This window comes from Micromonospora cynarisoli (genome assembly GCF_030518815.1).
Lineage (GTDB): Bacteria > Actinomycetota > Actinomycetes > Mycobacteriales > Micromonosporaceae > Micromonospora > Micromonospora wenchangensis.
This window is the reverse complement of sequence record NZ_CP130426.1, coordinates 3,315,295-3,370,167: the sequence shown is the minus strand read 5'-3', so window position 1 is coordinate 3,370,167 and position 54,873 is coordinate 3,315,295. Positions and strand designations below refer to the sequence as shown.

Genomic DNA, 54,873 nt, shown 5'->3' with positions numbered 1-54,873 from the left:
GGACTCATGGACACCCGCGACTGGCCGATCCGCGCCAAGCTGACCGCCCTGGTCGTCACCCCGGTGGCCGCCCTGCTGGCGCTCTGGATCTTCGCCACGACGTTGACCTTCGGACCGGCGCTCGACCTGCTCGCCGCCCGGACCCTGCTCGCGGACTTCGGCCGCCCCGGCGAACAGGTGGTGGCCGAGCTGCAACGGGAGCGGCGGGCCTCGGTGATCCAACTGGCCGGCACCGGCACCCTGCCCGCCCTCGCCGACCAGCGGCGACGCACCGACGAGGCGATCGTCGAGCTGCGGCGGAGGATGGCCGGCGACGCGCTGCGGGAGGCCGCCGGTGACCTGCTCAACGCCCGGCTCGACGCGCTCGGGGCCGCGCTGGAGGCGTTGCCGGCCGGCCGGGGGTTCATCGACCGCCGGCAGGTCGACCGGGCCGGCGCCATCGGCCTGTACAGCGGCATGATCTCCTCGGCCTTCCAGGCGTTCGCCGCGACGGCGGCGCTGCCCGACGTCGAGTTGAACAGGCAGGCGCTCGCCCTGACCGCGGTCGGCCGCTCCCGCGAACTGCTCGGCCAGACCGACGCGATGCTCGCCGGGGCGTTCGTCGCCGGCCGGTTCACCGAGGGCGAGCACCTGCGGCTGGTGCAGACCATCGCCAACGAACGGTTCCTCGCCGAGTCGGCGGTCGCCGACCTGCCGGCCGCCGACCGGGCCGCCTACCAGCGGCTGGTGGAGGGGGAGGCGTTCGTCCGGCTGCGCACCATGCAGGAGGAACTGCTCGGCGCCGGGCCGTCCGGCCTCCCGTCGATCGACGCGCGTGCCTGGCAGGCCAGCCAGGAGGCCGTCCAGCAGGAGTTGCGCGACTTCGAACTCAGCCAGGCCGACGGGCTGGCCGAACGGTCCGTGCCGGTCGCCGTCACGATCCTGCTGCGCCTCGGCGTCGCCGGGGTGCTGGGCCTCGTCGCGATCGGGGTGTCGCTGCTGGTCGCCGTCCGGGTCGGGCGGACGCTGGCCCGCCGGTTGTCCGCCGTCCGCAGCGCCGCGCTGGAGCTGGCCGGGCACCGGCTGCCCGACGTGGTGGCCCGGCTGCGCCGGGGCGAACAGGTCGACGTGGCCCGGGAGGCCCCGCCGCTGTCCTACGGTGCGGACGAGATCGGTGACGTGGGCCGGGCGTTCACCGAGGTCAGCCGGGTGGCGGTGCGGTCGGCGATCGACGAGGTGACGCTGCGTCGGGGGTTGAACGAGGTCTTCCTCAACCTGGCCCGGCGCAGCCAGGGGCTGGTGCACCGGCAGCTCGCCGTGCTCGACCGGATGGAGCGCCGTGCCGAGGACCCGGACGAGCTGGCCGAGCTGTTCCGCGTCGACCACCTGGCGACCCGGCTGCGCCGGCACGCGGAGGATCTGGTCATCCTCGCCGGGGCGGCACCGGGCCGGGGCTGGCGGCAGCCGGTCGCCCTGCTGGACGTGCTGCGCGGCGCGATCTCCGAGGTCGAGGCGTACGACCGGGTGGACATCGGCCGGGTCGAGCCGGCCGGGCTGCTCGGCCGGGCCGTAGCCGACGTCATCCACCTGCTCGCCGAGCTGATCGAGAACGCGACCGCCTTCTCCCCGCCCGAGCGTCGGGTCGAGGTGACCGGGGCGCCGGTCGTGGACGGCTACCTCGTCGAGATCACCGACCACGGGCTCGGGATGACGCCGCAGGCGGTCGAGGACGCCAACCGGCGGCTGGCCACCCCGCCCGAGTTCGACCCGGCCGACAGCGCCCGGCTCGGCCTGTTCGTGGTCTCACGGCTGGCCGCCCGGCACGGCGTCCGGGTCACCCTGCGGGCCGGCACGCCGGTCGGGCTCACCGCGCTGGTACGCCTCCCCGCCGACCTGATCACCGAGGAGCCACCGATCGCCCCGCCGACCCGGGACCGCCCGGCGGCGTCGGTGACCCGGCTGACCACCCTGCCCCGACCGCGTACCGCCCGGACCACCCGGGAGCGGCCGGACCAGACGGTGCTGCCGTTCGCTCCGGCCCGTACCTCGTCGGTGGAGGCCGCTGCCGACGGCGACGGCCTGCCCCGCCGGGTCCGCCGCCGGGGCCCGGTGGCCCGCCCCCCGCGCCCGCCGGCCGGCACCGACACGCCCACCACCCGCTCCCCCGAGGAGGTACGGCGGCAGATGTCGGCGCTGCAGGCCGGCACCGCCCGGGGACGGCTGGACAGCAGCGGCGTCCACCCCGTCCGACCCGCCCCGACCGCGGGCGGCGACCCGGGGCGGTCCGACGCCGGGGCATCCCCGCCGCCGGCCGGCCCGGGGGCGACGCCCGATTCGACCGCGACTGAGAGGGACGCCTAGTGGTGCACACGACACGGCAGAACGCCGATCTCGGCTGGTTGCTCGACGAACTGGTGGAGCGGGTGCCGGCGGCCCAACAGGCGGTGGTCCTCTCCGCCGACGGCCTGCTGCTCGGTGCCTCCGCCGGGCTGGACCGGGCCGACGCCGAACACCTCTGCGCACTGGCCTCGGGTTTCTCCAGCCTGGCCAAGGGGGCCAGCCGGCAGTTGGCCGCCGGTGGCGTCCGGCAGACGGTGGTGGAGATGGAGGAGGCGTACCTCTTCGTGACCGCCGCCGGGCAGGGCGCCTGCCTGGCGGTGGCCTGCGCGGCGGACGCCGACATCGGCCTGGTGGCCTACGAGATGGCGATGCTGGTCGTCCGGGTCGGCGAGAACCTGACCGCGCCGGCGCGGGCGGCGGGGCTCGCCGATGCGGGCTGAGCAGCCGGGTCACCAGCACGAGTGGCTGGACGGTGCGGCCGGTCCGGTGGTGCGTCCGTACACCCTCACCGGTGGTCGGGTGCGGCCCGCCGTCGGCGGCTTCGACCTGGTCGCCTTCGTGCTGGCCACGGCGGGTGTCGACCCGCACGGCCAGCCGGGACTGCAACCCGAGCACCGTCGGCTGGTGGAGTGCGCCCGGCAGCCGGTGGCGGTGGTGGATCTCGCTGCCGACCTGGATCTCGCCCTCGGGGTGGTCCAGGTACTCCTCGGTGACCTGCTCGCCCGTGGGCTGGTCACCGTGCACGAACCGCCGGCCGCCGCCGGCCTGCCCGACGACGACATTCTCAAGGCGGTGGTCAGTGGACTACGTGCGCTCTGATCGCGACTCCTCAGCGGACCGGCTGCCGCTGGCTCTCAAGATCCTCATTGCCGGTGGCTTCGGCGCCGGCAAGACGACGCTGGTGAGCGCGCTCAGCGAGGTCCGGCCGTTGCAGACCGAGGAGGTGTTGACCGACGCCGGCATCGGCACCGACGACCTGTCCGGGGTGGAGGGAAAGTCGACCACCACCGTGGCGATGGACTTCGGCCGGATCACCATCACCGACGATCTCCAGGTGTACCTGTTCGGCACCCCCGGGCAGGACCGGTTCTGGTTCCTCTGGGACGAGTTGGCCTTCGGTGCGCTCGGCGCGGTGGTGCTGGCCGACACCCGCCGGCTGGCCGACTGCTTCCCGTCGATCGACTACTTCGAGCAGCGCGGCATCCCGTTCGTGGTCGGGGTCAACTGTTTCGAGGACACCCGCCGGTTCGGCGTCGACGCGGTGCGGCAGGCGTTGGACATCGAACCGGAGGTGCCGGTGATGCTCTGCGACGCCCGGGACCGGCAGTCCGGCAAACTGGTGCTGATCTCGCTGGTCGAGCACGTGGCGCGGCAGCGCGGCGAACCCGTCCCGGTAGGCTGACCGGCCGCGCACCCCTGCCGGGTGAGGAAAAGCCGGGAAACCGGGGATGCCGGTGGGTGATTGCGGGAAGCCTGGAGAGCGACGGCGATATTCGGCAGAGGGGGTCCGGTGACGGGGACGATCGTCCACATCGGCGGTTACACGGCGGACACGGGTGGGCGTGGGGAGGGCATCGTCGCCGCCCGGCGGGACCCGGAGTCGGGGGAGCTGACCCTGCTCGGCACGGTCGCGGTGACCCCGGCGCCGTCCTTCCTCGTCCGGCACCCGTCCCGGCCGGTGCTCTACGCGGTCAACGAGCTGCCCGAGGGGCAGGTGAGCGCCTTCGCGGTCGACCCCGACGGCGGGCTGACCCCGCTGGGGGTGCGGTCGACAGGCGGTGCCGAGCCGGCCCACCTGGCGGTCGCCCCGGACGGCGGGCACCTCTTCGTCGCCAACTACGGCGGGGGCAGCGTCGCCGTCCTGCCGTTGGACGGGCAGGGGGTGCCCGGGGAACGTACCGACCTGGTGGTCCACCAGGGGCACGGTCCGGACCCGCAGCGGCAGGAGCAGGCACACTGCCACATGGTGTCGCCCGATCCCGGCGCCGGCCCGCTGCTCGCCGTCGACCTAGGCACCGACTCGGTCTACCGGTACGACCTGGACGCCGCCACCGGCCGGCTGACCCCGCGCGCACCCCGGGTGCACACGGTCGCGGGCACCGGCCCCCGGCACCTGGCCCGGCATCCCGACGGGCGGCGCTGCTGGCTCGCCGGTGAGCTGGACGCGACGGTGACCGCCTACGAGCTGACCGCCGACGGGGCGCTGCACCAGCGGGGCCGGATGGACGCCAGCGGGCGGGCCGGTCACGTCCAGCCGTCGGAGATCACGGTCGGCCCGGACGGCCGGTTCCTCTACCTGGGCAACCGGGGGGTCGGCACGGTGGCGGTCTTCGCCCTCGACGGGGAGCTGCCCCGGCTGGTCGACGAGGTCGACACCGGTGGGGAGTGGCCCCGGCACTTCGCGTTCTCCGGCCGGCACCTGTACGTCGCCGACGAGCGGGCCGACATGATCCGGGTGTTTTGGGTCGACCCCGAGTCGGGCGTGCCGTCGCCGCTGGGCGAGCCGGTGGCCACCGGCAGTCCGACCTGCGTACTGCCCTGACATACGTCCGTCCGGGGTGGATCGGTGCCACGTCACGAGACGATTTGATTACTCAGAGTGGCGAAATAGTGATCAACTGTTTCTCCTGCGTAACTTTCGTCCGAACGGTTGTGGCAGAAAGCGAACGAGATACGCAAGATGGTCAGCGTGTCTGGCCGCCATCGCATGCGTTCAAGTATCCGAGGAGCGGGCGTCGCCGCGGCGGCGACCGCGCTCGTCGTCGTGGTCGGCGGCTCCTGGGTCGGTTACCAGCAGTTGGCCGGACCGTCCTGCTCGGGGGAGATCCAGCTCGCCGTGGCCACCGCGCCCGAGGTCGCGCCGGCAGTCGAGGCGGCGGCGGCTCAGTGGACGACGGACGGGGCGGCGGTCGGTGGCACCTGCATCAAGGTGAACGTCACCGCCTCCGAACCGGTGGAGGTGGCCGCTGCGGTGGCCAGCAAGCACGGGGCCAGCCTCGCCGGGGTGGGGCAGGCCAGCGGCACCGCGGTCACCCCCGACGTGTGGATTCCGGACTCGTCGACCTGGCTGCTGCGCCTCAAGAGCGGCGGCGCCACCGCGTTCGCCCCCGGCAACGGCGCGTCGATCGCCCGTAGCCCGATCGTGGTGGCCATGCCGCAGCCGATCGCCAGCACCAAGTTCGGCTGGCCGGAGAAGAAGCTCACCTGGAACGACATGCTGCGCGCCGTACGCAGCGACAAGCCGCTGCGGGCCGGCATCGTCGAGCCGACCCAGGACGCCGCCGGGCTCTCCGGCCTGCTCTCCCTGACCGCCGCGGCCAGCGGCGGGGGCGGCGACGCCCAGCAGGCGACCACGGCCGCCCTGCGGGCGCTGGCCACCGGACGCTCGGCGCTGCGGCAGGACCTGCTGGCCCGGTTCCCGCGCTCCAACGACCCGACCTCCATCGCCAGCGCGCTCGGCGCCGCCGCGCTGTCGGAGGAGGACGTCATCGCCTACAACAACACCAAGCCGCCGATCCCGCTGGCCGCGCTCTACCTGGAGCCGTCGCCGATGCCACTTGACTACCCGTACGCGGTGCTCCCCGGGATCGACCAGGCCAAGGCGTCGGCCGCGAAGGTGCTCTTCGAACTGCTCACCACGCAGAGCTTCAAGAACCGGCTCGCCGTGCAGTCGCTGCGGGCCCCCGACGGCAACTGGGGCGAGGGCTTCAAGGCGCCGCAGGGTGCGCCGAGCCCGGCCGGCGGCGGTACGGCAGTGCCCCCGTCCGGCGGGACCGCCGCCGGTGGACTGGACCCGGTGGCCATAGACCGGGCGGTCTCCGGCTGGTCGATCGCCACCCAGTCGGGGCGGATGCTCTGCGTCATCGACGTCTCCGGCTCGATGAAGGCCCCCGTCCCGTCGGCCAACAACGCCAGCCGGGAGCAGGTGACCGTGGCGGCGGCCAGCCGGGGCCTGAACCTCTTCGACGACTCCTGGTCGATCGGGCTGTGGACCTTCTCCACCGAGCTGGTCGGCTCGCGGGACTGGCGGGAGATCGAGCCGATCAACCCGTTGTCCGGCAACCGGGGCAAGCTGGAGCAGGGGCTCGCCGGCATCCGCCCGTCCAGCGGCGACACCGGCCTGTACGACACCATGCTGGCGGCGTACAAGACCGTCCAGGACGGTTGGGAACCCGGCCGGGTCAACTCGGTGGTGCTGTTCACCGACGGCAAGAACGAGGACAAGAACGGCATCTCGCAGAGCGCGCTGATCAGCCGGCTCAAGCAGCTCAACGACCCGGAGCGCCCGGTGCAGGTGGTCATCATCGGCATCGGCAGCGAGGTCTCCAAGGCCGAACTCCAGTCCATCACCAACGTCACCGGTGGCGGCGCCTTCGTCACCGAGGACCCGTCCAAGATCGGTGACATCTTCCTGAAGGCCATCGCGTTGCGCCCGAACGCACCGCGCTGAGCCCTCGCACAGCGCAGGCGACCTGCCGCGCCGGGCAAACCGGTGCGGTAGTGCGCTTTCCGGCTCCGGCCGGATGACGAAAACTGACGGTAATGCGTCCGAGGCAATTGGTGAGCATCATTGTTGGGGCAGGATGTCGGGAGTGTTCCGGCGGGCGGCCCGCGGGGATGACCACCGGTCCCGGAGTCGACCAGTGTGATGTGGGGGAGGTTGGGTGACCTCGGCGACACTGTCCACGCCCGTCCGTACCCCGCCGACGGCACCAGGTGCCCGGCCGGCGGGTACCCGGTCACAGTCCAGCCAGCGGGGCTATGTGCGGACGCTCGTGGTGCTGGACACCGCCGTGCTGTCGCTGGCGGTCCTCGCCGGCTACGCCACCCGCTTCGGCGACGCCGTGCCGCGCGGCTCGGAGATCCCGTACGTGGTGGTGGCGCCGGCCCTGGTGCTGGTCTGGCTGGTCTCGCTCAAGGCGCTGCGCTGCTACGACGACCGGGTGCTCGGCTACGGCGCGGACGAGTACCGGCGGGTCAGCGGGGCGAGCCTGCGGCTGGCCGGCGGGGTCGCGATCGCCGGCTACATCTTCGACGTCGGGGTCTCCCGGGGCTTCCTCGGCATCTCCTTCGCCGTCGGCACCGTCGCGCTGGTCGCCGCCCGCTTCGCCGCCCGCAAGGCGCTGCACCGGGCCCGCTGCCGGGGCGACGGCTGGTCCCGCCGGGTCCTCGTCGTCGGGGACACCGCGCACGTGCTGGAGCTGGTGCACACCCTGCGCCGGGAGCCGTACGCCGGCTACCACGTGGTCGGCGCGTGCATCCCCGACGCGCTGCTCGCCCCGGTGCCGCAGCGGCTCAGCGACGTGCCTGTGGTGGGGTCCCTGCGGGGCATCCCCGAGGCCGCCGCCGCGATCGGCGCGGACACCGTCGCGGTCACCGCGTCCGGTGAGCTGACCGCGACCCGGCTGCGCCGGCTGGGCTGGCAGTTGGAGGGCACCGGGATCGACCTGGTCGTCGCGCCCGCCCTCACCGACGTCGCCGGCCCGCGTATCCACACCCGGCCGGTGGCTGGGCTGCCGCTGATCCACGTCGAGGCGCCCGAGTTCCGGGGGGCCCGCAAGCTGGTCAAGGAGTTCGTCGACCGGTCCGCCGCCGCCGTGGCGCTGGCGCTGCTGCTGCCCCTGGTGGCGCTGATCGCGCTGGCCGTCCGGTTGGACAGCCGGGGGCCGGTGCTGTTCCGGCAGACCCGGGTCGGGCAGGGGGGTCGGGAGTTCGGGGTGCTGAAGTTCCGCACCATGGTGGTCAACGCCGACGCGCTGCTGGCCGAGCTGGTGGCCCGCAACGAGACCAACGGGCTGATGTTCAAGATGCGCGACGACCCGCGGGTCACCCGGATCGGGCGGCTGCTGCGCAAGTGGTCGCTTGACGAGCTACCCCAGCTGGTCAACGTGCTGCTCGGCCAGATGAGCCTGGTCGGCCCCCGTCCGCCGTTACCCTCCGAGGTGGCCCGCTACGACGGCGACGTGGCCCGCCGCCTGCTGGTCAAACCGGGCATGACCGGCCTCTGGCAGGTCAGCGGCCGGTCCGACCTGAGCTGGGAGGACGGCATCCGGCTGGACCTCTACTACGTGGAGAACTGGTCGCTCGCCGCCGACCTGACCATCCTGTGGAAGACCTTCGGCGCGGTGCTGCGCGGGCGCGGGGCCTACTGACCGTCGGCCCGCACCGCCCGCCACCGGGACGCGTCGGGCCCGCCACCGGCCTTACTCCTGCGGGCCGGTCCAGTCGAGGCAGACGACCACCGCGTCGTCGACCAGGTCACCGGCGACGAAGGCGCGCAGGTCACCGATGAGCGAACGGACCGCGTCCAGCGGCGTCATCGGTCCGGTACGCCGCAGGAAACGGTCCAGCGCCGTCTCGCCGTACCGGACGTGCTGCCCGGTCGCGTCGATCACGCCGTCGCTGAGCACGAACAGCCGGTCGCCACGGCGCAGCTCGAAGCTTTGGTGCTGGTAGTCGGTGCCCTCGAACATGCCCAGCGGAAACTGCTTGTCGAGCGCCTGCTCGCTGACCTCACCGTCGCGCAGCAGCACCAGCCGGGGCGACCCGGCGTCCACCGCCGTCAGCACCCCGGTGGCCAGATCCAGCTCCATCACCAGGGCGGACAGGTGCTGCTCGCCCCGGTGCAGGGCGTAGACCGCCTGGTCGGCGAGGGCGACCTGGTCGGCGAGGGCCAGCCCGCCCCGACGCGCGTTGCGCAACGCGTGGGTGGCCAGCGCGGTGAGCATCGAGGCGGCCACCCCCTCACCGGTGCCGTTGATGGCCGACAGCCACAGCCGGGTGCCGTCGTCGGACCAGTCGAAACTGTCCCCGCGCACCGCGTACGCCGGTTCGAGCTGGCCGGCGAGGCGGAACGAGGGCCGGTCCCGGCTGCGCCCCGGCAGCAGTTCCCACTGCATCTCGGCGGCGAGGGTGAGCCGGCGGGCCCGGCGGGAGGCCCGGTAGACGTCGGTGCCGGCGGTGACCGCGGCCAGCTCGTGCCCCAGGGCGGTGGCGATGCGGGTCAACTCCTCGGCCGCCGTCCGGTCCTCGGGCACCGGGGTCAACCGCAGCACCCCGCGCCGCTCGCCCCGCATGCCGACGGGGAACCAGCCGACCCCGTCGGCGAGCACCGGCTGCTGGTGGTCGTAGCAGCGCCAGGCCGGGTGACCGGGCCCGGTCAGCGGGTCGCCGCCACCCAGCGGCAGCAGCACCGACAGCCGGTAGTCGACCTGGAACAGCTCCACGTCGGTGATCGGGTAGGACCGCCCCAGCTCCTCGGCGAGCCGTTCCAGCAGCAGGTCCGCGGGCGACTCGGTCAGCACCCGTCGGGCCCGGCACTCGGGTCCGCTGGTCATTCACGCCTCCTGACAGCGCAGATCCCCTGGTACGGGGGGTAGTCTCGGGCCCACCATGGCCGAAGAAAGCGGTCCTAGCGGACCAGACGTGAGTATGGCCGCCGAGCTGGACGCCGCGACAGGGGCCCTGCTCTCCGTGTGGGAGGCGGCCCGGGAGAGCACCACCAGCCGACTGTCCAGCGCGCAGTTGCGTGCCGTCATGGTGGTCGAACGGCACGACGGGATCAACCTGCGCCGGCTCGCCACACTGCTCAACATGCTGCTCTCCTCGGCGAGCCGGCTCTGCGACCGGCTGGTCGCCGCCGGCATGCTGGAGCGGGAGCCGGGCCGGTCGGACCGGCGGGAGATCGCCCTGCACCTGACTTCGGAGGCGACCCGCCTCCTGGCCGAGCTGCGCCGGGACCGCCGGCAGCGGCTCGCCGCCGTGCTGGCCGGGATGAGCGGCGAGGGCCGGGGGGCGTTGCTGCGCGGTCTGGTGGAGTTCGACCGGGTGGCGCGGGCCCGGGAGGGGGAGGGCGGGCCGGTGGTCGAGTTGCCGTCCGCACCGCCCCCACCGGCCCAGGCCCGGCCCGGCAACGGCACCCCGGCGGCCCGGTCGGCCTGATCCGCCGACGGTCACGGGGTCGTGGTCAGCAGGCTTCGGGCCCGACGCAGGTAGTCCCCGGCGTGCGGGTGCTCGGTCAGCGCGGTGGCGCACACCCGGAGCGCGGTGTCCAGCAGTCCGGGACCGTCCCGGGTGTCGGGCATCTCCGTCTGCCAGCGGGCGAACTCGACGAGCAGACCCGGGTCGCCGATCCGGATCGCCGCGGCCAGCGCGTCGACCAGTTGGGCGACCGCACCGGCGACCTCCTCGACCCGGTCGGGCTCCGGGGCCACCTCGCGGAGCACGAGCTGTACGAGGTCGCGACGGTGGCGCAGCACCGCGACGTACTCGTCGGTGCCGGCCCCCGGGACGGGACCGGTGTGCGGTGCCGGGCACAGCGGGCCGGCCAGCAGCCGGGCCGCGTCCCGGGCGGTCGCACCCCAGGCGGCGGCGCCGACGGCGGCGGCCCAGCGGCCGTCCGGGCCGAAACCCGGGCCGCCTGCCACCACCGGCACCCCGGCCGCCCGGCACGCCTCGATCATCCGCCCGGCCCGGATCAACCGGCTCGGCTGCACACAGCTGAGCAGCACCGCGTCCGGGCCGGTCTGGTGCAGGTAGGAGACCAGCTGCCGAACCGGCACGCTCGCGCCGAGGAAGGTGACCCGCCAGCCGGCGGCGCGGACCGCCTCGACGACGATCCGGGCGGCCAGCGCGTGCCACTCGCCCTCGACGCAGGCCATCACCACGTGCCCCCGGTCGCCCGTCGGGCCGCCGCGGGCGGCGACCGCCTCGACGACCCGCTCGCTGACGTGGGTGGCGGCGTGTTCCTGGGCGACGCTCCACCGGCCGGTCAGCCAGCGCAGTCCCACCTCGCGCTGGGTCACGGCGACCAGGTCCACCAGGACGTCGGCCACCGACGAGCCGGCGTCCAGCAACCCGGTCGCGATCCGGGTGGCGGCCGGCAGGTCGGTCCGGTCCAGACAGTCGAGGTACGCCGCGACGACCTCCGGGCCCACCACCGGCGGTCCGGCTCCGGCCGGCGGGCCCGGGTCCGCGGCGGTCGGCCCGTCCGGCCGGCTCACGCCGGTTCCGCCGCGCGGACGGCCAGCATCGCGATGTCGTCGTGGCTCTCCCCGTCCAGCCACTCGTCGACGAGTTGGAGCAGCCAGTCGATCACGGCGGCGGGCGGCAGACCGGCCACGGTGGCGAGCGCCTGCCGCAGCCGCTGCTCGCCGAACATCTCGACGGCCGCCGCGCCGCCACGCGCCTCGGTCACCCCGTCGGTGTACGCCAGCAGCAGTTCACCCGGGGCGAGGCGTACCTCCACCTCGACGAAGGTCGCCGAGGCGAACGCGCCGATCGGCATCCCGCCCACCCGCGCCTCGACGATGCTGCCGTCGGCGCGTACCACCAGCGGGGACGGGTGCCCGCCGCCGGCGATACGGAGCCGCAGGCCGCCGTCGGCCTCCGGTTCGGTGGTGCCCAGCAGCAGGGTGGTGAACTGGCTGCGCCGGGCGGCGTCGGGGGAGTCGAACAGCGCCCGGTTGAGCAGCGCGACGAGTTCCCGGGGACGCTGTTCGACCAGCCGCAGGGTCTGCAACGACTGGCGTACCCGGCCGGTGAGCACGGCCGCGCCGACCCCCTTGCCGCAGACGTCGCCGAGGGCGAACAGGGCCCCGGTGGCGGTGCGGAAGACCTCGTAGAAGTCGCCGCCGATGCGCAGGCTGTCCCCGGCGGAGCGGTAACCGCCGGCCAGGGTGACGCCGGGCACCGGGGGCAGTTCCGGGGGGAGCAGGCTGTGCTGGAGCACCCGGGCCAGGTGGGCCTGCTCGCCGTAGAGTTCGGCGGCGGCGACCGCGGACCCGGCTCGGGCGGCGAACTCCCGGGCCAGCTCGATGTCGCGCTGGTCGAAGCCGGACCGACCGACCCGGCGGACCAGGACCAACGCGCCGGCCGGTCCGCCGGCGCTGGGCATCGGGCTGATCAGCACGGTGCCGGGACGGCCGAAGCCCGGCGGCAGCACGGCATCCAGGTCGGCCAGTTCGGCGTCGAGCCAGGGACTGGGGTCGGTGGTCGCGCCGCTGAGCGCCTCGACGAGCCCGGGGACCGCGCCGGTCAGCTCGGGGTCGGCGACCCCACCGACCGGGCCGGGGTCGCCGTCGGCGTACCGCAGCCAGTGCGGGACGTCCTCGCCGGGCTGCGGGGGCCGGTGCACGACCAGCGCCGCGTCGGCCAGGTAGGGCACGGGCAGGGTGACGGTGCTGCGGAGGGTCTGCTCGCGGTGCAGCGAGAGCCCGAGCCGACTGCCGGCCCGGGCCAGGAACGCGGTGCGGGAACGCTCGGCCAGCAGCGCGTCGGTGCGGGCCTGTTCGTCGGTGACGTCCCGCACGTACCAGGCGCAGCCCCCGCCGGCCAGGGGGCGGCAGACCCCGCGCAGCCGGCGTCCCCGGTGCTGGGCGTCGAACGTCGCGGCGTCGCCGGTGACCGCGCCGGCCAGCGCCGGCACGGTGCCCCGGGTCAGGTCGGTACCGGGGGTCAGCTCGGGCAGGAGCTGCCCGGCCATCGCGTTGACCAGGGTGACCCGCCCGGCGTGGTCGGTGGTGACCACCGCCTCGGCGAGGCCGTCGAGCAGTTCCCGGGCGAGCTGCGGGTCGGCCGGCAGCGGGCCGTCCGGCGACGGGTGGGCCGACGCGCGGGACACCTGTCCGCCGCCGCTCACCGGGCCGGCGTGCCCGTCCCGGTGGGTCGTCGTCACCGCCGGGTGCCGGGCGCGTCGGTCTGTCGACCTCTGCGCATGCTGGGAGTGCTCTCCTCGGTAGGAAAATTGGTTGCCGTAGGGAAAGCGTACCGAGGTGGGCCGGGGATCGGCCAGCGAGGAAGCGGGGTCACCCCGGGCGCGAGAGCCAGCCGGACGGGCGGGCGATGATCCGGCGGACCACCGCACCGGCCCCGCCGACGGCTGCGGACTCGGCCCCGAGCGCCGCCGGCCGGACCGTCACCGGGGACCACCCGCTGGTGAGCACCCGGGCGTCGAGTTCGGCCAGCACCGGCGGGCACAGCCACGGCGCGAGGGTCGCGTATCCGCCGCCGAGCACGACGGTGTCCAGGTCGAGCAGGTTCACCACCCCGGAGACGGCCACCCCGAGGGCGGTGCCGGCGGCGTGCAGCGCGTCGAGCGCGGCCGGGTCGCCGGAGCCGGCCAGGTCGGCCAGCCGGCGGGCGGCCGTGTCGGCCGGCAGGTCCACCCCGGCCAGCCCGGCCGCGACCAGCACGGCCTCCTGCCCGGCGTACGTCTCCAGGCAGCCCCGCGCCCCGCAGCGGCAGGTGGGACCGGCCGGATCGACGGGTACGTGACCCAGTTCGCCGCTCCAGCCCCGGGAACCCCGGAACAGCGCCCCGTCGAGCACGATCCCGGCACCGATGCCGATCTCGCCGGAGACGTGCAGGAAGCTCTGCGGGCCTCCGGGGCGGGCGTGCAGTTCGCCCAGCGCGGCGAGGTTCGCCTCGTTCTCCACCACCAGCGGCGGCACCCCGTCGACCGGGTCGGTGAGGGCGGGGTGGCCGGCGAGCAGGGCCGGCACGTCGACCTCCCGCCAGCCCAGGTTGGGGGCGAGCCGGACCAGGCCGCGCGCGTCGACCAGCCCCGGTACGGCCAGGGCCGCCCCGGCGAGGCCGAGCCCGGCGTCGTCGGCGGCGGCGCGGGCCCGCCGGGCCAGGCCGACCAGGTCGGTGAGCGCGTCGGCGGGGGAGAGCGGGCGCAGGTCGACCCGGCGCACCTCGTGGTGCCGGACGGCGCCGGTGAGGTCGACCACGCAGGCGGCGAGGTAGTCGACGTTGACCTCCAGGCCGAGCCCGGCCGGGCCGGTGTCGCCGAGCAGCAGCCCCCGGGCGGGCCGGCCGGCGCCGGTGCGGGGCGCGGGGTCGGCCTCGGTGACCAGCCGGCCGGCGATCAGGTCGTCGACGACGGCCGACACGGTGGCCCGGGTCAGGCCGGTGTCGGCGGCGATCTCGGCCCGGGAGGGCGGCCGGCCGGTCGTGGCGATCCGCCGCAGCACCACGGCGAGGTTGAGTTCGCGCAGGCTGCCCTGGCGGACCGCGCCGGCGGTCCGGGTGTCGGTCACCCCTTGACAGTGCCACAGCACGGCCATTTAATTCAACCACTGAACAAATTGCGGGTGACACACCCACCGCCACCATCATCCTCACCGGAGGTCTGCCATGGCACCCCGTCCCACCCCTGCCGACAAGTTCTCCTTCGGGCTCTGGACGGTGGGCTGGCAGGCCCGTGACCCGTTCGGCGACGCCACCCGCCCCGAGCTGGACGCCGTCGAGGCCGTGCACCGGCTCGCCGAGCTGGGCGCGTACGGCATCACCTTCCACGACGACGACCTGATCCCGTTCGGCGCCGACAACGCCGCCCGGGAGGCCCAGCTCGCCCGGTTCCGCAAGGCCCTCGACGAGACCGGCCTGGTCGTGCCGATGGTCACCACCAACCTCTTCACCCATCCGCTGTTCAAGGACGGCGGCTTCACCAGCAACGACCGCGACGTGCGCCGCTACGCGCTGCGCAAGGTGCTGCGCAACGTCGACCTCGCCGCCGACCTGGGCGCCAAGACCTTCGTCATGTGGGGCGGCCGGGAAGGCTCCGAGTACGACGTCGCCAAGGACATCCGGGCCGCGCTGGACCGCTACCGCGAGGCGGTCGACGTGCTCTGCCAGTACGTCGTCGACCAGGGCTACGACCTGCGGTTCGCCATCGAGCCCAAGCCGAACGAGCCGCGCGGCGACATCCTGCTCCCCACCGTCGGGCACGCGCTGGCGTTCATCTCCCAGCTGGCCCGCCCCGAGATGGTCGGCCTCAACCCCGAGGTCGGGCACGAGCAGATGGCCGGCCTCAACTACGCCCACGGCATCGCCCAGGCGCTCTGGCAGGGCAAGCTGTTCCACCTCGACCTCAACGGCCAGCGCGGCATCAAGTACGACCAGGATCTGGTCTTCGGCCACGGCGACCTGATGAACGCGTTCGCCCTGGTCGACCTGCTGGAGAACGGCGGCCCCAACGGCGGCCCGGCGTACGACGGCCCGCGCCACTTCGACTACAAGCCCTCCCGCACCGAGGACATCGCCGGGGTGTGGGCGTCGGCCGAGGCCAACATGCGCACCTACCTGCTGCTCAAGGAGCGGGCGGCGGCGTTCCGGGCCGACCCGGAGGTGGTCGAGGCGCTCGCCGCCAGCAAGGTCGGCGAGCTGGCCAGCCCGACGCTGGGTGACGGTGAGGGCTACGCCGGGCTGCTCGCCGACCGGTCCGCGTTCGAGGAGTTCGACGTGGACGCGACGGCCGCGAAGGGCTTCGCCTTCGTGCGGCTCAACCAGCTCGCCGTCGAGCACCTGCTCGGCGCGCGCTGAGGCGGCCCGGCATGCCGCTCGTCGCCGGGGTGGACTCGTCCACCCAGTCCTGCAAGGTGGTCGTCCGGGACGCGGAGACCGGCGCGCTGGTCCGCGAGGGCCGTGCGCCGCACCCGGACGGCACCGAGGTCGACCCACGGGCCTGGTGGGATGCCCTGCTGGCCGCCGTCGAGGCGGCCGGTGGGCTGGCCGACGTGGCGGCCGTGTCGGTCGCCGGTCAGCAGCACGGCATGGTCTGCCTCGACGAGACGGGCGAGGTCGTCCGGCCGGCGCTGCTGTGGAACGACACCCGGTCCGCCGACGCGGCCCGGGACCTGATCGCCGAGGCCGGTGGCGGGGAGACCGGCCGCCGGTTCTGGGCCGACGCGGTGGGGCTGGTCCCGGTGGCCAGCTTCACCGCCACCAAGCTGCGCTGGCTGGCCCGGCACGAGCCGGAGCGGGCCGCCCGGGTCGCCGCCGTCTGCCTGCCGCACGACTGGCTGACCTGGCGGTTGGCGGGTGCCCCCGGCCTGGCGGCGCTGCGCACCGACCGGGGTGACGCCAGCGGCACCGGCTACTGGTCGCCGGTGACCGGGCAGTACCGCCCCGACCTGCTGGAAAAGGCGTTCGGCCGGGTCGTCGAGGTGCCCACGGTGCTCGGTCCCGCCGCGCAGGCCGGCGTGCTCGACCCGGCCGTGCTCGGGGACGGCCGGGCGGTGCCGGGCGGGGACGTCCTGCTCGGTCCCGGCACCGGGGACAATGCCGCCGCCGCGCTGGGCGTGGGTGCCGGTCCGGGCGACGTGGTCGTCTCGATCGGCACCTCGGGCACGGTGTTCGCGGTGGCGGACACGCCGGCCGCCGACGCCGGTGGCGCGGTGGCCGGGTTCGCCGACGCGACCGGCCGGTTCCTGCCGCTGGTCTGCACGCTCAACGCGGCCCGGGTGCTCGACTCGGCGGCGACGCTGCTCGGCGTCGACCTCGACACGCTGTCCGAGCTGGCGTTGAGCGCCCCGCCCGGTGCCGACGGCCTGGTCATGGTGCCCTACCTGGAGGGGGAGCGGACCCCGGACCGCCCCACCGCCACCGGCTCGGTGCACGGCCTCACCCTGCGCACCGCCACCCCGGCGCACCTGGCCCGGGCGGCGGTGGAGGGGATGCTCTGCGCGCTGGCCGACGGCCTCGACGCGCTGGTCGCCCAGGGCGCGACGGTCGAGCGGGTGATCCTGGTCGGCGGCGGGGCGCGTTCGGCGGCCGTCCGCCGGATCGCGCCGCAGGTCTTCGGCCGTCCCGTGGTGGTGCCCCCGCCGGGGGAGTACGTCGCCGACGGTGCGGCCCGCCAGGCCGCCTGGGTCGCCCTGGGTGGCGCGACGCCGCCCACCTGGGAGCCGAAGGACACCGAGGAGTACGCGGCGGAGCCCGTCCCCGCCATCCGCCGGCGGTACGCCGAGGCCCGCGACCACACCCTCGACCGGGTGGCCGTGCCCGGGGAGTGACCCACCGGACCGGACGACGTCGACAGGTGACCGGCGCACGGGGGCCGGTCACCGGCCGACGACCGGTCCCGCCCTGCGTGGGCCGGTCCGGTGGGGGTGCCCGTCGGGCCGGGAGGCGTACCTGGTTGGCTGCCGGACATGACCGGCAGCAGGATCTCCCGGCGCGGGAACGCGGCGCACCGCCTCTACAGCGTCGTGGTGTTCGTGGTGCTCGCCTCCCTGGACAACGTGGCGATCGGCCTGGTGCCCCCGCTGTACGGGCCGATCTCCGGGGCGCTGGGCGTGCCGCAGCGGATGCTCGGCCTGGTCACGGCGGTGAGCTTCCTGGTCAGCGCGGTCGCGGCGGTGGTCTGGGCGTACGTCGGCGACCGGACCAACCGCAAGCCGCTGCTGATGGTCGGCACGCTGGTCTGGGCGGCCGGCACCGGTGGCAGCGCGTTCGCCACCGGCTTCCCGACGTTCCTCGCCGCACAGCTGGTCGCCGCGGTCGGGTTGGGTGCGGTCGGCTCGGTCGGGTTCTCCGTGGTCACCGACCTGATCTCCCCGCGCCGCCGGGGCCTGGTGATGAGCTTCTGGGGGTTGTCCCAGGGGGTCGGCACCCTGGCCGGCACGCTCACCGGCGGGCTGCTCGGCGCGACCGACTGGCGACGCCCGTTCCTGCTGCTCACCGTGGTCGGCCTGGCCGCCACGGTGGCCTACCTGCTGACCTACGACATCCGGCGCGGGCAGAGCGAACCGGAACTGGCCGCGGCGATCGACGCCGGCGTCGAGTACGACTACCGGATCACCCGTTCCGACCTGCCGCGCATTCTGGGCCGGCGGACCAACCGGTGGCTGATCCTGCAGGGCCTCACCGCGCAGGCGGCGTTCGGTTCGCTGGTGTGGCTGCCGGTGCTGTTCGCCGAGCGGGCGCAGGGGCAGGGCTACTCGACGGCGACGGCGGTCGTGGTGGGCAGTGTCTTCGCCACCCTGTTCCAGCTCGGCGGGGTGTTCTCCATCGTCGGCGGGCTGGCCGGGGACGCGCTGCAACGGCGTACCCCCCGGGGGCGGGCCCTGGTCGCGGCGGTCGGCGTGCTCGCGGCGCTGCCGTTCTACCTGGTGTTGTTCTTCGTGCCGATCCGGATCGACGTGCCCGACGGCGGCGGCACCGGCGCGGTGGTGGGTGCCGTGCTGGCCAGCGTGGTGACCGAGCCGACGGTCGGGCTGAGCCTGCTCACCGCCGTCGTCGCGTTGGCGTTGACCTCGGCGAACTCGCCGAACTGGTTCGCCCTGATCGCCGACGTCAACCCGCCGGAGCACCGGGGCACCGTCTACAGCCTGGGCAACCTGGTCAACGGGGTGGGCCGGGCCGCCGGCAACGGGCTGGTCGGCGCGGCCTTCCACGCGCTGCGGGCGGCCTTCCCGCCGCCGCTGAACTACGCCGTCGGGCTGGCCGCGTTCCAGCTCTTCTTCATCCCCACCGGGCTGATGTACTGGCTGGCCTCCCGTACGTCGCCGGGTGACATCGCCGCCGTGGGCGACCTGCTGCACGATCGCGCCGACCGCCGCTGACCTGCTGGTCCCGGCCGCGCCCCGGGCTGGCCGCGAAGTCCGGCCCCGGACCGGCTGAGCGCCGGGGCCGGGGCCGGAGGGAGGTCAGTGACGGACCCAGACCGTCACGTCGGTGGGGACCCGGCCGTCGGCGTCCAACGGCGCGCTGCTGTGCAGCAGTTCCCCGGCCGGCGGCGGCACGGCGGTCGCACCGAAGTTGGTCAGCACGGTCAGCCCGCCGTTGCGGAAGCTCAGCACCTCGTCGCCGGAGGAGAGCCACGCCAGCGTCCCCCGGCCGAGGGCGTGCTCGCGGCGCAGCCGCAACGCGGTCCGGTACGTCTCGTACGTCGAGCCGGGCACCCCCTGCTGCCGGTCCAGGGCGTACTCGGCCCACAGCGGCGGCTGCGGCAGCCAACTGGCGTCGGTCGGGCCGAAGCCGTACGACGGGGCGTCGGCCTCCCACGGGATCGGCACCCGGCAGCCGTCCCGACCGCGTTGGGTGTGGCCGCTGCGCTCCCAGGTCGGGTCCTGCCGGGACTCGTCGGGCAGCGTGGTGTGCTCCGGCAGCCCCAACTCCTCGCCCTGGTACAGGTAGGCCGAGCCGGGCAGGGCCAGCATCAGCAGGGTGGCCGCCCGACCCCGGCGCAGGCCCAGCGCGGCGTCCGGCTGGGGGTCGCCGATACCGATGCCGTTGGGTCGCCCGCCCGTGGCGGACAACCCCATCCGGGAGGCGTGCCGGATGACGTCGTGGTTGGACAGCACCCAGGTGGTGGGCGCCCCGACCGCGTCGGTGGCCTCCAGCGAACGGGTGATCACCGCGTACTGGGCGGGGGCCGTCCAGGCGGCGAGCAGGTACTCGAAGTTGAACGCCTGGTGCATCTCGTCGGGGCGGACGTAGCGGGCGATCCGTTCGGCCGGCTCCACCCACGCCTCGGCGACGAGGATCCGGTCGCCGTCGTAGGAGTCCAGCACCCGCCGCCACTCGCGGTAGATCTCGTGGACGCCGTCCTGGTCCCACATCGGCGGGCGCGGCTTGTCCGCCTCGTTGCCGGAGAGGATCTCCTGCGGTTCCTCCCAGTTGGCCAGGTCGGCCTGCTTGATCAGGCCGTGCGCCACGTCCACCCGGAAACCGTCGACGCCCCGGTCCAGCCAGAACCGGAGTACGTCGAGGAACTCGGCGCGGATCTCCGGGTTGTCCCAGTTGAGGTCCGGCTGGGCGGTGTCGAACAGGTGCAGGTACCACTGGCCGGGCCGGCCGTCGGGCTCGACGAGCCGGGTCCAGGCGGGGCCGCCGAAGACGCTCTGCCAGTCGTTGGGCGGCTCGGCACCGTCCGGGCCGAGGCCGTCGCGGAAGATGTACCGGGCCCGCTCGGGGCTGCCGGGGGCGGCGGCGACGGCGGCCCGGAACCACAGGTGCGCCGACGAGGTGTGGTTGGGCACCAGGTCGACGATGACCTTGAGGCCCTTCGCGCGGGCCTCGGCGATCAACCTGTCGGCGTCGGCCAGGCTGCCGAACAGGGGGTCGACGTCGCGGTAGTCGGCGACGTCGTAGCCCGCGTCGGCCTGCGGCGACGGGTAGAACGGGGACAGCCAGACGGCGTCGACACCCAACTCGGCCAGGTGCCCGAGTCGGGCGGTGATGCCGGGCAGGTCACCGATGCCGTCCCCGTCGGAGTCGGCGAAGGAACGCGGATAGATCTGGTAGATGACGGCCTCGGTCCACCATCCGGGTGCCACGCCCACGGACTGTTCCTGCTGCCTCGCGTCGGTGTTCAGAGCCTTCTCCCTGTGTCGAGCCGGTCGGGCCGTGCGGTCGAGTCCGTTCAGTTTGCCCGGGGCGGGGCTGTCGATTCCCGTACCACCAGGCGAGTGGGCAGGATCACCGGCGGGCGCGGCGCGGGGGCGTGCGCGCCGGGCCCGCGCGGGGCCGGCACCCGGTCGGCGTCCGCCTCGACGGCAGCGGCACCCAGCGGGTCGAGCAGCATCCGGGCGGCGAGCCGGCCCTGCTCGGCGGCGGGTTGGGCGATGGTGGTCAACCCGAGCACGGCGGACAGGTCGTGGTCGTCCACGCCGATCACGCTGACGTCCTGCGGGACCCGCAGCCCGGCGTCGCGCAGCGCGGTCATCGCGCCCATCGCGATCTCGTCGCAGGCGGCGAAGATCGCCGTCGGTGGTTCGCCCCGGGCCAGCAGTTCGACGGTGGCCCGGTTGCCGCCGTCGATGGTGAACTGCGACTCCATGTCGAGCCGGGGGTCGGGGTGCAGCCCGGCGCGGCGCAGCGCCTCCTGGTAGCCCCGGCGGCGGTCGGTGTGGGTGGTGAAGGCCAGCTCGTCGTCGGGGTCGCCGGAGATGTGGGCGATCCGCCGGTGGCCCAGGTCGAGCAGGTGCCGGGTGGCCGTCCGGGCCGCCGCCACGTCGTCGATCCGCACGCAGGGCCAGCCGGGGACGGTGCTGCCCGAGCTGATCGTGATGCCGGGCAGGTCCAGTTCGGCCAGGGCGGTCAGGTCGGCCGGTCGCAGCGGGGTGGCGACCAGCATGATCGCGTCCACCCGCTTGTGCAGGTTGGCGGTGCGCAGCACCCGTTGCCGCACCTGCTCGCGCCCGCCGAGGTTGTAGAGCAGCAGGTCGTAGCCGGCGTGGTGGAGGAACTCCTCGACCGCCTCGACGACGGTGCCGAAGAACCACCTGGTGATCCGGGGCACCACCACGGCGACGGTGCCGGTCCGGCCGCCGGCCAGCCGGGAGGCGCTCGGCGAGACCGCGTACTGGAGCTGTTCGGCGGCGGCGAGCACCCGGCGGCGGGTCGCGGCCGACACCGTCGGCAGGCCGCGTAACGCCCGGGAGACCGTGGCCGTCGAGACCCCGGCCAGCCGGGCCACGTCGTCGATCCTCGTCACGCTGTCGTTCCCCCGCTCCGCGCCGGCCCCCGTCGCCGCCCGGTGCTGCCGGGCGGCGACGGACGGCCGTCAACCCTTGACGCTCCCGGCGAGCAGGCCGCGCACGAAGAAGCGCTGCAACGACAGGAACACCACCAGCGGTACGACGATCGAGACGAACGCGCCGGCGGTGAGCCGCTGCCACTCGTTGCCCCGGGTGCCGGCCATCTCGGCCAGGCGCACGGTGAGCGGGGCGGTCTCGTTGCCGCCGCCGGCGAAGATCAGCGCGACCAGCAGGTCGTTCCAGACCCAGAGGAACTGGAAGATGCCGAACGCCGCCAGCGCCGGGGTGATCAGCGGCAGCACGATGGTGCGGAAGATCTTGGGGTGGGTGGCCCCGTCGACCCGCGCCGCCTCCATCAGGTCCCGGGGGAGCTGGGAGATGAAGTTGTGCAGCAGGAACACCGCGAAGGGCAGGGCGAAGCAGGTGTGCGCGAACCACACCTGGGCGAACTTCTGCTCGTCCACCAGGTCCCAGGCCGGCAGCAGTTGGATGCCGGCCACGGTGACCCCGGTGGAGAAGAACTTCAGCAGCGGCACCAGGGCCATCTGCAACGGCACGATCTGCATTGCGAAGATCGCGATGTAGAGCCAGTCCCGTCCCCGGAAGTTGATCCAGGCCAGCGCGTACGCGGCGAGCGAGGCGAACGCCAGCGGGAAGAGCACCGACGGGATGGTGATGGCCAGCGAGTTGATGAAGTAGCTGGCCAGCTGCCCCGACGAGGAGGAGGAGCCGAACAGGACGTCCTGGTAGTTCTCCAGAGTGAACTGCGGGTCGGTGAAGAACGTCCACCACCCGGTGGACTTGATTTCGGCCTCGGGCCGGAACGAGGAGACGAACAGGCCGAACGTCGGGATCGTCCAGAGCAGCGCGATGACGATCGAGACCAGGGTGGCCGTACGGCTGTTGAGCCGGCTACGGACCCGGCCGGCGGCGCTCGTCGGCTTCCCGGTGGCCTGGGCCCCGGCTCCGACGGTGGGCGTGGCGGTGGTCATCTCAGCCCTCCCGCTGTTGACGCAGGTTGCGGATCTGGTAGATCACGATCGGGATCACCAGGATGAAGAGGAAGACCGCCAGGGCGGAGCCCTGCCCGTTCTCGCCGTACCGGAACGCCTGGTTGTACATCTCGTTGGCGATCACGCTGGTGTCGTAGTTGCCGTTGGTGGCGGTCCGGACGATGTCGAAGACCTTCAGCGTGGCGATCGACAGGGTCACCACGACCACGATCAGCGCGGGCCGGATGCTCGGCATGGTGATCTGCCAGAACATCTGCCACGGGGTGACCCCGTCGAGGCGGGCCGCCTCGACGATGTCCGCCGGGATCGCCTTGATCGCCGCGGAGAGCACCACCATGGCGAAGCCGGCCTGGATCCACACCATGATCACGATGAGCAGGAAGGTGTTCAGCGGTGAGTCGAGCAGCCACTGCCGTGGTTCGCCGCCGAGGCTGACCACGATCTGGTTGAGCAGGCCGATCTGGTCCTGCTCCTCGCTGCGGTAGGCGTAGACGAACTTCCAGATGATGCTGGCCCCGACGAACGAGATCGCCATCGGCAGGAAGATCAGTGACTTGGCGATGGACTCGAACCGGGCCTTGTCCACCATCACGGCGTAGAGCAGGCCGAACGTGGTGGCCACCAGGGGCACCAGCAGCACCCAGATCAGGGTGTTGAGCAGCACCCGGACGATCGAGTCCTCGGAGAACATCCAGCCGTAGTTGCGCAGCCCCACCCAGTTGTCGCTGCCGGCGTCCATGAAGGAGAGCAGCACGGTCCGCAGCGCCGGCACCACCAGCCCGACGGAGAGCAGCAGCAGCGTCGGCAGCAGGAAGAAGAGCGCGAACAGGCCCTCCCTCGGCTTGCGTCGGCGGGGCAGGGGGCCGCCACCGGTCGAGGCGGCGATCAGCTGCGCCTCCCGACGGCGGGCGAACCAGGCCGGCACCACGTCGAGGAGCAGGAGCAGACCGCCCACCACCGCGACGAAAGCGATCAGCCCGTACATCAGCATGAGGAACTTCGGTTGCTCCTCAGCGAAGTCGAACTCCATCGACCCTCCCTCTCAAGGGTTCGTGTCCGACGGGTGGCCCGGTCCGCACCGTGCGGACCGGGCCACCCGTCTCAGATCACTTCCAGCTGTTCTCGATGCCGTTCAGCACCGTGGTGGTGTCCTTGCCGTTGATCCACTCGACCATGCCCTTCCAGAAGGTGCCGTTGCCGACCGCGGCCGGCATCAGGTCGGAGCCGTCGAAGCGGAAGACGGTCTTCGGGTCCTGGAGGATGCCCACGGAGAGCTTGTCGACCGGGTTCGGGACGTTGGCCAGGTCGAGCTTCTTGTTCGCCGACACCCAGTCACCGATCTTGGCGCGGCTGTTGGCGTACTCGCCGGAGGCGAGGTAGGTCTGCACCGCCTGGACCTCGGGGCGGTCGGTGAAGGCCGCGACGAACTCGCCGCCACCCAGCACCGGCTTGCCCTTGGCCGGGTCGATCGACGGGAAGTAGAACGCGAAGACGTCGCCGTCCTCGGCCACCTTGGTGCCCTCGGGCCACTGGTTGGCGTAGAAGGACGCCTGCCGGTGCAGGGCGCACTTGCCGGTGGTGATCGGCACGCCGGCCTCCTGGAAGGAGGTGGTGGCGATGCTCTTCACGCCGCCGAAGCCGCCGTTGACGTACTTGTCGTTCTTGAGGATGGTGCCGGCCCGGTTGAGGGCGTCGGCGACCTGCGGGTCGTTGAACGGGATGCCGTGGGTGGTCCACTGGTCGTAGACCTCGGGCCCGGCCGTACGCAGCAGCACGTCCTCGATCCAGTCGGTGGCCGGCCAGCCGGTGGCGTCACCGGACTCGATCCCGGCGCACCACGGCTTGGTGCCGCTGGCCGCGATCGTGTCGGAGAGCTTGATCAGCTCGTCCCAGGTGGTGGGGACCGTCCAGCCCTTCTCCTTGAAGGTCTTCGGCGAGTACCAGACGAACGACTTGACGTTCGAGCCCAGCGGGGCACCGTAGAACTGGCCGTTGATGGTGGTGTACTTCAGCCAGTCGGGGGAGAAGTTCGCCTCGGCCTCGGTCTTGGTGGCGGCGGAGACGGGCTTGAGGTTGCCGCCGTCGACGAACCGCTTGACCAGGCCCGGCTGCGGGATGAAGGCCAGGTCGGGCGCGTTGCCGCCCTGCACCCGGACGGGGAGCTGGGCCTCGAACTCGCCGGAGCCCTCGTGGTCGATCTCGATGCCGGTGCAGTCCTCGAACTGCTTCCAGGACTGGGCCAGCCGGTCGGCCTCGATGTCCCGGATCGACGAGTAGATCGTGACCTTCTTGCCGTCGTTGTCACCGTACTTCTCGTATGCGGCGCATTCGGCCGAACCCGCGTTGCTGCTCTTCTTGTCGTTGCCGGTGCCACAGGCGGCGGCGCCGAGCGCCAGCCCCAGCACGCCGGCGATCGCGAGAGCCTGGCGTGATCTGGCAAACGCCATGCCGTTCTCCTTCCTTGCCGGCGCGCCCACAGGTGGGGGAACCCGACGCCGGTCCGATGAGTCGTCCCCACATGTAAGCGCTTGCATCCCGATCGGTCCACCCCCTGCCGGACACGGCCCGGTAACAATCCCGAAACCCCCTCACCGCAGGTGGGTGCGCTCCCACCCGTGGTCACCGAATAGGGGTCGGCAGGGGTCGGGCCGGCTTGGAATCGATGGAGATATCTGCCACCCTCGGGGCAAGGTATTGAAGGATCTCGACATCGGAGGTGTGCGGTGCGCAGACGGTGGAGCCTGCTGGCGGCAGCCCTGCTGGTCACCGGGACCCTGGTCCCGGCCGGCCCGGCCTGGGCCGCGCCCACGTTCAAGGTGCCCTTCCCCTGCAACCAGTCCTGGTCCGGCCAGACCCGGTCGGACCACAGCCCGGCGAACGCGGTGGACTTCAACCGCACCGACGACCTCGGCGACCCGGTGGTCGCCAGCGCCCCGGGCACCGTCGACCGGGTCACCGACCTCGGCGGCACGAGCTACGGCAAGTACGTCCGGATCGACCACGGCGGCGGCTACACGACCTACTACGCCCACCTCAACGGCTTCAACGTCTCGGTCGGGCAGAAGGTCGGCTACGGCAAGGTCATCGGCTGGGTCGGCAGCACCGGCGGTTCCACCGGCCCGCACCTGCACTACGAGCAGCGCCTCAACGGCGACGACATCAAGGTCCGGTTCAACGGCACGCTGGCGCTGTACTGGGGCACCAAGACGTACACCAGCGGAAACGGCTGCTCCAGCAGCACCGGGTCGGGGACGGTCGACACGGCCGGCTCCCCGCTGACCGTGCGGTCCGGGCCGGGCACCGGCTACGCGTCGGTCGGCACGGTCGCCGACGGCACCAAGGTCACCATCGGCTGCCAGACCAGCGGCACCACGGTCACCGGCACCTTCGGCACCAGCGCGATCTGGGACCGGATCGGCTCCGGCCGCTTCGTCGCCGACGCCTACGTCTACACCGGCCACGACGGCTACATCCCCAACGTGCCCCGCTGCTGAGCCTGCGGGCACCGGGTCCGCACCGGGCCCGGTGCCCGGTCAGCCGTTGAGCTGCCAGATCGAGAAGTTCAGCGCGGCGGCGAAGGTGACCCAGGCCCAGTAGGGCAGCAGCAGGGCCGCCGCCGGCCGGGAGATCCGCCAGAAGGCGGCCACCGTCACCGCGATCGCCAGCCACATCAGCACGATCTCGGCGAAGGCCAGGCCGTAGCGTCCCGCGCCGAAGAACAGCGGGGTCCAGATCGCGTTGAGCACCAGCTGGACCGTCCACGCCGCGAGCGCCGGGCCGAAGCCGACCCGCCGCCAGACCAGCCAGCCGGCGACCGCGATCAGCGCGTACAGCAGGGTCCAGACCGGGCCGAACAACCACCCCGGCGGGGCCCACGCCGGCTGCTGGAGCGAGGCGTACTCGTCGCGGGTGCCGGACACCCCCAACCCGCCGATCGCGGCGGCGACCGCGACGGCCGCGCCGAAGCCGAGCAGCACCCACCAGGTCCGCGCCGTGCCGGCCCGCCTGTCGCTCCGGGTTGTCTCCATGGTCGAGATATTTCCCGGGTACGCCTGGCCAAACCCGCCCCGCCGCGCCGCCCCCCGGACAGCACAGCGCCGGGGTCGCCGGTGCCGGACGCTCCTGTCTGGGAGGACGGAGCTTCCGGGGGCGACGACCCCGGCGGGTCAGGTGCGGGTACCGGCGTCAATTGAAGATGCTGACACCACCCGGGCCGACCAGAAGGCCGACCACGATGAGGACGATGCCCCACAGGATCTGCCGGCGGAACAGCGCGAGGATGCCGGCGACCACGAGTACGACTGCGAGAATCCAGAGAATCAGCTCCATGGCTGCTGAGTACCCGGCGTCCCGATTCCGAAAACCTGGTTCTCAGTCGATCTGATCACCACCCAGGTGGAAGATGCTGTACGCCTGTTTGATCACCGGATGGGCGACGTTGCGTACGCGTACGCCGCCCGGGGTGACGCCGCGTTCGCTGCCGGCGTGCGCGTGCCCGTGCAGGGCGAGCGCCGTCGGCGCCGAGTCGATCGCCTGACCGAGCTGGTACGACCCGAGGAACGGGTAGATCTCCAGCGGCTCGCCGGCCAGGGTGTCCGGCACCGGTGCGTAGTGGGTCAGCGCGACGAGCAGGTCGCAGTCCAGCCCGCGCAGCGCCTCGCCCAACGCCGCCGCGCTCTCGTTGCTGGTCCGGACGAAGGACTTCATCTCCGGCTCGCCGAAGTCGCTGGCGCACCGGCCGGCGAACCCGCCGCCGAAGCCCTTCACGCCGGCCACCCCGAGCCGGCCGCCGGGGCACTCCAGCACCGTGCCGGTCCCCTCCAGCACGGTGATCCCGGCGTCCTGGAGCACCTTGACCACCTGCGGCACCTGGTCGCACTGGTGGTCGTGGTTGCCCAGCACGGTGACCACCGGCACCCCGAGCCCGCCGAACTCCTCGGCGACGCAGCGCGCCTCGGACTCGGTGCCGTGCCGGGTCAGGTCGCCGGCGAGCAGGAGCACGTCGGCGCAGTCGGGCAGTTCCTCCAGGGCCGGGCGGAACCGGCCCAGCACGTCGGCGTCCAGGTGCACGTCACCGACCGCGGCGATCCGGATCATCGGGTCCTCCTCACGGCAGCTCCTCGACCTGCACCGGCGCCTGGGTGCGGATCACCCCGATGTCGCTGGTGATCGCCTCGTCGGGGAACCGTTCGGCCACCCGGCGCAGGATCTCCGCCCGGCGCTGCGGGCTCTCCACCTCGCCGGTGAGGACCAGTCCCGTTTCCCGGTGGACCACGGTGATGCCCTGCTCGGCGACGTCCGGGTCCTCGGTCAGCAGCCGTTGGATCTCCGCCTCGACGTAGGCGTCCGGCGGGCCGGCGCTGTGCTCGGTCACGGGGTCTCCCTTCCCTCGGGGATGCGGGCGTACGGCACCGGCGTGCCCCCGTACGGGACGACGTCGAGCCGGTCCAGCAGCATCAGGAACGCTTCGGCGTACGGCGAGTGCCGCGTCTCCTTGCGTACCCGCTCCCAGTCGATCTGTTCGCGCAGCGACCGGGCCAGTGGCAGGCCCCGGGCGAAGTCGCAGTAGTGCTGGGAGAAGCTGAGCAGCTTGTGCACCATCAGCCGGGTCGCCGACAGCACCGGCATGTGGATGGCGTCGACCGGGCGGACCACGGTGTCGGCGAGGGTCTCGTGGGTCACCGGGGTCTCCACCGGCCGGTGGATCAGGTCGACCATGCGGCCGTCGTCGTAGACCTTGACCAGCCAGTCCTCCGGCGGGCGCTCGGCGGTGAAGCCCTCGTCGGTCAGCGCCTCCAGCGCCCGTTCGACGTGCTCCTCGGGGAGCAGGAAGTCCACGTCGTGCTCGCTGGAGTGGCCGCCGTGGGCGTAGACGGCGAAGCTGCCGCCGAGGGCGAAGGGGATCTCGTTCTGCTTGAGCACGGCGGCGACCCGCTTGAGGGTGTGCAGGAGGCTGACGTCCCCGCGCTCGGCCATCTGGTCTCTCCCGTCGTGGATGGTCGGTGGGAAATGACGTTGCGTACCCGGCTGTCCGCCCGCCCACACCTGCCCGGCGTGCCGGTCCCGGTCATCGCGCCCCGGACGGGCAGCAACCGGACGGGGGGAGATGCGCCGGTCGGATATCCTGTGCAGGGTGGCCAGATCACGGCGCGCGATCGACGGTGGGACCCGACTGCGGCGCGTCGCGCTGATCGGCATCGACGGCTCGGGCAAGACCACCCAGGCGTACCGGCTCGCCGCCGCGCTCACCGCGGCCGGGCGACCCGCCACCTACCACCGCAACGCGGGCGGCCGGCGCTGGCTGGGGCGGCTCGCCGCCCGGTTCGGCCGGGCCGACGCGCAACTGCTGGTGGGCCGGGACGGGATGCTCGCGGTGGAGTCCGTGCTGCGCTGGCTGGCGATCGCCGCCGCGCTGCTCAGTTGCCTGGTGACCGGCCGTACCGCGGTGATGGACCGCTACTCCGCCTGCCAGTACGCCAGCATCCGGGCGCACGGGGGGCAGCGGTGGGAGCGGCTGGCCCGGGCCGGGTACCGCGTCTTCCCCGCACCGCAGGTCACCTTCCTGCTCGCCGTCGACCCGGTCGAGGCGTACCGGCGGATCGAGCGGAGGGGGGAGGACCACGAGACGATGGGCTGGCTGACCGCCGCCGACGCGGCCTACCGGTCGCTGCCCGAGTACCCGGGGTTCGTGGTGGTCGACGCCGGCGGCGGGCCCGACGAGGTCTCCCGTCGCATCCGGGCACACCTGGCGCGCTGGCTGCCGCCGGAGGAGGCGGGACCGGTCGTCGACGATCCCCCGGACGACACCGGGCCGTCCGCCCCGGAGGCCGCCGGTGGGCCCCGGGAGCCGGTCGCCGCACAGTCCCGCCCGTAGACGGAGGCGATTCCACCGGACCGGCCGAGGTGGGCCAGGCTGCGCAAATGGGAGTCTGTGCCGGTACGCCCCCGGGCCGGGGGGATACTTCCTGTCGGATCCGCGCGGTCGTGGTTGACGCTCGCGGCTCATGAAAGTAAGTTTCATCCGTGGCGAAAAGTCCGAAGATTTCCGCGAGTCACGAGCCGGGTGGACTGATCGTCCACATCAGTGGCCTGCTCCCGTCGCTGTCCCCCGCCGAGCAGCGGGTCGCCCGACTGGTCGTCGCCGACCCGGCCGATGCCGCCCGACGGACCATCACCGACCTCGCCACCGCTGCCGAGACCTCCGAGGCCACCGTCATCCGGTTCTGCCGGTCCGTCGGCATGGACGGCTACCCGCAGTTGCGGATCCGGCTCGCCGCCGAGGCCGCCCGCCGGATCGAGCCGCCGGACGCCCGGGTGGTCGGCGGGGACATCCCGCCCGGCGCCGACCTGGCCCAGATCATCGCCACCATCTCCTTCAACGACGCGCGGGCCGTCGAGGAGACCGCCGGGCAACTCGACCCGGCCGTCTGCGAGCAGGTCGTCGAGGCGATCGTCAGCGCCGGCCGGATCGAGGTCTACGGCGCCGGCGCGAGCGGGTTCGTCGCCTCGGACTTCCAGCAGAAGCTGCACCGCATCGGCCGGATCGCGTTCTCCTTCCCCGACGTGCACACCGCGCTGACCTCCGCCGCCCTGCTCGGCAGGGGTGACGTGGCGATCGGCATCTCGCACAGCGGCACCACCTCCGACGTGATCGAGGTGCTCGAACAGGCCCGCTCCCGGGGGGCGGTCACCGTCGCGCTGACCAACTTCCCCCGCTCGCCGATCACCGAACGGGCCGACTTCGTCCTCACCACCGCCGCCCGCGAGACGACGTACCGGTCCGGGGCGATGGCCAGCCGGCTCGCCCAGCTCACCGTGGTGGACTGCCTCTTCGTCGGGGTGGCGGCCCGGAACCGGACCCGGGCCCGGCGGGCGCTGGAGGTCACCGCCGAGGCGGTGCGAACACACCGGGTAGGCGGCAGTCGGAGGCGCTCGTGACCGCCGGCCGGGTCGGGCCGGACGACGTGGTGGGGAAGCGGGGCGGCGAGGGCATGGTCGACCTGCGGCCGGTGGTCCGGGTCGGTGCCCCGACCGAACGGCGCAACCCGCACAGCACCGACCTCGACCTGATGTCGACCCGGGACGTGCTCACCGTGATCAACGACGCCGATCGGCGGGTGCCGGCGGCGGTGGCCGCCGTCCTGGACGAGATCGCGATGACCGTCGACCTCGCGGTGACCGCGCTGCGCGCCGGGCACCGGGTGCACTACTTCGGTGCCGGCACCTCCGGCCGGCTCGGGGTGATCGACGCCGCCGAACTGGCCCCCACCTTCAACTCCCCGCGCGGCTGGTTCTGCGCCCACCTGGCCGGTGGGCCGGACGCGATGTGGCAGGCCGTGGAGGACGCCGAGGACGACTCGGCGGGGGGTGCCGGTGAGGCCGCCGGGTGTGTCACCGCCGGGGACGTGGTGGTCGGGCTGGCGGCCAGTGGACGCACCCCGTACGTCCTGGGCGCACTCGACGCGGCCCGGCAGCGGGGGGCCTCGACCGTGCTGCTCTGCGCCAATCCGGAGGTCCGGGCGGCGGCCGAGGTCGACGTGGTCATCGGGGTCGACACCGGCCCGGAGGTGGTGACCGGCTCGACCCGGATGAAGGCGGGCACCGCACAGAAGCTGGTGCTGAACACCTTCTCCACGGCGGTGATGGTGCGGCTGGGCCGGGTCTACTCCAACCTGATGATCGACATGGTGGCCACCAACGCCAAGCTGCGGGGTCGCATGATCTCCATCCTGATCGAGGCGACCGGCTGCTCCGAGGAGGTCTCCCGACGGGCCCTGCACGAGGCCGACGGCGACCTGAAGACGGCCCTCGTCGCACTGCTGTCCGGGGCCGAGGTCGACGCGGCCCGCGCCGCGCTGGCCCGGACCGCGCACCAGGTCCGGGGTGCCATCGCCCTGCTCGCCTCCTGACCTGTCCCGCCAGCGGGTGCGACGGGATGCCACACTGCGGGGTGACGCAGAACACCGTGTCGGGGGGACGTCGGCCACGCCACGGATTGTTGTTCCGGGCGTGGGGTAATCCAGGACCGCAGGTGAACCGACAGGTCCATCGGCCCGTATCTGGCAGTGACTGCGGTCGCCGCCGGGCGGTGACGAGGGTCGCGGTTCACCGGGGAACCGCAATGATGCGGGGCCCGGCGTACGGCCGTCGACACGCGTGCCGACCAGCGGCGATCGTGCGGCCGACGGGTGGCCCTCCGGGGTCGCTGACAGCAAACGTGGACCGGGCTTTCAGCTGGTACTCAGGCATTCGTGACACTTTCGACTCACGACATGGAATCCCCGACCCGTCTCGACTGTTGTGCAGGTGTCAGCACCGGCGGGCAGCAGGGGCGTTGCACGGGGGAGGGTTGATGGACGTGGGGATGGCAAGGAACCGGGCAACCGGCGCGAGCGAGGGGACCGTGGACACCGTGGACAAGAACATCGGCATGCGAACCGACGAGGTCGCCGAGGAGCGTGACCTGGTCGGCGTCTACCTTCACGAGATCTCCCGGACGCCGCTGCTGGACGCCGCCAAGGAGGTCGATCTCTCCAAGGCGATCGAGGCCGGCCTCTACGCCGAGCACCTGCTCGGCGAGGACCGCGTCCCCACCGGGGTCGACCGGGACGACCTGGAGCGGCTGGTCGCCGAGGGGGAACGGGCGAAGGATCTCTTCATCCGGGCCAACCTGCGGCTGGTCGTGTCGATCGCCCGCCGGTACGTGCGCTCCGGGATGCCCATGCTGGACCTGATCCAGGAGGGCAACACCGGTCTGGTGCGCGCGGTCGAGAAGTTCGACTACGAGCGGGGCTACAAGTTCTCCACCTACGCCACCTGGTGGATCCGGCAGGCGATCAGCCGGGCCATCGCGCAGCAGGAACGCACCGTCCGGCTGCCCGTGCACCTGGTCGAGGACGTCAACCGGATGCGCAACGTGGCCCGGCAGCTCACCCGTGAGCTGGGTGGCGACCCGGAGCCGGAGCAGATCGCAGCCGCCCTCGGCGTCACCGTCGAGCGGGTCAACGAGCTGGTCCGCTGGTCGCAGGACACGGTGTCGCTGGACACCCCGGTCGGCGACGACGGCGACACCAACCTCGGTGACCTGGTCGCCGACAGCGACGCCCCGTCCCCGGAGGACATCGTCCTCACCGGGCTGGAGCGGCAGCGCATCGAGGGCCTGCTCAACCACCTCGACGACCGGTCCGCCGGGATCATGCGGGCCCGGTACGGCCTGGAGGACGGGCGGGAGCACTCGCTGACCGAGGTCGCGTCCCGCTTCTCGCTGTCCCGGGAGCGCATCCGCCAGTTGGAGATCCAGGCGCTCGGCCGGCTGCGTGAGCTGGCCCGCGCGGAGGGCCTCCAGGCGGCCTGAGCTGGTAGTCGCGCAGGCGGCCTGAGCTGGTAGTAATGACGGCGAACGGCCGGCGTCCGATAGGGGGACGCCGGCCGTTCGCCGTTGTCGTGCCGGTCAGCGGACCCGGCCGTAGCCGGCGATGCTCATCATGTTCATCTTCCGCTTGAGCACGTTGCGCCCGGCGCTCGGCGCGTCGATCACCTGACCGCCACCGACGTAGAGCGCGACGTGCCCCAGCCCCGAATAGAAGACCAGGTCACCGGGGCGCAGCTCGCTACGGCTGACCCGGGAGGTGGCGTTCCACTGCATCGCCGCGTTGTGCGGCAGCCGCTTGCCCGCGGATCGCCAGGCGGCGAGCGTCAGGCCGGAGCAGTCGTACCCGCCGGGCCCCTCGGCCCCCCAGACGTACGGCTTGCCGATCGCCCCGTAGGCGTACCGGACGGCGGCCCCGGCGCTGCCGGGGACGGCCGGCGTGTCGGAGGTGTCGGGTGGCGCGGCGCTCTTCGGCTTCTTCACCGGCGCCTCGGTCGCCCGACCGTACGCCGCCCGCCGCATCTCGTAGAGCTCCGCCAGGTCCTGCTCGATCCGCTTCTTCGTCTTGGTGAGCGCCTTCGACTGGGCGGCCTGCCTGGCGAGCGTGGCGTCGAGCTTGGTCTTCTGGTCGAGCAGCGCCCGCTGGTCGGCGGTGTACCCGTCGATCTGCTGTTGCCGCTGCCGGGTGAGCTGGTCGAGGGTGCCCAGCCGGTCGACCAGTGAGCCGCCGGCCGGGTCGAGGATCGCCTCGGCCGTCCGCAGCCCACCGGTCTTGTACGCGGTGGCCGCGATCTCGCCCACCGCCGCCCGGCTCTGGGCGGCCTGGGCCTCCAGCGGGCCGATCCTCGCGTGCAGGCCGGCCGCGGTGGCCTGGTTCGTCTTGATCTCCTCGTTGAGCTTGTTGTACGACTCGACGATCCGTTCCAGCTCGGCCGAGGAGCGCTCGATCCGGGCGGTGAGGTCGGCGACGGAGGGCTCGGCCCGGACCGGCGCCGACGGGGCGATCAACGCGGCCGACAGGCCGGCGACCGCCAGGGTGCGCAGCAGCATCCGTAAGGACGACAAGAGCGGAAGACTCCTCTCCCACCGGTCACCGGAGGATGCTGAGCCCCCGGCGACACCGGCGCGGGCCCGTCCGGATGGACGGCCGTGTACCGAGCCGGCCCGATCAACCTAACCTGTGGCGGGAGTGACGCGCAGACAAAGCAGCGGCGAATGTTGGCCGAGCGCTCCGGCGGGTCGTTGTGGCAGGTGAAACCGGTGATGCGGAGCGGACGGCAGGCGACCGGGTTCTGCGCGGTAGGCGAGGAAGGTCTGATTCGTCGTTCCAGGCGGATACCGGTGGGGATCGCGCGGTAATAGCCGGATAAAACCGGAATGGTGGTCAGATGCCGGCGACGCTGGGACGTCGGGCTCGCCGGATGTGTCGGAAATCGGGGAGCGGCCCGGGCGGGTCGGCACCAGAATGGAGCCCCGGCCGGGAATCCCGCCGTACGCAGGTGGCGTGGTGGTGGGGCGACCGGCTCCCGTTGGCCCCCGGGAGGACGCCGTGCAGGCAGACCGCGCCAGCACCCGACCGCCACACTGGTCCCGACCGACCACCCTGCTCTACGCCCGGCCCGGCATCGTGGTGACCACCGAACGGTTCACCGCCGGCCGCAACAGCTACGCCGTCGCCGACCTCACCCACCTGCGTACCGGCCGTGGGCCGCACGACCGACTCGCCGCCCGGGTCGTCACCTGCGCCGCCGTCGGGGCGGGCGCCGTCGGCGTCCTGCTCGGCTTCACCGGAGGGTTGGCACGGCTCACCGCCGGGGCGTACCTGGCGCTGGGCGTGGTGTGCCTGCTGCCCGTGCTGCTGGTGCTGCTCGGCGACCGCTGGCGGCCACCGCCCCACGAGCTGTACGGCCACTGCCACGGCACCGAGCTGCTGCTGTTCAGCAGCGACGACCGGGAGCAGTTCGAGCAGGTGGTCGACGCCCTGCACCAGGCCCGCGAGCAGCACCGCTACCCCGACGCGGACGACCCGACACCCACGGCCACCTACTGGCGACCGGCCCGCTGAGGCAGCGCGGTGCCGCCCCCGGCGCGGACACCCCGGCCGTCAGTGACCGACCGGCTCCGGCGTACGGGTCGGCGCGTCGGTCGCCAGTTCGCGGGTCACCTTGCGCTCCGCGACGAACGACACGAACGGCACCGTGCCGGCGAGCATCACCAGCAGCATCCGCTTGAGCGGCCAGTCCACCCGACGGCCCAGGTCGAAGGTGGCCGCCAGATAGAGCAGGTAGAGCCAGCCGTGCGCGGTGCCCACGACGGCCACCACGATCGGCTCGTCGAACACGTACTTCAGTGGCATGCCGATCAGCACCAGCACAGCCAGCGCCACGCCCACGATCCAGGCGATCACGCGGTACCGGGTAAGGGCTCCGCCCACCGTCGTCCGTCCTTCCGACCGGCCTCAGCCGGGATAGTCGCCGGGCCTCGCGCCCGGATTGGCGTTCAACCAGGTCAGGTAGCGGTTGTACGCGGCCAGGTCGGCGTCGTCCGCGCCGTCGACAGGCGTCGCCGGCACCCGGGCGACCCGCACCGGACGCCGTACCGCCGGGGTGCCCGGCACGGGGGCGGCCGGCTCGGCCGGGGCCGTCCCGGCCGACGGAGGCGCGGCGGGGGCGCGCAGCGCGTGCCGGACCTCCCGCCACCAGACGAAGACCACGAAACCGGCGAAGATCGGCCACTCCACCGCGTACGCCCAGCTCAGGGTGTTACCGGAAGCGGCCCGGCTGATCTGCCACCAACCCAGCGCCAGGAATCCCGTGACCAGGACGACCAGGGCCACGTGGCGGACGATCCACGCCGGTGTCCAGAGCCGCTTCATGCCGTCGAGGGTACCGGCAGGACCCGCGGTCTCCGACGCGACGTCGTAGTCGCCGCGCCGCCCGGTGGTTCGAGGACGCCGCGCCGTTGGTTTGGTGCCAGCGCGGCTGGGCAACCGTCTAGACAGCCAGCCCAGTCGAACCCGAGGGGGGCGACATGACCGAATCAGTACACCGCTCCGGCGACTCCAGCAGCGAACAGCGGATGCCGGAGTGGGACGGTGACCACGTCCACCGGGCCGCCACCGTGGTCTCCGAGACCGACGGCGAGCTGCTCGGGGTGGACCCGGCCGACCTCGCCGACGACGATCTGATCCGCGAGTTGCAGAGCCTGCACCGCACCCGGCTCGACACGCTGCGGCACGCCGCCGACTCGGCGCTCGCCAACCACCTGCGCCGCACCGCCGAGCTGGAGACCGAGTACCTGGCCCGGCACCCCGGCCGCGAGGTGGACCCGCACCGGCTCCGGGACGCCTGATGGGCACCCGCGCCGAGCGCGGCATGTCCGCGCCGCCGGAGGTGGTGTTCAGCACCGCCACCGACCCCGAGCGGATCGACGCCTGGCTGCCCGGGGCGCTGCGGACCGACGGCCCGACCCCGAGCAGCCGCTCCGACGCCGACCTGCACGCCCGCTGGGAGGGCCCGGACGGCACGGCGGAACTGCGGGTCGCCCCGGCCGACGCTGGCGGGGCCCGGGTCCGGCTAGACCTGCCCGCCGGCGCGGACGCCGCACTGGCCGACGAATCGCTTGTCAACCTCGAACGTGAGGTCGCCGAGAACCTGACCGCGGGTTGACCCCACCCGTCCATCCCGACGAGACCGATGCGCCGCACCCGACGGTGCGACGACCAACGAGGAGACCCGGTGACCGACGGTGGTCTGAAGCAGAAGGTGGCGCGGCTGCGCCAGGCGTACGCGCCGCACGAGCACCGACCGCTGGGCGGCTACCTGGCGGCCATGGGCACGTACGCCGGGGTGACCGCCTCCATCGCGGCGCTGGTGAAGGCCACCGGCCGGCCGGTGCCCGAACGGCCCTCCCCGGGTGACGTGGTGCTGCTCGCCGTCGCCACCCACAAGCTGAGCCGACTGCTGTCCAAGGACGCGGTGACCAGCCCGCTGCGGGCCCCGTTCACCCGCTATGACCGCCCGATCGGCAGCGGCGAGGTGATGGAACAGGTCCGGGACCAGGGCAGCTCGACCCGGCACGCGATCGGTGAGCTGCTCAGCTGCCCGTTCTGCCTGGCCGTCTGGGTGGCCACCGGGCTCACCGGCGGCCTGGTGCTGGCCCCCCGGCTGACCCGGCTGGTGGCGACCGCGCTGACCGCCGTCGCCGCGTCCGACTTCCTCCAGATGGGGTACGCGGTGGCGCAGCAGGCCGCCGAGGGCGGGCGGCACGACGAACGGTGAGCACGCGGAAGGGGCCGGCGGATCGTGTCCGCCGGCCCCTTCCCGTCACCCGTCGACGCCCACTCAGGTGGGGGTGGTGCCGTGGTCCTCGCCCGCCCAGCCGCGCGACGCCTCCGGCTCCCGCTCGTCGGCGTCCGCGCCGGTGATCACGTCGCGGTCGACCGCGGTCCGGTCGTGCTCGTTGGCGAAGTCCGGTTCGGGCAGAGTGTCCCGCCCCTCGGGGGGTTGGCCGAGGGCCGGCATCCGCTCGTGGTGTTCGGTCTGGTCGGACATCTCGATCTCCTCTCGCCGGCGTCGCCGGTCAGCCCGCCGACCCGCCCAGCAGGTCGGCCACCTCGTCCACCGCGTACTCCCCCTCGGGGAGCGCGGCGACCCGGGTGAGCAGCTCCGCCGGCAGGTCCGCGCCGACCGCCGAGCGGTAGATGTCGGCCTGGCTGAGCCGTTCCTGGCCGTGGTAGATCTCGTCCAGCAGCTCGTCGAGCTGCCGGAGGTCCGGCTGGGCGGTCCCGGGCAGGTCGTCGGGCGCGGTTACGTCGTCGGTCACCCCGCCCTGCTACCCGGGGCCGAAACGGTCAAACCCGTCAGGCCGGGGTGGGCAGGGCGGCCCGGCGGGCCCGAACCGCGACGGCGAGCTGCTCCAGCACCTCGGCCGTGGTGTCCCAGCCGATGCAGGCGTCGGTGACCGACCGGCCGTAGGTCAGCTCCCGGGTCGGGTCCAGGTCCTGGCGGCCCTCCAGCAGGAAGCTCTCCAGCATGATGCCGACGATGCCGCGCTGCCCGGCGGCGAGCTGGGCGGCCACGTCGGCGGCCACCTTCGGCTGGTTGCGGTGGTCCTTGCCGCTGTTGGCGTGGCTGGCGTCGACCACCAGCCGCTCCGGCAGCCCGGCCGCCCGCAGCAGGTCCAGCGCCCCGGCCACCGAGGCGGCGTCGTAGTTGGGTCGGCCCCCGCCGCCGCGCAGCACCAGGTGCCCGTCGGCGTTGCCCCGGGTGTGCATGATCGCCGGGGTGCCCGAGACGTCGATGCCGGGGAAGACGTGCGGCACCTCGGCGGCCCGGATCGCGTCCACGGCGGTGCCGATGCTGCCGTCGGGGCGGTTCTTCATGCCGATCGGCATGGACAGGCCGGAGGCGAGCTGCCGGTGCACCTGGCTCTCCACCGTCCGGGCGCCGATCGCGCCCCAGGCCACCGTGTCGGCGATGTACTGCGGGGTGATCGGGTCGAGGAACTCGCAGCCCACCGGGAGCCCCAGCCGGACCACGTCACGCAGCAGCGCCCGCGCCGTGCGCAGGCCGGTGTTCACGTCGCCGGAACCGTCAAGCGCCGGATCGTTGATCAGGCCCTTCCAGCCGACCGTGGAACGCGGCTTCTCGAAGTAGACCCGCATCACCACCAGCAGGTCCTCGGCGTGCCGGTCGGCGGCCTCACGCAGCAGGTGCGCGTACTCCAGCGCCGCCGCCGGGTCGTGCACCGAGCACGGGCCGACCACCACCAGCAGACGGTCGTCGGCGCGGTCGAGGACCCGGCCGACGTCGCGCCGGCCGGCCAGCACGGCCGAGGCCAGCGGCGGGTCCAGGGGCAGCTCGTGCAGGAGCAGGGCGGGGGTGGTCAGCGGCACGACACGGTCGATCCGTTGGTCGATGACCGCGCCGTTGTCCGGGGTCGTCACGGTGGGAATCCTTCCGCCGACCGTGCCCGGGGCCGGTGCCCGGGTCGAGCCGGCTGCTCGTAAACAGAAGGGCAGGAAGCTCGAAGGCTCCTGCCCGGCCGGCTCGAAACGCGGTGACGTCAGCTCATGGTGAGGTCACCGGCTCCGCAGCCGGCTGCCTAAACCATGGATACGTACGCGTCACGCCGGTAAGCGTACCCGACGGGGGCAAGGACTCATCCGCTCGTCGGCCAACCCTCGCCTGACGTTCACCTCCGTCACTGCCACCGTCGGTAACTTCGGCGGCACCGTTCGCATCCCCCGGAGGTATCCGATGGACCGTCGTACCGTCCTGCGCGCCACCGTCGCCGGTGGGGCCGCCGCCTTCGCCGGCAGCCTCTGGTCCGGCCTCGCGTCGGCCGCACCCGCCCAACCCGGCACCGGTCCCTACGGCCCGCTCGGCGGCGCCGACGGCAACGGCATCCAGCTCCCCGCCGGCTTCACCAGCCGGGTGGTCGCCCGCTCCCGGCAGACGGTGCCGGGCACCTCGTACACCTGGCACGCCGCGCCCGACGGTGGGGCCTGCTTCGCCGCCGGCACCGGCTGGATCTACGTCTCCAACTCGGAGATCACCCCCGGCGGCGGCGCGTCGGCGGTGCGGTTCGCCGCCGACGGCACGGTCACCTCGGCGTACCGCATCCTGTCCGGGACCAACCAGAACTGCGCCGGTGGCGCGACCCCGTGGGGCACCTGGCTGTCCTGCGAGGAGATCAGCCGGGGCTTCGTCCACGAGACCTACCCGCAGGGCGGCACCAGCGCGGTGCAGCGCCCGGCGCTGGGCCGGTTCAAGCACGAGGCGGCGGCGGCCGACCCGGTCCGCCAGGTGGTCTACCTGACCGAGGACGAGACCGACGGCTGCTTCTACCGGTTCCGCCCCACCGTCTGGGGCGACCTCTCCGCCGGCACCCTGGAGGTGCTGGTCGCCGGCACCGCCACCAGCGGCGCGGTGAGCTGGGCCCGGGTGCCCGACCCGGACGGCTCGCCGACGGCGACCCGCAACCAGGTCTCCGGGGCGAAGCGGTTCACCGGCGGCGAGGGCTGCTGGTACGCCGACGGCACCTGCTGGTTCACCACCAAGGGCGACAACCGGGTCTGGGCGTACGACGCGGTCGGCCAGCGCATCGACCTGGCGTACGACGACTCGCTGGTGACCGGTGGCACCGCCCCGCTGACCGGGGTGGACAACATCACCGGCACCCGCTCCGGTGACCTCTACGTCGCCGAGGACGGCGGCAACATGGAGATCAACATGATCACCCCGACCGGGGTGGTGACGCCGTTCCTGCGGATCACCGGGCAGTCCTCGTCGGAGATCACCGGCCCGGCGTTCTCCCCGGACGGCAGCCGGCTCTACTTCTCCTCCCAGCGCGGCACGGCGGGCATCTCCGCCGGTGGCATCACCTACGAGGTGCGCGGCCCGTTCCGCTGACCCCCAGGCGGGCCGGTGCGCGGGCGGGGGCCGTGCACCGGCGGGGCGGGTGCACCGGCGTGGCGGACGTGGCGACTGGGTAACAGGGTGCGCATGACCCACTTGCAGAGCGATCAGGACCGGGTGGAGTCCCGGGCCCACCTGCTGCCCGAGGAGGCAGCGGTCGGCAGCGACGACCCGCAGGCCCAGGCAGCGGCGATCCTCGCCGAGTCGGACCTCCGCGAGGCCGACCAGGGGGCCGCCCCCGACACGGTGCTGGAGCACCGCACCTCCGAAGAGACCGTCAGCCCGATCGAACCCCCCGACTGACCCGTCCGGCGGCTGGCCCGCCTCCTCGATCGACCCGATGTGCCCGACCAGGCGGTGTCGACGCCGGCTGACACCGCACCGTCGGCACCGTCGGATCGATCAAGGGGCGGGCCTCCCCGTCCGGGCGCGGTCGACCCCCGGCGTGGTCGGGTGCTGACACGTCGCCACCGGGGCGTGGAGATCGGATAGCGTCGGGTCATGCCCGACAGCGGTTACCCCTGGCCCATCGAGACGACCCGACTGGACAACGGCCTGCGCGTGGTGGTGAGCGAGGACCGCACCGCCCCGGCGGTCGCGGTCAACCTCTGGTACGACGTGGGCTCCCGGCACGAGCCGACGGGACAGACCGGCTTCGCCCACCTCTTCGAGCACCTGATGTTCGAGGGCTCGGTCAACGTCGCCAAGACCGAACACATGAAACTGATCCAGGGCTCCGGTGGCTCGCTCAACGCCACCACCAACCCGGACCGGACGAACTACTTCGAGACCGTCCCGGCCGAACACCTGGAACTGGCCCTGTGGCTGGAAGCCGACCGGATGGGCGGGCTGGTCCCCGCGCTCACCCAGGAGACCCTGGACAACCAGCGGGACGTGGTCAAGAACGAGCGGCGGCAACGCTACGAGAACGTCCCGTACGGCGACGCCTGGCTGCGGCTGCTCCCGCTGCTCTACCCACCGGGGCACCCGTACCACCACGCGACGATCGGGTCGATGGCCGACCTGAACGCCGCCGACCTGGCCACCTTCCAGGCGTTCCACCAGACGTACTACGCGCCCGACAACGCCGTGCTGACCGTGGTCGGCGACGCCACCGCCGCCGAGGTGTTCACGCTGGCGCAGCGGTACTTCGGGGCCATCCCGGCCCGCGGTGACATCCCCGCCGCGCCGGACGGGCACACCGTCGCCGGCACCGGCCGACCCGCCGTCGAGACGGTCACCGCCGACGTGCCGGCCGCCCGGGTCTACGTCGCGCACCGCACCCACCCGTTCGGCAGCACCGGCTACGACGTGGCCACGGTGGCCGCCACCGTGCTCGGCAGCGGCCGGGGCAGCCGGCTCTACCAACGGCTCGCCGACGGCGAACGGCTCGCCCAACCCGACCTGGTCGGGGCGTACGGGGTGGACCTGGCGCACGCCCCGGCACCGGTGATCGCCACCGCCACCGCCCGCCCCGGGGTGAGCGCCGAACGGCTCGCCGCCGGGGTCGCCGAGGTGGTCGACGAACTCGCCACCGTGCCGGTCACCGCCACCGAACTGGACCGGGCCAAGGCGCTGCTCAGCACCGCCTGGTGGCGGCAGATGTCCACGGTGGACGGCCGGGCCGACGCGCTCGGCCGGTACGCCACCCAGTTCGGCGACCCGGCGAAGACCGCCGACCGGCTGCCCGGCTGGCTGTCGGTGACCGCCGGGCAGATCGCCGAGCTGGCCGCCGACGTGCTCACCCCGGCCGACCGGGTGACCCTGACCTACCTGCCGGAGGAGACCCGATGACTCTGATCACCACCCGGCCGGGTCCGGGCACCGCCCGCCCGTACCGGTTCCCCACCGTGGTCCGGCGGGACGTCGCCGGTGGCCGGGTGGTCGCCGCGCACCTGCCCGGCCAGAACCTCGCCGTCGCGCTGCTGCTGCTCGACGCGGGCGCCGGCCGGGAACCGGTCGGCAAGGAGGGCCTCGGCGCGGTGCTGGCCAAGGCGCTGGAGGAGGGCACCGCGCAGCGGGACGCCACCGGGTTCGCGCTGGCCGTCGAGGGCCTCGGCACCGAACTGGCCACCGGGCTGGACTGGGACAGCTTCCAGGTCAGCGTCCAGGTGCCGGTGGACCGCCTCGGCGCGGCGGTGGAACTGCTCGCCGAGGCGGTACGGACGCCCCGGCTCGACCCCGACGACGTGCGCCGGGTCCGCGACGACGAGGCGACCGCGTTGCGGATGGACTGGGCCAACCCCGGACCGCGCGCCGAGGCGGTGCTCCGGGCCGACCTGTTCGGCGCGCAGAACCGGTGGGGCCGCCCGCTCTACGGCGACCCCGCCTCGGTGGCCGGGCTGGACGTGGAGGACGTCACCGTCTTCCACTCCGAGTGGTTCCTGCGCCCCGGCACCCTGATCGTCGCCGGTGACCTGGACCGCCTCGACCTCGACGCGCTGGGCGCGGCGGCGTTCGCCGGCACCGGTGGCGGCCCCGCCGGGCAGGACGGTCCGATCGAGGTGCCGCTGCCCGCCGGCCGGCGGATCATCCTGGTGGACCGGCCCGGCTCGGTGCAGTCCACGCTGCGGCTGGGCCACCCGGCACCGCACCGCGCCCACCCCGACCACGTGCCGATGACGCTCGCCGGCACCGTGCTGGGCGGGGCGTTCACGTCCCGGCTCAACCACCTGATCCGCGAGGTACGCGGCTACACGTACGGCATCCGGGGCGACTTCGCCTCGTCCCGCCGGTTCGGCCGGTTCGCGGTCAGCGCCGGCGTGCAGACGGCGGTGACCGCGCCGGCCCTGGTCGAGGCGGTCGGCGAGATCAGCCGTACCCGGGCCGGCGGGGTGACCGAGGACGAGCTGGCGGTGGCCCGGTCCTGGCGGGCCGGGCAGCTCTCGGTCGAGTTGCAGAGCCCCCGGGCGATCGCCTCCGCGTTGACCACCCTGGTCGTGCACGACCTGCCCGACGACTACCACGCCCGGCTGCGGGAGGCGCTGCTCGCCGCCGACGTGGCACAGGTCTCGGCCGCTGCCGCCACCCACCTGCACCCGGAGGCGCTGACCCTGGTCATCGAGGGCGACGCGGCGGCGATCCGGGACGAACTGGTCGCCTCCGGGCTTGGCGAGGTGACCGACCACGCCGGCTGACCGGCGTCGGCGCGACCGGGACGGTGTGATTCCGGTCGCGCCGCCCCGGGAGCGCCGGGCCGGACCGGCGGTGCGGATGCTACGGCCGGACGGCCCGGCCACGGCCGATCTTCCGGGGCGTCGGGGCGTACCGCCCGGTGGTTTCCGGTACGGCGACCGGCACGGGCGGTGACCGGCCGGGGCGGCGGCGACCCGGGCGGTGGGAAAGGCTTCCCGGTGTGGGCCTGCGGCTGGGTAGCCTCGCGGGCATGAGGATCGGCATTGTGGGAGCCACCGGCCAGGTCGGTGGGGTCATGCGGCAGGTGCTGGCGGAACGCGAGTTCCCGGCGGAGCAGGTGCGGTTGTTCGCCTCGGCCCGGTCGGCCGGGCGTACCCTGCCCTGGCGGGGCGGCGAGGTCACCGTGGAGGACGCGGCCACGGCCGACTACTCCGGGCTGGACATCGTGCTGTTCTCCGCCGGCAAGGGCACCGCGAAGGAACTGGCCCCCCGGGTCGCCGGGACCGGCGCGGTGGTGATCGACAACTCGTCGGCGTTCCGCACCGACCCGCAGGTGCCGCTGGTCGTCGCCGAGGTCAACCCGCACGCCCTGGCCGACCGGCCGAAGGGCATCGTCGCCAACCCGAACTGCACCACGATGGCCGCGATGCCGGTGCTGCGCCCGCTGCACGACGAGGCCGGCCTGGTCAGCCTGGTCGTCGCCACCTACCAGGCGGTGTCCGGGGCCGGCCTGGCCGGTGTCGCCGAGCTGGACGAGCAGGTCCGCAAGGTCGTCGAGGGGGCCACCGCGCTGACCCACGACGGGTCGGCCGTCGAGTTCCCCGCGCCACGCTCGTTCGCCCGGCCGATCGCCTTCAACGTGCTCCCGCTGGCCGGGTCGATCGTCGACGACGGCTCGTTCGAGACCGACGAGGAGCAGAAGCTGCGCAACGAGAGCCGCAAGATCCTGGAGATCCCCGAGCTGAAGGTCTCCGGCACCTGCGTGCGGGTGCCCGTGTTCACCGGCCACTCGTTGCAGATCAACGCCCGGTTCGCCAGGCCGATCACCCCGCAGCGGGCCCGGGAACTGCTCGACGGCGCGCCGGGGGTGGCGCTGTCGGACGTCCCGACGCCGTTGCAGGCGGCCGGTCAGGACCCGACGTACGTCGGCCGGCTGCGTGCCGACGAGACCGTCGAGCACGGCCTCGCGCTGTTCTGCGCCAACGACAACCTGCGCAAGGGCGCCGCGCTGAACGCCGTGCAGCTCGCCGAGCTGGTCGCCGCCGAACTGCGCTGAGCAGGGTGTTACCTGCTCGGTGCCGGCGGGTAGACCGCCGTGCCGACACCGAGAGGGGAGCACCATGACAACGGTCGGAGAGTTCATGACGACCCGGTTGGTGACGATGGACGGCAACGACACCCTCGCCGCCGCCGCGCAGGAGATGCGGGACAGCGCGATCGGCGACGTGGTGGTCACCAACGGCGACGACGTCGTCGGAATCGTGACGGACCGGGACATCACCGTCCGGGGGGTCGCCGAGGATCTCGACCCGAACCGCACCCGGCTGCGGGAGATCACCAGCCGGGACGTGATCACGGTCAGCCAGTACGACGACGCGGTCGCCGCCGCCGACCTGATGCGCACCTACGCCGTACGGCGGCTGCCGGTGGTCGACGACGGTCGGCTGGTGGGCCTGGTGTCGGTGGGTGACCTCGCGGTGGAGCGGGAACCCCAGTCGGTGCTCGCCGACATCAGCGCCGACGACCCCAACAACTGACGTCCGCCCCACCCGACGCCGGCCCCCGGAACCGTCCGGGGGCCGGCGTCGTCGTGCGGGCCGGCCGGGTTCACCCGATCCGGGCGAGGTTGACCCCGGGCGGGGCGGGGACCCCGTGCGAGTACCGGCAGGTCGGTGCGACGACGGGGGGAGAGGGGCCGATGGTGGACGCGACCACGAGGTTCTTCGAGAGCCTGAACCGGCGGGATCACGAGCCGCTGCTGGACAAGGCGGCCGGGACGCTGCGTTTCGATCTGCACGAGGGGGCGCAGACCACCCACTGGCTGCTACGGGTCGACCGGGGGAAGCTCACGGTCAGCCAGGAGGACCGGGAGGCCGAAACGGTCATCGGCACCACGCCGGCGCTGTTCGAGGAGATGGCCGCCGGGCGGGAGAACGGCCTGGCGGCGGTGCTGCGCGGCGACATGACGGTGACCGGTGACGCCCGGCTGGTGGTGCAGGTCGAACGGATCTTCCCCGGTTCCCCGGACGCGCAGGGGCCGCGCCGGCTCCACCATCGGGAGGTGCGGTGATGGCACGGGGCAACACGATCCGGATCCTGGACGGCAACACGTTCGTCGTCTCGGAGGAGACAGGTGACATCGAGGCGACGCCGACCGAGCCGACCGGCCTGTTCTCCCTGGACATGCGGTTCCTGTCCCGCTGGGTGCTCACGGTCAACGGGGAACGGCTCAACGCGCTGTCCTACGACGACCTCCAGTACTACGAGGCGCGGTTCTTCCTGGTGCCCGGGATGGCCACCCACTACGTCGACGCCAAGCTGTCGATCATCCGGGAGCGCGCGGTCGGCGGCAGCTTCCGCGAGAAGCTGACCATCCTGAACCACGACGAGAAGGCGGTCGACCTGGAGATCCGGATGGACGCCGGGGCCGACTTCGCCGACCTCTTCCAGGTCAAGGACGAGATCCTCAACAAGAAGGGCGAGCTGTACGCCGAGGTCGAGTCCGACCGGCTGCGGCTGGGCTACCGGCGGGGCAACTTCGTGCGGGAGACGGTCATCTCGTCGTCCCGGCCGGCCCGCTACGACCGCAACGGGTTCGCGTACTCGGTGCACCTGGAGCCCAACGAGCAGTGGGACGCCGAGATCGACGTGCAGACCTTCGCGGTCGGCCCCGGGGGGCGTGACCTGCGGCTCGGGGTGACGGTGCACGGCCACGAACGGCTCGCCCTCCAGCACGACCTCCAGGAGTGGATCGCCAAGGCCCCGAAGGTCAACAGCGAGCACGACCGGCTGGCCGCCACCTACCGGCGCAGCCTGATCGACCTGGCGGCGCTGCGGTTCGCGCCGCTGTCGCTGGGCGGCCAGACCCTCCCCGCCGCCGGCCTGCCCTGGTTCATGACCATGTTCGGCCGGGACAGCATCCTGACCTGCCTACAGGTGTTGCCGTTCGCCCCCGAGCTGTCCAAGACCACGCTGCGCATCCTGGCGTCGTTGCAGGGCAGCCGGTTCGACGACTTCCGCGACGAGGACCCGGGCCGCATCCTGCACGAGATGCGCTACGGCGAGACGGCCGCCTTCGAGGAGCAGCCGCACTCGCCGTACTACGGTTCGGTGGACGCCACCCCGCTGTTCGTGGTCCTGCTCGACGAGTACGAGCGGTGGAGCGGTGACGTCGCCCTGGTCAAGGAGTTGGAACGGGAGTGCCGGGCGGCGCTGAAGTGGATCGACGACTACGCCGACCTGGCCGGCAACGGCTACATCTGGTACGAGCGGCGCAACACCGAGACCGGCCTGGAGAACCAGTGCTGGAAGGACTCCTGGGACTCCATCTCGTACGCCGACGGCAGCCTGCCGCCGTTCCCCCGGGCCACCTGCGAGGTGCAGGGCTACGCGTACGACGCCAAGCTGCGGGCGGCCCGGATGGCCCGGGAGTTCTGGGGTGACCCGGCGTTCGCCGACCGGCTGGAGCAGGAGGCCGCAGCCCTGAAGGAACGCTTCAACCGGGACTGGTGGGTGGCCGACGGGGAGTTCTACGCGCTGGCCCTGGACCCGGACGGCCGGCAGTGCGACGTGCTCAGCTCCAACATCGGTCACCTGCTGTGGAGCGGGATCGTCGACCACGACCGGGCCGAGAAGATCGCCCAGCACATGGTCGGGCCCCGCCTGTTCACCGGTTGGGGCGTGCGCACCCTCGCCGAGGGGGAGGTGCGGTACAACCCGATCGGCTACCACAACGGCACGATCTGGCCGTTCGACAACTCGTTCATCGCCTGGGGGCTGCGGCGGTACGGCTTCGCCGAGGAGGCCGCCACCATCGCCAACGGCATCCTCGACGCGGCGAGCTACTTCGACGGGCGGCTGCCGGAGGCGTTCGGCGGCTACCCCCGGGAGCAGACCAAGTTCCCGGTCGAGTACCCGACGGCATGCAGCCCGCAGGCCTGGTCGACGGGGGCGCCGCTGCTGCTGCTGCGTACCATGCTCGGCTTGGAGCCGCACGATGGGCACCTGGCGGTGGAGCCGGTGCTGCCGGTCGGGATGGGGCGGATCGAGGTGTTGGACATCCCGGGCCGCTGGGGACGGGTGGACGCCTTCGCCCGGGGCCGCCTCGATCTGCACAAACTTGCCGGCTGACGGTGCGTCGGGTGGTCGCCACGGTGAGTCGGCTCCGCCCTACGGTGGCGTAGGCTACGCGGGGTAAAGTGCCCGGATGCCGGAACTCGTGTACCCGCCCGTGATCGCCACCGCCAAGACGCTGTTCCGGGTCCTCGACCTGCGCCTGACCGTCGACGGGAACCACCACGTCCCGCGCACCGGCGGGGCGGTGCTGGCCAGCAACCACGTCAGCTACCTCGACTTCATCTTCTGCGGCTACGGGGCGCACGCGTCCCGGCGGCTGGTGCGGTTCATGGCCAAGCACGACGTCTTCGCGCACAAGGTGTCCGGCCCGCTGATGCGCGGCATGAAGCACATCCCGGTGAACCGCGCGGCGGGGGTCGGCTCGTACAACACGGCGGTGGACGCGCTGCGGCGCGGCGAGGTGGTGGGCGTCTTCCCCGAGGCGACGATCAGTCGCTCGTTCACGGTGAAGGAGCTGAAGAGCGGGGCGGCCCGGATGGCGCAGACGGCGGAGGTGCCGCTGGTGCCGGTGGCGCTGTGGGGGACGCAACGGCTCTGGACCAAGGGCCGGCCGAAGACGCTGACCCGGCGGCACACCCCGATCACGATCCTGCTGGGCGAGCCGATGGACCCGGCGGCGTACCCGGACGCCAACACGATGACGGCGGAGCTGAAGGTTCGGCTGACCGCGCTGGTCGACCGGGCCCAGCAGGAGTACCCCGACAAGCCGGCCGGCCCGGACGACTCCTGGTGGCAGCCGGCGCACCTGGGCGGCACCGCGCCCACCCCCCAGGAGGCCGCCGAACTGGACCGCCGGCCCCGCCGCTCGACGGCATCCTGACCGTTCGTGCTTCGCGCCCTGACCCGCGCCTCCGTGCCCCGGTCGGCGATCTGCCGGTCGGGGCGGGGTCAGCTGCCGACCGCGTCCTGACCGGCGGGCTCGGGGACGCGGTAGTAGTCGTCGCGGGAGAGGAACTCCACCGGCAGCGACCCCGGCAGGGTCACCCGCGCCTCACCGGTCAGCGGCGGGGCGGTCGCCCGGCGGATGAGCACGTCCCGCTCCGGCGGCGCCAGCTCCACCAGCTCGGGGTGGGTGACCCGGAAGCAGGCCACCGTCCGACGGACCAGCCGGGCCAGTTCGGTCACCGGGCCCACCGCGCCGCCCAGCGCCAGGGCCGGCTGCTGGATCGTCCGCAGCGCGTCGCAGACCACCAGCAGCTCCGCCTCGGCGGTGCCCTGTGCGGTGGGCCGGCCGGTGGCCCGCAGCTCCAACCGGGACGGCCACTGCCAGCGGATCTGCCCGCTGACCAGGCGCGGCAGCCGGACGTTGCGCCGGTGCCGGACCCCCGTCGCGTCGATCTTCCCGGCCACCAGGGCCAGGTCACCGGCGAGGCAGACGTAGGCGAGTCGGCGGTCGGTGACGGTGATCGAGGCGGGGGCGGGGAGCACCCAGTGCCGCCGGGCTCCGGTCGGGCTGATCAGGCAGCCGGCCACCGACGTCGGATACCGGCCGAGCACCCGTTCGTCGGGTTCCGGGACGAGTTCGTAACGCCTGTCGAGCACGGGAGCGGAATCGTTCTCCGGCGCATCGAACCGGTGCGGTGCGATGAAGAACGGGGACATGTTCTCGCGCATCGTCACGACCTCCCCCGCGCAGTGGTCTTCTGGCGTCCAGCCTCGCCGAGTCGTGACGGGCTGTCATGACAGCCGTTAGGGGGTCGGCCGGTCGTACGACGCCTGTGACCGGTAGATGCCGATCTCCTCCGGCCGGATGAGACCGTCCTCGATCGCCCGGGCCAGTAACGCCGCCTTCGTGGCGGCCGGTCTACCCGCCCGGGTGTACTTGATCCGGGCCCGGTCCACGTATTGTTTGACGGTGTGCTCGCTGATCTGCATCCGGCGGGCCACCGACGCCTTCGACATCGACTGGAACCACAGCAGCAGCGCTTCCCGCTCCTTGTCGGACAGGGCCGGACGGTCCGGGCGCGGATCGCCCACCATCGCCCCGGCCAGGGCCGGCGGCACGTACGGGCGGTCGCTGGCGGCGGCCAGCACCGTGGACACGCAGTGTTCCCGCCCCTCGTGTTTGGCCAGGAACGCGGTCGCCCCCGCGTCGAGCGCGGCGAGCATGGTCGCCGGGTCGGTGTGCTCGGAGTAGACCACCACCCGCCGGCCGTCGGCGCTCAACTCGGCCAGCTTGTCCAGCACCATCCGCCCGCGCAGCCGCAGGTCCAGCAGGATCACGTCGGCCTCCGGGGCGGCCCGCAGCACCAGATCCGGGTCGTCGCCGGTGGCGAGCACCCGCAGCCGGGGCTCGGTGGACAGCCAGGCCCGCACACCGTCGATCACCACCGGATGGTCGTCGACGATCGACACACCGACCTGGCGCTCCCCGCTCATGGCCTGCGCCACCGGGTCTGCGTCCACCTGATCTCCCCGTCCCGCTCATGTACGTGTTCCACCTGGTCGTCGCCGGCCCGGGCGGTCGGCGGATCGGCCGCCCCCGGGCCCTGTCGGTCCGGGGTGACCAGACTGACCGCCACCTCGTCGGGGCCGGCCACCACGGTCAGCCGGGCCCAACCGGTGGCATCGGCCAGGGCGGCGGCCAGCGGGTCGGCCAGCCGTCGTCGGATCTCCACCGGCAGCGGCGGCGGCGTGCCGATGGCGATCAGCTCGATCGGCAGCCCGTTGCGTTCGGCCAGGTCGGCGGCGGCCCGCAGCTCGTGCAACAGCGGGTCCGGCACGTCGTCGGACTCGGCGATCAGGCGACGCAGCCGGGTCGCGGCGAGCACGCACCGCCGTTGTACGAACGGGTCGCCCGGGTCGGCGCGACCGTCGGCAAGTTCCGCCAGCACCTGTTCGGCGGCACCGCTGACGAGCGCCAGCCGGGCCCGCCGGTCCGCCCAGGCCCGTTCGGCGGCGTCCCGTTCGGCGCGGACGGCGAGGGTCGCCTCGGCGGTGTCGGCGCGTTCCCGGGCGAGGGTGGCGATCACCGCCGCACCGGTGAAGACCGCCACCGGCAGCGACGAGGTGCCGTAGACGTACATCGCGTAGCGGGTCAGGTCGGCGGGGGCGGTCGCCCCGTCACCGACCAGCGCGGCGAGCGCGATCACCGCGTGCCCGGCCAGCAGGACGATCATCCAACGGATCGGGCGACCCCACAGCACCACCACGAAGAACCACGCCAGCCCCGTCCACGCCCAGTTCGCGGCGGCGAAGAGCTGCTCCCGGCCGGCCGCCGCGAAGACCACCGCGTCGACCGTCAGCAGGGCCGCCGCCAGCGGCAGCGCCGGTGGCGGCAGACCGTGCAGCAGCCGGTGTGCGGCGTACCCGCCGATGGCGCAGGCGGCCAACCAACCGGCCGCGACCACCGTGGGGGCGGCCAGCGTCGACCAGGCGCCGAGCACCGCCGGCAGCCCGATCGCGAGGTGCCACACCAGGGCGATGGCGACCGCCGCGATCCGGGCCCCCCGGTCCGAGGCCCGGCCCACGTCCGCCGCCGGGCTGTCGGCCGCCGCCACGGCGTCGGGCCCCGCCGGGCCCGTCGACCCCACGGTCGGCGGGGGTACGCGGGCCGGCGCGGTCACGCTCAGCTCAGTCGACATGCGGCCACTCCAGCCTGATCCGGGTGCCCACGCCAGGGGCGGAGGTCACCACCGCCCGACCGCCGACCTCGGTCATCCTGCCCCGGATCGACTCGCGTACCCCGTACCGGTGCAGGGGGATGGTGGCCGGGTCGAAACCGGGACCGTCGTCGACCACCTCGACCACGATGCCGCCGTGGTCGCGGCCCAGCCGCACGGTCACCGCGGCGTCCGGCGCGTGCCGGGCCACGTTGGCCAGCGCGGCGGCGGTGGCGTCGACCAGGGCGGCGGTCACCCCCGCCGGTGCCGCGCAGGGCGGCAGCGTGGCCGTCACCCGCAACTGCGGGTGGGTGGCGAGCAGCGCGCGCAGGCCGGCGTCGACGTCGACCGGGCCGGCGTCGCCCGGCTCGCCCGCCGGGGCGGACCTGGCGTGCGCGAGGCGGACCAGGGTACGCAGGTCGGCGGCGGCCCGGTCGCGTAACGCCGCCGAGCCGGCCGGCAGGGCGCCCAGCCCGACCATGGTGAGCGTGGCCAGGACGGTGTCGTGCAGGTCCCGGTTCTGCCCCCGTTCGACCTCGCGGGCCGTGCGGGCCAGCACCACGTCCCGACGTAGGCGCTGGAAGTCGGCGAAGGCGGTGTCGGCCCGGCCGATCCAGCGGCGCATCACCGCCGCCATCATCGCCGCGCAGGCCGTCTGCATGAGCAGGGTCGCCGCGTGCGCGCCGGCCTCGACGGTGTTGCCGGCGACCGAGGTGCCGACCGCGTAGCCGGCGGTGACCAGCAGGCCCGCCGGCACCGACCAGCGGGCCGGCGCGGTGGCCTGCGCGTTGATCACGGTGGTGCTGGCCAGCACGGCGAGCCAGCTACCCTCGCCGGGCAGCACCTCCGGGGCGACCAGCACCGGGGCCAGCAGGCTCGCCGCGACGGTGACCGCGACGTCCCCGGCGACGAGCCCCGGGCCGATGCCGACCCGCAGCGCCCGCGCCGCGTACCACAGCGACCAGCAGGTGAGCGCGGCCACGGCGGCCAGCAGCAGCGGCACCCGCACCGGTGGGGTACGCACCGCGAGCGCGGTCACCGCACCGAACAGCCCGCAGGTCAGCCGCAGCAGCGCCGGCAGGGTGGTGAAGATGAGCTGGAGCGCGCCACCGGCCGGCCGCTCCAGTAACGACGGTGACGAGGTCGGAGCGGGCAGGGCCGACATCGGGGGGAGTGCGTCCTTCGGGCGGTGACCCGTCCGGGTCTGCTCGGCGGTGCATCGAAGCCGGAGAATAGCATGAGCTGCCCTAACTGTTAACCTTTGGTGTACGGCGTGCCGCGTTGCGTTCGGTCAACGTGTCGGGCAGGACCCGGCGTCGGCACCCCGGGCGACGTCGGCGGCGGCGAACAGCGGGGCCGGTGGAGCGCCGACGTCGGGGGTGCCGTGGTGCCAGGCCACGTCACGCTCGCTCGGCCCGGCCGGGCGGCTCACTGGCCGACCCAGCCCGCCGGGTTGCTGAACGACTCGCGGGAGATGCCGGAGCAGGTGCGGGGCCAGTCGCCGAACCGCTTGTCGTGCAGGTGGGCGAAGAAGTAGCAGATGCCCTGGAGGTGGGCGTCGGGCACCGCCCGGGTCGGGTCGGCCCGGACCGCCTCGTAGAACTCCCGCCCCAGCGCCACCACGTGACCCCGGGCGTAGAGGAAACCGTCGTCGGAGCCGTCGACCACCGCGTGCACGTCGGCCCGGTCGATGTCGTACAGCTTGCGTTCGACGACCCGGTCGAGGGCGGTCAGTTCGGGGCTGGACAGGTCGGCGCAGAGCTGGCCCAACTGGTCGAGGAAGGCGTCCCGCCAGCCGTCGAACGCGTACGCGTCGTCGTCGGAGGCGGCCCGGTCGCGGGTGAGCAGCGCCCGGCGCAGCGCGGCCGGCTCGGGGCCGAGCCGCTCCCAGGCGGCCTCCACCAGAGTCCAGAACCGGGCCTCCTCCTCGGCCGTGGGCAGGCGGTTCGCAGTTTCCGTATCACTCATGGGCAGCACCGTAGCGGGACGCCCCGACGTTCTCCGGGCATCCCCGCGCCGTAGGTGCTGCGGACGCCGGGGCCGCCCACCCGGGCGGGCGGCCCCGCAGGGGTTCAGCGTGGTCCGCGGGGTACCGCGCGGACGGTCGATGCCTGCCCGAACGCCTGCGGGAAGTCCAGCAGGACGAAGTGCCCGTCTCGCTGGCCAGCGGTGGGCCGGCGGTGAACGGCAGGACACGCAGGCTCACGTTGGGCAGGGTGGCCATGTCGAGCAGGTGCCGTAGCTGCCCGGTCATCGCCTGCCGGCCGGGCAGGCGGGTGGACCTGGTGGACGTGGGCCGGGCGGCCGGTGTGCAGTTCGTCAGGCCGATCAGGTGCCGGGTGGTCCGGGTGCTCGACTGGATCACCTACGACGGATGGTGCTGGCTCGACGTCTACCAGCTCGACGCCAGGGAGGACGCGGCGGTCCGGCGCTCGATCTTCGTACGGCCGGCGGGGTTGGCGATGGTGCGGCCCGCGCCGGTGCCGCGCGCGCCGAGCCGGGCGGGGGTGACGCCGAACATGCGGCAGGGGTCCCGGCCGGCCGGGGTGCCGCCGGCGGTCGGTGGGCGGGGCGCGGCCGGTAGGGGCTGACGGGGGAGTCAGGGGGTGGTCGTGGCGGCGAAGTAGGGCTCGGCAGCCTCCAGCCGGGGGACCCGGATGCCCCGGCTGCGGGCCTCCGCCAGGGTGTCGCGGCAGACCGCGCGCAACTCCTCGGGGTTGGCGTGGGCCGTTGTCACCCGGCGCATCGGCGGGAGGTGGTTGAGCAGCCAGGACATCGCCGGTGCCGCCAGCCAGACGGGCGCGGTGAAGGGCAGCAGCTCGGCGCGGTGCCGCCGCAGGTCGACGCCCCGCGCCTCGACCAGCGGCAGCAGCTCACGGGTGGCGAGGATCGCCTCGCGGAGGTCGCCGGTGGTCAGGGTGGACAGTGCGCCCCGCCGCAGGCTCTGCGTGTGCAGACCGGCGTTCTGGACGAAGTGGACCGACAGCCAGCCACGGAAGTCGGCGTTCTCCCGGACCCGGAATCCGGCCGCCCGGAAGACCTGGCGCACGGCCTGTTCGCGGTCGGTCGGCGGTCGGTCGAGCGTGCCGAGGAAGACCACGGGCAGCAGGGACGCGCGCAGCACGCCGTCGTCGCCGAACCCGCCGCCGGCCCCGGGGAAGCCCCAGGTCACCTGGTCGGCGGGCAGGTGCGCGGTCGCGGTCAGCGGCTCCACCCACAGGTTGTTGAAGACGAGCACCGTGGCCCCGCCCACCCGGGGCCCGAGGAAGGCGGCAGCCTCGGCGAAGTTGTAGTGCTGCACGCTCAGCACGATCAGGTCGAAGTCGTGGTCCGGCTCCAACGACTCGCGGTAGCGCACCGGCCACGTCTCGGCGACCCGCCGGCCCCACG

At 73.4% G+C, this 54,873-nt stretch carries 56 protein-coding genes and 2 pseudogenes (1 of these 58 only partly in view); 30 read left to right on the top strand and 28 right to left on the bottom strand.

The genetic code is table 11. The features are described 5' to 3' along the window. The first annotated feature begins 6 nt into the window (after positions 1-6). From Q2K16_RS14230 to Q2K16_RS14200, 7 genes are all read left to right on the top strand, one after another. A complete protein-coding gene (locus Q2K16_RS14230; RefSeq protein ID WP_302745949.1) occupies positions 7-2,340 on the top strand; it encodes a sensor histidine kinase in 2,334 nt (777 codons plus the stop codon). After that, the gene (locus tag Q2K16_RS14225) at positions 2,340-2,759 is read left to right on the top strand and encodes a roadblock/LC7 domain-containing protein (RefSeq protein ID WP_145921424.1); all 420 of its coding nucleotides are present in this window, start codon (positions 2,340-2,342) and stop codon (positions 2,757-2,759) included. The genes Q2K16_RS14230 and Q2K16_RS14225 overlap by 1 nt, the downstream gene beginning before the upstream one ends. Further along, positions 2,749-3,138, top strand: coding sequence for a DUF742 domain-containing protein (locus tag Q2K16_RS14220; RefSeq protein WP_302745946.1), 390 nt, complete (start codon positions 2,749-2,751; stop codon positions 3,136-3,138). Before Q2K16_RS14225 ends, Q2K16_RS14220 begins: the two co-directional genes overlap by 11 nt. After that, positions 3,119-3,721, top strand: coding sequence for a GTP-binding protein (locus Q2K16_RS14215; RefSeq protein ID WP_204958038.1), 603 nt, complete (start codon positions 3,119-3,121; stop codon positions 3,719-3,721). Before Q2K16_RS14220 ends, Q2K16_RS14215 begins: the two co-directional genes overlap by 20 nt. A 108-nt stretch (positions 3,722-3,829) precedes the next feature. Then, on the top strand, positions 3,830-4,861 hold the full coding sequence (locus Q2K16_RS14210; RefSeq protein ID WP_302745944.1) for a lactonase family protein: 1,032 nt from the start codon (positions 3,830-3,832) through the stop codon (positions 4,859-4,861). 165 nt (positions 4,862-5,026) lie between these two features. Beyond that, entirely contained in the window at positions 5,027-6,769 is a 1,743-nt protein-coding gene (locus tag Q2K16_RS14205; RefSeq protein ID WP_302745943.1) for a substrate-binding domain-containing protein, read from the top strand. 214 nt (positions 6,770-6,983) lie between these two features. Next, a complete protein-coding gene (locus tag Q2K16_RS14200) occupies positions 6,984-8,471 on the top strand; it encodes a sugar transferase (RefSeq protein WP_302745942.1) in 1,488 nt (495 codons plus the stop codon). Positions 8,472-8,522: 51 nt separating this feature from the next. On the opposite strand, the gene Q2K16_RS14195 is transcribed toward Q2K16_RS14200, so the two are convergent. Then, on the bottom strand, positions 8,523-9,656 hold the full coding sequence (locus tag Q2K16_RS14195; protein WP_302745941.1) for a PP2C family protein-serine/threonine phosphatase: 1,134 nt from the start codon (positions 9,654-9,656) through the stop codon (positions 8,523-8,525). 94 nt (positions 9,657-9,750) lie between these two features. Between Q2K16_RS14195 and Q2K16_RS14190 the strand changes: the two genes are divergently transcribed. Further along, positions 9,751-10,260, top strand: a complete 510-nt coding sequence (locus Q2K16_RS14190) for a MarR family transcriptional regulator (protein ID WP_302746481.1) — start codon at positions 9,751-9,753, stop codon at positions 10,258-10,260. A gap of 11 nt (positions 10,261-10,271) precedes the next feature. Here Q2K16_RS14190 and Q2K16_RS14185 read toward each other — a convergent pair whose 3' ends face one another. From Q2K16_RS14185 to Q2K16_RS14175, 3 genes are all read right to left on the bottom strand, one after another. Beyond that, the gene (locus Q2K16_RS14185; protein ID WP_302745940.1) at positions 10,272-11,321 is read right to left on the bottom strand and encodes a cobalamin B12-binding domain-containing protein; all 1,050 of its coding nucleotides are present in this window, start codon (positions 11,319-11,321) and stop codon (positions 10,272-10,274) included. Beyond that, a complete protein-coding gene (locus Q2K16_RS14180) occupies positions 11,318-12,994 on the bottom strand; it encodes a PP2C family protein-serine/threonine phosphatase (RefSeq protein ID WP_302745938.1) in 1,677 nt (558 codons plus the stop codon). Before Q2K16_RS14180 ends, Q2K16_RS14185 begins: the two co-directional genes overlap by 4 nt. A gap of 130 nt (positions 12,995-13,124) precedes the next feature. After that, positions 13,125-14,387 (bottom strand): ROK family protein, encoded by a 1,263-nt coding sequence (locus Q2K16_RS14175; protein WP_302745936.1) that lies wholly within the window; start codon positions 14,385-14,387, stop codon positions 13,125-13,127. Positions 14,388-14,457: 70 nt separating this feature from the next. On the opposite strand from Q2K16_RS14175, the gene xylA reads away from it, so the two are divergent. From xylA to Q2K16_RS14160, 3 genes are all read left to right on the top strand, one after another. Then, positions 14,458-15,645: a xylose isomerase gene (gene xylA / locus Q2K16_RS14170; protein ID WP_302745934.1), complete on the top strand. Its 1,188-nt coding sequence runs from the start codon at positions 14,458-14,460 to the stop codon at positions 15,643-15,645. A gap of 11 nt (positions 15,646-15,656) precedes the next feature. Then, positions 15,657-17,117 (top strand): xylulokinase, encoded by a 1,461-nt coding sequence (gene xylB, locus Q2K16_RS14165; protein WP_302745933.1) that lies wholly within the window; start codon positions 15,657-15,659, stop codon positions 17,115-17,117. Between the two features lie 138 nt (positions 17,118-17,255). Further along, on the top strand, positions 17,256-18,668 hold the full coding sequence (locus Q2K16_RS14160; protein ID WP_302745931.1) for an MFS transporter: 1,413 nt from the start codon (positions 17,256-17,258) through the stop codon (positions 18,666-18,668). A gap of 84 nt (positions 18,669-18,752) precedes the next feature. Here Q2K16_RS14160 and Q2K16_RS14155 read toward each other — a convergent pair whose 3' ends face one another. The 5 genes from Q2K16_RS14155 to Q2K16_RS14135 all read right to left on the bottom strand — a co-directional run bounded on the left by Q2K16_RS14155 (position 18,753) and on the right by Q2K16_RS14135 (position 25,047). Beyond that, positions 18,753-20,423 (bottom strand): glycoside hydrolase family 13 protein, encoded by a 1,671-nt coding sequence (locus tag Q2K16_RS14155; RefSeq protein WP_489671917.1) that lies wholly within the window; start codon positions 20,421-20,423, stop codon positions 18,753-18,755. A gap of 47 nt (positions 20,424-20,470) precedes the next feature. Further along, complete coding sequence (locus Q2K16_RS14150; RefSeq protein ID WP_302745930.1) at positions 20,471-21,544, bottom strand: LacI family DNA-binding transcriptional regulator; 1,074 nt, start codon at positions 21,542-21,544, stop codon at positions 20,471-20,473. 69 nt (positions 21,545-21,613) lie between these two features. Further along, positions 21,614-22,579 (bottom strand): carbohydrate ABC transporter permease, encoded by a 966-nt coding sequence (locus Q2K16_RS14145; protein ID WP_302745929.1) that lies wholly within the window; start codon positions 22,577-22,579, stop codon positions 21,614-21,616. A 1-nt stretch (position 22,580) separates the two neighbouring features. Further along, positions 22,581-23,630: a carbohydrate ABC transporter permease gene (locus Q2K16_RS14140; RefSeq protein WP_145921410.1), complete on the bottom strand. Its 1,050-nt coding sequence runs from the start codon at positions 23,628-23,630 to the stop codon at positions 22,581-22,583. A gap of 76 nt (positions 23,631-23,706) precedes the next feature. Then, complete coding sequence (locus Q2K16_RS14135) at positions 23,707-25,047, bottom strand: ABC transporter substrate-binding protein (RefSeq protein ID WP_302745927.1); 1,341 nt, start codon at positions 25,045-25,047, stop codon at positions 23,707-23,709. Between the two features lie 276 nt (positions 25,048-25,323). Here Q2K16_RS14135 and Q2K16_RS14130 point away from each other — a divergent pair, with 276 nt between their 5' ends. Continuing rightward, on the top strand, positions 25,324-26,094 hold the full coding sequence (locus Q2K16_RS14130) for a peptidoglycan DD-metalloendopeptidase family protein (protein ID WP_302745925.1): 771 nt from the start codon (positions 25,324-25,326) through the stop codon (positions 26,092-26,094). A 39-nt stretch (positions 26,095-26,133) separates the two neighbouring features. Here the strand turns inward: Q2K16_RS14130 and Q2K16_RS14125 are convergent, their stop codons facing one another. From Q2K16_RS14125 to Q2K16_RS14105, 5 genes and pseudogenes are all read right to left on the bottom strand, one after another. Next, positions 26,134-26,628 carry a TspO/MBR family protein gene (locus Q2K16_RS14125; RefSeq protein WP_302745924.1) on the bottom strand — a complete coding sequence of 165 codons (495 nt, stop codon included), beginning with the start codon at positions 26,626-26,628 and terminating at the stop codon, positions 26,134-26,136. A 157-nt stretch (positions 26,629-26,785) separates the two neighbouring features. Continuing rightward, the gene (locus Q2K16_RS14120) at positions 26,786-26,929 is read right to left on the bottom strand and encodes a GPGG-motif small membrane protein (protein WP_007464364.1); all 144 of its coding nucleotides are present in this window, start codon (positions 26,927-26,929) and stop codon (positions 26,786-26,788) included. Continuing rightward, positions 26,920-27,697: pseudogene (locus Q2K16_RS14115) on the bottom strand (metallophosphoesterase family protein). The gene Q2K16_RS14120 and the pseudogene Q2K16_RS14115 overlap by 10 nt, the downstream one beginning before the upstream one ends. Positions 27,698-27,707: 10 nt before the next feature. Beyond that, positions 27,708-27,974 carry a hypothetical protein gene (locus Q2K16_RS14110; protein WP_088642728.1) on the bottom strand — a complete coding sequence of 89 codons (267 nt, stop codon included), beginning with the start codon at positions 27,972-27,974 and terminating at the stop codon, positions 27,708-27,710. Next, complete coding sequence (locus Q2K16_RS14105) at positions 27,971-28,576, bottom strand: nucleotidyltransferase (protein WP_302745920.1); 606 nt, start codon at positions 28,574-28,576, stop codon at positions 27,971-27,973. The genes Q2K16_RS14110 and Q2K16_RS14105 overlap by 4 nt, the downstream gene beginning before the upstream one ends. Before the next feature lie 157 nt (positions 28,577-28,733). Here Q2K16_RS14105 and Q2K16_RS14100 point away from each other — a divergent pair, with 157 nt between their 5' ends. From Q2K16_RS14100 to Q2K16_RS14085, 4 genes are all read left to right on the top strand, one after another. Further along, positions 28,734-29,474 (top strand): dTMP kinase, encoded by a 741-nt coding sequence (locus Q2K16_RS14100; protein WP_302745919.1) that lies wholly within the window; start codon positions 28,734-28,736, stop codon positions 29,472-29,474. 149 nt (positions 29,475-29,623) lie between these two features. After that, entirely contained in the window at positions 29,624-30,538 is a 915-nt protein-coding gene (locus Q2K16_RS14095) for a MurR/RpiR family transcriptional regulator (RefSeq protein WP_302745918.1), read from the top strand. Continuing rightward, positions 30,535-31,509, top strand: coding sequence for an N-acetylmuramic acid 6-phosphate etherase (gene murQ, locus Q2K16_RS14090; protein WP_489671885.1), 975 nt, complete (start codon positions 30,535-30,537; stop codon positions 31,507-31,509). Before Q2K16_RS14095 ends, murQ begins: the two co-directional genes overlap by 4 nt. 455 nt (positions 31,510-31,964) lie before the next feature. Next, entirely contained in the window at positions 31,965-32,954 is a 990-nt protein-coding gene (locus Q2K16_RS14085; RefSeq protein ID WP_302745916.1) for a sigma-70 family RNA polymerase sigma factor, read from the top strand. A 96-nt stretch (positions 32,955-33,050) separates the two neighbouring features. Here Q2K16_RS14085 and Q2K16_RS14080 read toward each other — a convergent pair whose 3' ends face one another. Further along, on the bottom strand, positions 33,051-34,034 hold the full coding sequence (locus Q2K16_RS14080) for a C40 family peptidase (protein WP_302745914.1): 984 nt from the start codon (positions 34,032-34,034) through the stop codon (positions 33,051-33,053). A 484-nt stretch (positions 34,035-34,518) separates the two neighbouring features. Between Q2K16_RS14080 and Q2K16_RS14075 the strand changes: the two genes are divergently transcribed. Next, on the top strand, positions 34,519-35,034 hold the full coding sequence (locus Q2K16_RS14075; protein WP_302745912.1) for a DUF6232 family protein: 516 nt from the start codon (positions 34,519-34,521) through the stop codon (positions 35,032-35,034). 39 nt (positions 35,035-35,073) lie between these two features. On the opposite strand, the gene Q2K16_RS14070 is transcribed toward Q2K16_RS14075, so the two are convergent. Then, complete coding sequence (locus tag Q2K16_RS14070; protein WP_302745911.1) at positions 35,074-35,403, bottom strand: DUF3817 domain-containing protein; 330 nt, start codon at positions 35,401-35,403, stop codon at positions 35,074-35,076. A 24-nt stretch (positions 35,404-35,427) separates the two neighbouring features. Next, the gene (locus tag Q2K16_RS14065) at positions 35,428-35,844 is read right to left on the bottom strand and encodes a hypothetical protein (protein WP_302745910.1); all 417 of its coding nucleotides are present in this window, start codon (positions 35,842-35,844) and stop codon (positions 35,428-35,430) included. A 155-nt stretch (positions 35,845-35,999) separates the two neighbouring features. On the opposite strand from Q2K16_RS14065, the gene Q2K16_RS14060 reads away from it, so the two are divergent. The 3 genes from Q2K16_RS14060 to Q2K16_RS14050 all read left to right on the top strand — a co-directional run bounded on the left by Q2K16_RS14060 (position 36,000) and on the right by Q2K16_RS14050 (position 37,249). After that, positions 36,000-36,320 (top strand): DUF6158 family protein, encoded by a 321-nt coding sequence (locus Q2K16_RS14060; RefSeq protein WP_302745909.1) that lies wholly within the window; start codon positions 36,000-36,002, stop codon positions 36,318-36,320. Further along, entirely contained in the window at positions 36,320-36,637 is a 318-nt protein-coding gene (locus tag Q2K16_RS14055) for an SRPBCC family protein (RefSeq protein ID WP_302745908.1), read from the top strand. The genes Q2K16_RS14060 and Q2K16_RS14055 overlap by 1 nt, the downstream gene beginning before the upstream one ends. Positions 36,638-36,706: 69 nt before the next feature. Beyond that, positions 36,707-37,249: a DUF1360 domain-containing protein gene (locus Q2K16_RS14050; protein ID WP_088642719.1), complete on the top strand. Its 543-nt coding sequence runs from the start codon at positions 36,707-36,709 to the stop codon at positions 37,247-37,249. 63 nt (positions 37,250-37,312) lie between these two features. Here the strand turns inward: Q2K16_RS14050 and Q2K16_RS14045 are convergent, their stop codons facing one another. The 3 genes from Q2K16_RS14045 to Q2K16_RS14035 are packed head-to-tail and all read right to left on the bottom strand — an operon-like array spanning position 37,313 to position 38,925. Then, positions 37,313-37,522: a hypothetical protein gene (locus tag Q2K16_RS14045; RefSeq protein ID WP_088642718.1), complete on the bottom strand. Its 210-nt coding sequence runs from the start codon at positions 37,520-37,522 to the stop codon at positions 37,313-37,315. Positions 37,523-37,550: 28 nt separating this feature from the next. After that, the gene (locus Q2K16_RS14040; RefSeq protein ID WP_302745904.1) at positions 37,551-37,793 is read right to left on the bottom strand and encodes a hypothetical protein; all 243 of its coding nucleotides are present in this window, start codon (positions 37,791-37,793) and stop codon (positions 37,551-37,553) included. A gap of 37 nt (positions 37,794-37,830) precedes the next feature. Continuing rightward, complete coding sequence (locus tag Q2K16_RS14035) at positions 37,831-38,925, bottom strand: 3-deoxy-7-phosphoheptulonate synthase (RefSeq protein ID WP_302746478.1); 1,095 nt, start codon at positions 38,923-38,925, stop codon at positions 37,831-37,833. Between the two features lie 304 nt (positions 38,926-39,229). Here Q2K16_RS14035 and Q2K16_RS14030 point away from each other — a divergent pair, with 304 nt between their 5' ends. The 9 genes from Q2K16_RS14030 (at position 39,230) to Q2K16_RS13990 (ending at position 48,701) form a co-directional block, all read left to right on the top strand. Beyond that, positions 39,230-40,384 carry an alkaline phosphatase PhoX gene (locus Q2K16_RS14030; RefSeq protein WP_302745902.1) on the top strand — a complete coding sequence of 385 codons (1,155 nt, stop codon included), beginning with the start codon at positions 39,230-39,232 and terminating at the stop codon, positions 40,382-40,384. 93 nt (positions 40,385-40,477) lie between these two features. Further along, on the top strand, positions 40,478-40,693 hold the full coding sequence (locus tag Q2K16_RS14025) for a hypothetical protein (RefSeq protein ID WP_302745900.1): 216 nt from the start codon (positions 40,478-40,480) through the stop codon (positions 40,691-40,693). A 198-nt stretch (positions 40,694-40,891) separates the two neighbouring features. Continuing rightward, entirely contained in the window at positions 40,892-42,184 is a 1,293-nt protein-coding gene (locus Q2K16_RS14020; RefSeq protein ID WP_302745899.1) for a M16 family metallopeptidase, read from the top strand. Beyond that, positions 42,181-43,527: a M16 family metallopeptidase gene (locus Q2K16_RS14015; protein ID WP_302745897.1), complete on the top strand. Its 1,347-nt coding sequence runs from the start codon at positions 42,181-42,183 to the stop codon at positions 43,525-43,527. Before Q2K16_RS14020 ends, Q2K16_RS14015 begins: the two co-directional genes overlap by 4 nt. A 248-nt stretch (positions 43,528-43,775) precedes the next feature. Beyond that, positions 43,776-44,801: an aspartate-semialdehyde dehydrogenase gene (locus tag Q2K16_RS14010; RefSeq protein WP_302745895.1), complete on the top strand. Its 1,026-nt coding sequence runs from the start codon at positions 43,776-43,778 to the stop codon at positions 44,799-44,801. 64 nt (positions 44,802-44,865) lie between these two features. After that, positions 44,866-45,282 (top strand): CBS domain-containing protein, encoded by a 417-nt coding sequence (locus Q2K16_RS14005; RefSeq protein WP_302745893.1) that lies wholly within the window; start codon positions 44,866-44,868, stop codon positions 45,280-45,282. Between the two features lie 161 nt (positions 45,283-45,443). Continuing rightward, complete coding sequence (locus Q2K16_RS14000) at positions 45,444-45,815, top strand: SCP2 sterol-binding domain-containing protein (RefSeq protein WP_302745892.1); 372 nt, start codon at positions 45,444-45,446, stop codon at positions 45,813-45,815. Further along, positions 45,815-47,875: an amylo-alpha-1,6-glucosidase gene (locus Q2K16_RS13995; protein ID WP_302745890.1), complete on the top strand. Its 2,061-nt coding sequence runs from the start codon at positions 45,815-45,817 to the stop codon at positions 47,873-47,875. The genes Q2K16_RS14000 and Q2K16_RS13995 overlap by 1 nt, the downstream gene beginning before the upstream one ends. A gap of 76 nt (positions 47,876-47,951) precedes the next feature. Further along, complete coding sequence (locus Q2K16_RS13990; RefSeq protein ID WP_302745889.1) at positions 47,952-48,701, top strand: lysophospholipid acyltransferase family protein; 750 nt, start codon at positions 47,952-47,954, stop codon at positions 48,699-48,701. Positions 48,702-48,769: 68 nt separating this feature from the next. On the opposite strand, the gene Q2K16_RS13985 is transcribed toward Q2K16_RS13990, so the two are convergent. The 7 genes from Q2K16_RS13985 to Q2K16_RS13955 all read right to left on the bottom strand — a co-directional run bounded on the left by Q2K16_RS13985 (position 48,770) and on the right by Q2K16_RS13955 (position 53,707). Then, the gene (locus Q2K16_RS13985; RefSeq protein ID WP_302745887.1) at positions 48,770-49,495 is read right to left on the bottom strand and encodes a hypothetical protein; all 726 of its coding nucleotides are present in this window, start codon (positions 49,493-49,495) and stop codon (positions 48,770-48,772) included. A 75-nt stretch (positions 49,496-49,570) separates the two neighbouring features. Beyond that, positions 49,571-50,287, bottom strand: coding sequence for a response regulator (locus Q2K16_RS13980; protein ID WP_302745885.1), 717 nt, complete (start codon positions 50,285-50,287; stop codon positions 49,571-49,573). After that, positions 50,257-51,465: a hypothetical protein gene (locus Q2K16_RS13975; RefSeq protein WP_302745884.1), complete on the bottom strand. Its 1,209-nt coding sequence runs from the start codon at positions 51,463-51,465 to the stop codon at positions 50,257-50,259. The genes Q2K16_RS13980 and Q2K16_RS13975 overlap by 31 nt, the downstream gene beginning before the upstream one ends. Continuing rightward, the gene (locus Q2K16_RS13970; protein ID WP_302745883.1) at positions 51,455-52,648 is read right to left on the bottom strand and encodes a sensor histidine kinase; all 1,194 of its coding nucleotides are present in this window, start codon (positions 52,646-52,648) and stop codon (positions 51,455-51,457) included. Before Q2K16_RS13970 ends, Q2K16_RS13975 begins: the two co-directional genes overlap by 11 nt. Positions 52,649-52,774: 126 nt before the next feature. Next, positions 52,775-52,915 (bottom strand): hypothetical protein, encoded by a 141-nt coding sequence (locus Q2K16_RS13965; RefSeq protein ID WP_302745882.1) that lies wholly within the window; start codon positions 52,913-52,915, stop codon positions 52,775-52,777. Continuing rightward, complete coding sequence (locus Q2K16_RS13960) at positions 52,912-53,451, bottom strand: DUF4240 domain-containing protein (protein WP_302745880.1); 540 nt, start codon at positions 53,449-53,451, stop codon at positions 52,912-52,914. The genes Q2K16_RS13965 and Q2K16_RS13960 overlap by 4 nt, the downstream gene beginning before the upstream one ends. Then, on the bottom strand, positions 53,444-53,707 hold the full coding sequence (locus tag Q2K16_RS13955) for a hypothetical protein (RefSeq protein WP_302745879.1): 264 nt from the start codon (positions 53,705-53,707) through the stop codon (positions 53,444-53,446). The genes Q2K16_RS13960 and Q2K16_RS13955 overlap by 8 nt, the downstream gene beginning before the upstream one ends. Here Q2K16_RS13955 and Q2K16_RS13950 point away from each other — a divergent pair. Continuing rightward, positions 53,706-54,030 (top strand): annotated as a pseudogene (locus Q2K16_RS13950) (hypothetical protein); the annotation flags it as partial. The gene Q2K16_RS13955 and the pseudogene Q2K16_RS13950 overlap by 2 nt on opposite strands. A gap of 52 nt (positions 54,031-54,082) precedes the next feature. Here Q2K16_RS13950 and Q2K16_RS13945 read toward each other — a convergent pair. After that, on the bottom strand, positions 54,083-54,873 hold the 3' portion of the coding sequence (locus tag Q2K16_RS13945) for a ketopantoate reductase family protein (protein WP_302745876.1). The gene runs 163 nt beyond the window's last position; only the last 791 of its 954 coding nucleotides appear in the window; the start codon falls outside the window, past its right edge — the gene reads right to left on this strand; the stop codon is at positions 54,083-54,085.

Excerpts from the sequence above, each read along its gene's own strand:
- Q2K16_RS14010 (WP_302745895.1), top strand. The coding sequence starts at position 43,776 with ATGAGGATCGGCATTGTGGGAGCCACCGGCCAGGTCGGTGGGGTCATG.
- Q2K16_RS14020 (WP_302745899.1), top strand. The coding sequence starts at position 40,892 with ATGCCCGACAGCGGTTACCCCTGGCCCATCGAGACGACCCGACTGGAC.
- xylA (WP_302745934.1), top strand. The coding sequence starts at position 14,458 with ATGGCACCCCGTCCCACCCCTGCCGACAAGTTCTCCTTCGGGCTCTGG.
- Q2K16_RS14045 (WP_088642718.1), bottom strand. The coding sequence starts at position 37,522 with ATGTCCGACCAGACCGAACACCACGAGCGGATGCCGGCCCTCGGCCAA.
- Q2K16_RS13960 (WP_302745880.1), bottom strand. The coding sequence starts at position 53,451 with ATGAGTGATACGGAAACTGCGAACCGCCTGCCCACGGCCGAGGAGGAG.
- Q2K16_RS14135 (WP_302745927.1), bottom strand. The coding sequence starts at position 25,047 with ATGGCGTTTGCCAGATCACGCCAGGCTCTCGCGATCGCCGGCGTGCTG.
- Q2K16_RS14205 (WP_302745943.1), top strand. The coding sequence starts at position 5,027 with ATGCGTTCAAGTATCCGAGGAGCGGGCGTCGCCGCGGCGGCGACCGCG.
- Q2K16_RS14190 (WP_302746481.1), top strand. The coding sequence starts at position 9,751 with ATGGCCGCCGAGCTGGACGCCGCGACAGGGGCCCTGCTCTCCGTGTGG.
- Q2K16_RS14065 (WP_302745910.1), bottom strand. The coding sequence starts at position 35,844 with ATGAAGCGGCTCTGGACACCGGCGTGGATCGTCCGCCACGTGGCCCTG.
- Q2K16_RS13990 (WP_302745889.1), top strand. The coding sequence starts at position 47,952 with ATGCCGGAACTCGTGTACCCGCCCGTGATCGCCACCGCCAAGACGCTG.
- Q2K16_RS14140 (WP_145921410.1), bottom strand. The coding sequence starts at position 23,630 with ATGGAGTTCGACTTCGCTGAGGAGCAACCGAAGTTCCTCATGCTGATG.
- Q2K16_RS14220 (WP_302745946.1), top strand. The coding sequence starts at position 2,749 with ATGCGGGCTGAGCAGCCGGGTCACCAGCACGAGTGGCTGGACGGTGCG.
- Q2K16_RS14120 (WP_007464364.1), bottom strand. The coding sequence starts at position 26,929 with ATGGAGCTGATTCTCTGGATTCTCGCAGTCGTACTCGTGGTCGCCGGC.
- Q2K16_RS14145 (WP_302745929.1), bottom strand. The coding sequence starts at position 22,579 with ATGACCACCGCCACGCCCACCGTCGGAGCCGGGGCCCAGGCCACCGGG.
- Q2K16_RS13985 (WP_302745887.1), bottom strand. The coding sequence starts at position 49,495 with ATGCGCGAGAACATGTCCCCGTTCTTCATCGCACCGCACCGGTTCGAT.
- Q2K16_RS14105 (WP_302745920.1), bottom strand. The coding sequence starts at position 28,576 with ATGGCCGAGCGCGGGGACGTCAGCCTCCTGCACACCCTCAAGCGGGTC.
- Q2K16_RS14005 (WP_302745893.1), top strand. The coding sequence starts at position 44,866 with ATGACAACGGTCGGAGAGTTCATGACGACCCGGTTGGTGACGATGGAC.
- Q2K16_RS14060 (WP_302745909.1), top strand. The coding sequence starts at position 36,000 with ATGACCGAATCAGTACACCGCTCCGGCGACTCCAGCAGCGAACAGCGG.
- Q2K16_RS14000 (WP_302745892.1), top strand. The coding sequence starts at position 45,444 with ATGGTGGACGCGACCACGAGGTTCTTCGAGAGCCTGAACCGGCGGGAT.
- Q2K16_RS13975 (WP_302745884.1), bottom strand. The coding sequence starts at position 51,465 with ATGTCGACTGAGCTGAGCGTGACCGCGCCGGCCCGCGTACCCCCGCCG.
- Q2K16_RS14015 (WP_302745897.1), top strand. The coding sequence starts at position 42,181 with ATGACTCTGATCACCACCCGGCCGGGTCCGGGCACCGCCCGCCCGTAC.
- Q2K16_RS14160 (WP_302745931.1), top strand. The coding sequence starts at position 17,256 with ATGACCGGCAGCAGGATCTCCCGGCGCGGGAACGCGGCGCACCGCCTC.
- Q2K16_RS14175 (WP_302745936.1), bottom strand. The coding sequence starts at position 14,387 with ATGGCCGTGCTGTGGCACTGTCAAGGGGTGACCGACACCCGGACCGCC.
- Q2K16_RS13995 (WP_302745890.1), top strand. The coding sequence starts at position 45,815 with ATGGCACGGGGCAACACGATCCGGATCCTGGACGGCAACACGTTCGTC.
- Q2K16_RS13970 (WP_302745883.1), bottom strand. The coding sequence starts at position 52,648 with ATGTCGGCCCTGCCCGCTCCGACCTCGTCACCGTCGTTACTGGAGCGG.
- Q2K16_RS14030 (WP_302745902.1), top strand. The coding sequence starts at position 39,230 with ATGGACCGTCGTACCGTCCTGCGCGCCACCGTCGCCGGTGGGGCCGCC.
- xylB (WP_302745933.1), top strand. The coding sequence starts at position 15,657 with ATGCCGCTCGTCGCCGGGGTGGACTCGTCCACCCAGTCCTGCAAGGTG.
- Q2K16_RS14055 (WP_302745908.1), top strand. The coding sequence starts at position 36,320 with ATGGGCACCCGCGCCGAGCGCGGCATGTCCGCGCCGCCGGAGGTGGTG.
- Q2K16_RS14025 (WP_302745900.1), top strand. The coding sequence starts at position 40,478 with ATGACCCACTTGCAGAGCGATCAGGACCGGGTGGAGTCCCGGGCCCAC.
- Q2K16_RS14085 (WP_302745916.1), top strand. The coding sequence starts at position 31,965 with ATGGCAAGGAACCGGGCAACCGGCGCGAGCGAGGGGACCGTGGACACC.
- Q2K16_RS14125 (WP_302745924.1), bottom strand. The coding sequence starts at position 26,628 with ATGGAGACAACCCGGAGCGACAGGCGGGCCGGCACGGCGCGGACCTGG.
- Q2K16_RS14230 (WP_302745949.1), top strand. The coding sequence starts at position 7 with ATGGACACCCGCGACTGGCCGATCCGCGCCAAGCTGACCGCCCTGGTC.
- Q2K16_RS13955 (WP_302745879.1), bottom strand. The coding sequence starts at position 53,707 with ATGGCCACCCTGCCCAACGTGAGCCTGCGTGTCCTGCCGTTCACCGCC.
- Q2K16_RS14195 (WP_302745941.1), bottom strand. The coding sequence starts at position 9,656 with ATGACCAGCGGACCCGAGTGCCGGGCCCGACGGGTGCTGACCGAGTCG.